The 55,497-nt window shown below is 69.2% G+C and carries 52 protein-coding genes, 1 tRNA gene and 3 pseudogenes (1 of these 56 cut by a window edge); 21 read left to right on the forward strand and 35 right to left on the reverse strand.

What is annotated here, in order from left to right; translation table 11 throughout:
* Positions 1-109 precede the first annotated feature (109 nt).
* Together ACFWSK_RS12825 and ACFWSK_RS12830 are read right to left on the reverse strand one after the other, a co-directional pair.
* Complete coding sequence (locus ACFWSK_RS12825; protein ID WP_383784072.1) at positions 110-907, reverse strand: SURF1 family protein; 798 nt, start codon at positions 905-907, stop codon at positions 110-112.
* Between the two features lie 72 nt (positions 908-979).
* Positions 980-2,797 carry a S9 family peptidase gene (locus ACFWSK_RS12830; RefSeq protein WP_383784075.1) on the reverse strand — a complete coding sequence of 606 codons (1,818 nt, stop codon included), beginning with the start codon at positions 2,795-2,797 and terminating at the stop codon, positions 980-982.
* Positions 2,798-2,885: 88 nt separating this feature from the next.
* Here ACFWSK_RS12830 and ACFWSK_RS12835 point away from each other — a divergent pair, with 88 nt between their 5' ends.
* A complete protein-coding gene (locus tag ACFWSK_RS12835) occupies positions 2,886-3,722 on the forward strand; it encodes a class I SAM-dependent methyltransferase (RefSeq protein WP_383784078.1) in 837 nt (278 codons plus the stop codon).
* Between the two features lie 94 nt (positions 3,723-3,816).
* Here ACFWSK_RS12835 and ACFWSK_RS12840 read toward each other — a convergent pair whose 3' ends face one another.
* Positions 3,817-4,611 (reverse strand): SGNH/GDSL hydrolase family protein, encoded by a 795-nt coding sequence (locus ACFWSK_RS12840; RefSeq protein WP_383784081.1) that lies wholly within the window; start codon positions 4,609-4,611, stop codon positions 3,817-3,819.
* A 306-nt stretch (positions 4,612-4,917) separates the two neighbouring features.
* On the opposite strand from ACFWSK_RS12840, the gene ACFWSK_RS12845 reads away from it, so the two are divergent.
* The 4 genes and pseudogenes from ACFWSK_RS12845 to ACFWSK_RS12860 all read left to right on the forward strand — a co-directional run bounded on the left by ACFWSK_RS12845 (position 4,918) and on the right by ACFWSK_RS12860 (position 8,208).
* Entirely contained in the window at positions 4,918-5,823 is a 906-nt protein-coding gene (locus ACFWSK_RS12845) for an aminoglycoside phosphotransferase family protein (RefSeq protein ID WP_383784084.1), read from the forward strand.
* 77 nt (positions 5,824-5,900) lie between these two features.
* Positions 5,901-7,040: pseudogene (gene kdpB, locus ACFWSK_RS12850) on the forward strand (potassium-transporting ATPase subunit KdpB); the annotation flags it as partial.
* A 22-nt stretch (positions 7,041-7,062) separates the two neighbouring features.
* Positions 7,063-7,725, forward strand: a complete 663-nt coding sequence (locus tag ACFWSK_RS12855) for a potassium-transporting ATPase subunit C (RefSeq protein ID WP_383784087.1) — start codon at positions 7,063-7,065, stop codon at positions 7,723-7,725.
* Positions 7,726-7,929: 204 nt separating this feature from the next.
* Positions 7,930-8,208: a hypothetical protein gene (locus ACFWSK_RS12860; RefSeq protein WP_383784090.1), complete on the forward strand. Its 279-nt coding sequence runs from the start codon at positions 7,930-7,932 to the stop codon at positions 8,206-8,208.
* A gap of 36 nt (positions 8,209-8,244) precedes the next feature.
* Here ACFWSK_RS12860 and ACFWSK_RS12865 read toward each other — a convergent pair whose 3' ends face one another.
* The 5 genes from ACFWSK_RS12865 to ACFWSK_RS12885 form a co-directional block, all read right to left on the reverse strand.
* Positions 8,245-8,415, reverse strand: coding sequence for a hypothetical protein (locus ACFWSK_RS12865; RefSeq protein WP_383784092.1), 171 nt, complete (start codon positions 8,413-8,415; stop codon positions 8,245-8,247).
* 72 nt (positions 8,416-8,487) lie between these two features.
* Positions 8,488-8,745 (reverse strand): hypothetical protein, encoded by a 258-nt coding sequence (locus ACFWSK_RS12870; RefSeq protein ID WP_383784095.1) that lies wholly within the window; start codon positions 8,743-8,745, stop codon positions 8,488-8,490.
* Between the two features lie 58 nt (positions 8,746-8,803).
* Complete coding sequence (locus ACFWSK_RS12875) at positions 8,804-9,544, reverse strand: MerR family transcriptional regulator (RefSeq protein WP_383784097.1); 741 nt, start codon at positions 9,542-9,544, stop codon at positions 8,804-8,806.
* Between the two features lie 39 nt (positions 9,545-9,583).
* Entirely contained in the window at positions 9,584-10,495 is a 912-nt protein-coding gene (locus ACFWSK_RS12880; protein WP_383784100.1) for an alpha/beta fold hydrolase, read from the reverse strand.
* Positions 10,496-10,782: 287 nt separating this feature from the next.
* Complete coding sequence (locus ACFWSK_RS12885; protein WP_383784102.1) at positions 10,783-11,130, reverse strand: hypothetical protein; 348 nt, start codon at positions 11,128-11,130, stop codon at positions 10,783-10,785.
* A gap of 758 nt (positions 11,131-11,888) precedes the next feature.
* On the opposite strand from ACFWSK_RS12885, the gene ACFWSK_RS12890 reads away from it, so the two are divergent.
* Positions 11,889-12,812 carry a calcium-binding protein gene (locus ACFWSK_RS12890; protein WP_383784105.1) on the forward strand — a complete coding sequence of 308 codons (924 nt, stop codon included), beginning with the start codon at positions 11,889-11,891 and terminating at the stop codon, positions 12,810-12,812.
* A gap of 185 nt (positions 12,813-12,997) precedes the next feature.
* On the opposite strand, the gene ACFWSK_RS12895 is transcribed toward ACFWSK_RS12890, so the two are convergent.
* On the reverse strand, positions 12,998-13,252 hold the full coding sequence (locus ACFWSK_RS12895; RefSeq protein WP_383784107.1) for an integrase core domain-containing protein: 255 nt from the start codon (positions 13,250-13,252) through the stop codon (positions 12,998-13,000).
* Here ACFWSK_RS12895 and ACFWSK_RS12900 point away from each other — a divergent pair.
* Positions 13,226-13,711 (forward strand): annotated as a pseudogene (locus tag ACFWSK_RS12900) (LacI family transcriptional regulator); the annotation flags it as partial. The gene ACFWSK_RS12895 and the pseudogene ACFWSK_RS12900 overlap by 27 nt on opposite strands.
* A gap of 213 nt (positions 13,712-13,924) precedes the next feature.
* On the opposite strand, the gene ACFWSK_RS12905 reads toward ACFWSK_RS12900, so the two are convergent.
* The 4 genes from ACFWSK_RS12905 to ACFWSK_RS12920 all read right to left on the reverse strand — a co-directional run bounded on the left by ACFWSK_RS12905 (position 13,925) and on the right by ACFWSK_RS12920 (position 19,962).
* Positions 13,925-16,291: a hypothetical protein gene (locus ACFWSK_RS12905; protein ID WP_383784110.1), complete on the reverse strand. Its 2,367-nt coding sequence runs from the start codon at positions 16,289-16,291 to the stop codon at positions 13,925-13,927.
* A gap of 959 nt (positions 16,292-17,250) precedes the next feature.
* Entirely contained in the window at positions 17,251-17,589 is a 339-nt protein-coding gene (locus tag ACFWSK_RS12910) for a hypothetical protein (protein ID WP_383784113.1), read from the reverse strand.
* Between the two features lie 684 nt (positions 17,590-18,273).
* Positions 18,274-18,347 (reverse strand) — tRNA-Pro (locus ACFWSK_RS12915).
* Between the two features lie 676 nt (positions 18,348-19,023).
* A complete protein-coding gene (locus ACFWSK_RS12920; protein WP_383784116.1) occupies positions 19,024-19,962 on the reverse strand; it encodes a metallophosphoesterase in 939 nt (312 codons plus the stop codon).
* A gap of 79 nt (positions 19,963-20,041) precedes the next feature.
* On the opposite strand from ACFWSK_RS12920, the gene ACFWSK_RS12925 reads away from it, so the two are divergent.
* A complete protein-coding gene (locus ACFWSK_RS12925) occupies positions 20,042-20,506 on the forward strand; it encodes a GatB/YqeY domain-containing protein (protein WP_383784118.1) in 465 nt (154 codons plus the stop codon).
* 169 nt (positions 20,507-20,675) lie between these two features.
* Here ACFWSK_RS12925 and ACFWSK_RS12930 read toward each other — a convergent pair whose 3' ends face one another.
* The 3 genes from ACFWSK_RS12930 to ACFWSK_RS12940 all read right to left on the reverse strand — a co-directional run bounded on the left by ACFWSK_RS12930 (position 20,676) and on the right by ACFWSK_RS12940 (position 24,358).
* Complete coding sequence (locus ACFWSK_RS12930) at positions 20,676-21,065, reverse strand: hypothetical protein (RefSeq protein ID WP_383784121.1); 390 nt, start codon at positions 21,063-21,065, stop codon at positions 20,676-20,678.
* Between the two features lie 84 nt (positions 21,066-21,149).
* Positions 21,150-21,509 carry a PASTA domain-containing protein gene (locus ACFWSK_RS12935; protein ID WP_383784123.1) on the reverse strand — a complete coding sequence of 120 codons (360 nt, stop codon included), beginning with the start codon at positions 21,507-21,509 and terminating at the stop codon, positions 21,150-21,152.
* Positions 21,510-22,117: 608 nt separating this feature from the next.
* A complete protein-coding gene (locus ACFWSK_RS12940; RefSeq protein WP_383784127.1) occupies positions 22,118-24,358 on the reverse strand; it encodes a transglycosylase domain-containing protein in 2,241 nt (746 codons plus the stop codon).
* Positions 24,359-24,764: 406 nt separating this feature from the next.
* Between ACFWSK_RS12940 and ACFWSK_RS12945 the strand changes: the two genes are divergently transcribed.
* Entirely contained in the window at positions 24,765-25,115 is a 351-nt protein-coding gene (locus ACFWSK_RS12945) for a WhiB family transcriptional regulator (protein WP_185299971.1), read from the forward strand.
* Positions 25,116-25,159: 44 nt separating this feature from the next.
* On the opposite strand, the gene ACFWSK_RS12950 is transcribed toward ACFWSK_RS12945, so the two are convergent.
* Together ACFWSK_RS12950 and ACFWSK_RS12955 are read right to left on the reverse strand one after the other, a co-directional pair.
* Positions 25,160-26,599, reverse strand: a complete 1,440-nt coding sequence (locus ACFWSK_RS12950) for an ArsA family ATPase (protein ID WP_383784130.1) — start codon at positions 26,597-26,599, stop codon at positions 25,160-25,162.
* Positions 26,596-27,570 (reverse strand): ArsA family ATPase, encoded by a 975-nt coding sequence (locus ACFWSK_RS12955; RefSeq protein WP_383784133.1) that lies wholly within the window; start codon positions 27,568-27,570, stop codon positions 26,596-26,598. Before ACFWSK_RS12955 ends, ACFWSK_RS12950 begins: the two co-directional genes overlap by 4 nt.
* A gap of 72 nt (positions 27,571-27,642) precedes the next feature.
* Here ACFWSK_RS12955 and ACFWSK_RS12960 point away from each other — a divergent pair, with 72 nt between their 5' ends.
* The 4 genes from ACFWSK_RS12960 (at position 27,643) to ACFWSK_RS12975 (ending at position 30,149) form a co-directional block, all read left to right on the forward strand.
* Positions 27,643-27,801: a DUF4177 domain-containing protein gene (locus ACFWSK_RS12960; RefSeq protein ID WP_019992579.1), complete on the forward strand. Its 159-nt coding sequence runs from the start codon at positions 27,643-27,645 to the stop codon at positions 27,799-27,801.
* A complete protein-coding gene (locus ACFWSK_RS12965; protein ID WP_383784136.1) occupies positions 27,801-28,271 on the forward strand; it encodes a RidA family protein in 471 nt (156 codons plus the stop codon). Before ACFWSK_RS12960 ends, ACFWSK_RS12965 begins: the two co-directional genes overlap by 1 nt.
* Positions 28,272-28,428: 157 nt before the next feature.
* The gene (locus ACFWSK_RS12970; protein ID WP_383784139.1) at positions 28,429-29,322 is read left to right on the forward strand and encodes an NUDIX hydrolase; all 894 of its coding nucleotides are present in this window, start codon (positions 28,429-28,431) and stop codon (positions 29,320-29,322) included.
* Positions 29,319-30,149 (forward strand): MBL fold metallo-hydrolase, encoded by an 831-nt coding sequence (locus ACFWSK_RS12975; protein WP_383784141.1) that lies wholly within the window; start codon positions 29,319-29,321, stop codon positions 30,147-30,149. Before ACFWSK_RS12970 ends, ACFWSK_RS12975 begins: the two co-directional genes overlap by 4 nt.
* A gap of 130 nt (positions 30,150-30,279) precedes the next feature.
* Here the strand turns inward: ACFWSK_RS12975 and ACFWSK_RS12980 are convergent, their stop codons facing one another.
* Complete coding sequence (locus ACFWSK_RS12980; protein WP_014046869.1) at positions 30,280-30,954, reverse strand: Crp/Fnr family transcriptional regulator; 675 nt, start codon at positions 30,952-30,954, stop codon at positions 30,280-30,282.
* A gap of 337 nt (positions 30,955-31,291) precedes the next feature.
* On the opposite strand from ACFWSK_RS12980, the gene nth reads away from it, so the two are divergent.
* From nth to ACFWSK_RS12995, 3 genes are all read left to right on the forward strand, one after another.
* The gene (gene nth, locus ACFWSK_RS12985; RefSeq protein ID WP_383784144.1) at positions 31,292-32,098 is read left to right on the forward strand and encodes an endonuclease III; all 807 of its coding nucleotides are present in this window, start codon (positions 31,292-31,294) and stop codon (positions 32,096-32,098) included.
* Positions 32,099-32,191: 93 nt separating this feature from the next.
* Positions 32,192-32,944: an NUDIX hydrolase gene (locus ACFWSK_RS12990; protein WP_383784147.1), complete on the forward strand. Its 753-nt coding sequence runs from the start codon at positions 32,192-32,194 to the stop codon at positions 32,942-32,944.
* A 99-nt stretch (positions 32,945-33,043) separates the two neighbouring features.
* Positions 33,044-34,243, forward strand: a complete 1,200-nt coding sequence (locus ACFWSK_RS12995) for a MarP family serine protease (protein ID WP_383784150.1) — start codon at positions 33,044-33,046, stop codon at positions 34,241-34,243.
* A 33-nt stretch (positions 34,244-34,276) separates the two neighbouring features.
* Here the strand turns inward: ACFWSK_RS12995 and ACFWSK_RS13000 are convergent, their stop codons facing one another.
* The 6 genes from ACFWSK_RS13000 to ACFWSK_RS13025 form a co-directional block, all read right to left on the reverse strand.
* Entirely contained in the window at positions 34,277-34,480 is a 204-nt protein-coding gene (locus ACFWSK_RS13000; protein WP_383784152.1) for a hypothetical protein, read from the reverse strand.
* A 105-nt stretch (positions 34,481-34,585) separates the two neighbouring features.
* A complete protein-coding gene (locus tag ACFWSK_RS13005) occupies positions 34,586-35,563 on the reverse strand; it encodes an alpha/beta fold hydrolase (RefSeq protein ID WP_383784155.1) in 978 nt (325 codons plus the stop codon).
* Positions 35,560-36,090 carry a phage holin family protein gene (locus ACFWSK_RS13010; RefSeq protein WP_383784158.1) on the reverse strand — a complete coding sequence of 177 codons (531 nt, stop codon included), beginning with the start codon at positions 36,088-36,090 and terminating at the stop codon, positions 35,560-35,562. Before ACFWSK_RS13010 ends, ACFWSK_RS13005 begins: the two co-directional genes overlap by 4 nt.
* Positions 36,091-36,129: 39 nt before the next feature.
* Positions 36,130-37,530, reverse strand: coding sequence for a Na+/H+ antiporter NhaA (gene nhaA, locus ACFWSK_RS13015; protein WP_383784161.1), 1,401 nt, complete (start codon positions 37,528-37,530; stop codon positions 36,130-36,132).
* A 262-nt stretch (positions 37,531-37,792) separates the two neighbouring features.
* Positions 37,793-39,790 (reverse strand): acetate--CoA ligase, encoded by a 1,998-nt coding sequence (gene acs / locus ACFWSK_RS13020; RefSeq protein WP_383784164.1) that lies wholly within the window; start codon positions 39,788-39,790, stop codon positions 37,793-37,795.
* 224 nt (positions 39,791-40,014) lie between these two features.
* Positions 40,015-42,558, reverse strand: a complete 2,544-nt coding sequence (locus tag ACFWSK_RS13025) for a SulP family inorganic anion transporter (RefSeq protein WP_383784167.1) — start codon at positions 42,556-42,558, stop codon at positions 40,015-40,017.
* 284 nt (positions 42,559-42,842) lie between these two features.
* Here ACFWSK_RS13025 and ACFWSK_RS13030 point away from each other — a divergent pair, with 284 nt between their 5' ends.
* Positions 42,843-44,177 carry a hypothetical protein gene (locus ACFWSK_RS13030; protein ID WP_383784170.1) on the forward strand — a complete coding sequence of 445 codons (1,335 nt, stop codon included), beginning with the start codon at positions 42,843-42,845 and terminating at the stop codon, positions 44,175-44,177.
* A gap of 96 nt (positions 44,178-44,273) precedes the next feature.
* Here ACFWSK_RS13030 and ACFWSK_RS13035 read toward each other — a convergent pair whose 3' ends face one another.
* The gene (locus ACFWSK_RS13035) at positions 44,274-45,269 is read right to left on the reverse strand and encodes an ATP-binding protein (RefSeq protein WP_383784173.1); all 996 of its coding nucleotides are present in this window, start codon (positions 45,267-45,269) and stop codon (positions 44,274-44,276) included.
* A 102-nt stretch (positions 45,270-45,371) separates the two neighbouring features.
* Between ACFWSK_RS13035 and ACFWSK_RS13040 the strand changes: the two genes are divergently transcribed.
* Complete coding sequence (locus ACFWSK_RS13040; RefSeq protein WP_383784175.1) at positions 45,372-46,196, forward strand: oxidoreductase; 825 nt, start codon at positions 45,372-45,374, stop codon at positions 46,194-46,196.
* A 456-nt stretch (positions 46,197-46,652) separates the two neighbouring features.
* Here the strand turns inward: ACFWSK_RS13040 and ACFWSK_RS13045 are convergent, their stop codons facing one another.
* A complete protein-coding gene (locus ACFWSK_RS13045) occupies positions 46,653-47,492 on the reverse strand; it encodes an HAD family hydrolase (protein ID WP_383784178.1) in 840 nt (279 codons plus the stop codon).
* 500 nt (positions 47,493-47,992) lie between these two features.
* On the opposite strand from ACFWSK_RS13045, the gene ssd reads away from it, so the two are divergent.
* The 3 genes and pseudogenes from ssd (at position 47,993) to ACFWSK_RS13060 (ending at position 50,469) form a co-directional block, all read left to right on the forward strand.
* Entirely contained in the window at positions 47,993-49,129 is a 1,137-nt protein-coding gene (gene ssd / locus ACFWSK_RS13050; protein WP_383784181.1) for a septum site-determining protein Ssd, read from the forward strand.
* Positions 49,126-49,944 (forward strand): annotated as a pseudogene (locus ACFWSK_RS13055) (TadA family conjugal transfer-associated ATPase); the annotation flags it as partial. The gene ssd and the pseudogene ACFWSK_RS13055, both read left to right, overlap by 4 nt.
* 282 nt (positions 49,945-50,226) lie before the next feature.
* Positions 50,227-50,469 carry a helix-turn-helix domain-containing protein gene (locus ACFWSK_RS13060; RefSeq protein WP_383784184.1) on the forward strand — a complete coding sequence of 81 codons (243 nt, stop codon included), beginning with the start codon at positions 50,227-50,229 and terminating at the stop codon, positions 50,467-50,469.
* Positions 50,470-50,528: 59 nt separating this feature from the next.
* On the opposite strand, the gene ACFWSK_RS13065 is transcribed toward ACFWSK_RS13060, so the two are convergent.
* From ACFWSK_RS13065 to ACFWSK_RS13100, 8 genes are all read right to left on the reverse strand, one after another.
* A complete protein-coding gene (locus ACFWSK_RS13065) occupies positions 50,529-51,161 on the reverse strand; it encodes a hypothetical protein (protein WP_383784186.1) in 633 nt (210 codons plus the stop codon).
* A complete protein-coding gene (locus ACFWSK_RS13070) occupies positions 51,158-51,328 on the reverse strand; it encodes a hypothetical protein (protein WP_383784189.1) in 171 nt (56 codons plus the stop codon). Before ACFWSK_RS13070 ends, ACFWSK_RS13065 begins: the two co-directional genes overlap by 4 nt.
* 319 nt (positions 51,329-51,647) lie before the next feature.
* Positions 51,648-52,832 carry a helix-turn-helix domain-containing protein gene (locus ACFWSK_RS13075; protein ID WP_383784192.1) on the reverse strand — a complete coding sequence of 395 codons (1,185 nt, stop codon included), beginning with the start codon at positions 52,830-52,832 and terminating at the stop codon, positions 51,648-51,650.
* A gap of 188 nt (positions 52,833-53,020) precedes the next feature.
* Entirely contained in the window at positions 53,021-53,713 is a 693-nt protein-coding gene (locus ACFWSK_RS13080; RefSeq protein WP_383784195.1) for a collagen-like protein, read from the reverse strand.
* Entirely contained in the window at positions 53,710-54,009 is a 300-nt protein-coding gene (locus ACFWSK_RS13085) for a hypothetical protein (RefSeq protein ID WP_383784198.1), read from the reverse strand. Before ACFWSK_RS13085 ends, ACFWSK_RS13080 begins: the two co-directional genes overlap by 4 nt.
* A gap of 50 nt (positions 54,010-54,059) precedes the next feature.
* The gene (locus ACFWSK_RS13090) at positions 54,060-54,374 is read right to left on the reverse strand and encodes a hypothetical protein (protein WP_383784201.1); all 315 of its coding nucleotides are present in this window, start codon (positions 54,372-54,374) and stop codon (positions 54,060-54,062) included.
* 7 nt (positions 54,375-54,381) lie between these two features.
* The gene (locus tag ACFWSK_RS13095; protein WP_383784206.1) at positions 54,382-55,287 is read right to left on the reverse strand and encodes an N-acetylmuramoyl-L-alanine amidase; all 906 of its coding nucleotides are present in this window, start codon (positions 55,285-55,287) and stop codon (positions 54,382-54,384) included.
* A gap of 64 nt (positions 55,288-55,351) precedes the next feature.
* On the reverse strand, positions 55,352-55,497 hold the 3' portion of the coding sequence (locus ACFWSK_RS13100; protein ID WP_383784209.1) for a hypothetical protein. 223 nt of this gene lie beyond the right edge of the window; the window shows 146 of its 369 coding nt (coding positions 224-369); the start codon falls outside the window, past its right edge; its stop codon occupies positions 55,352-55,354.

The raw sequence follows: 55,497 nt of genomic DNA on the forward strand, positions 1-55,497 counted from the left end.
CGGTTGTCCTCGGTTTCCACTATTTACTAGAATTCTCGTTGGGGGGCCCGCCCCACGGGCGGCCCCTCCCCCCCCTTCTCAGGTCTCCGTCGGAACAGGTGAAGCTGACTCAGTCGGCGTCGGCCGCGAGTCCCAGCTCCACGTCACGCGCGGCCTCGGCCTCGCGCCGCACCAGCCGGAACCACATGAAGAGCACGAAGCCGCCGAAGACGAACCACTCGCCGGTGTAGCCGAGGTTCTGGAACGCCTTGAGGTCCAGCCCGCTGCCCTGCGGTGCCTCGGCGGGCACCGGCTTCAGCGCGCTGCTCGTAGCACCCGTGTCGCCCGTACCGCCTGCCTCGGGCTTCTGGAGCGTGACCCAGGCGTCGTACACGTCGTACGGCACGAGGTTCACCAGCGACGCGGCGCTGATCATGCCGAGCTGCCCCTCGGGCAGCCCGCCCCTGGAGTGCACGCCGTCGGTGCTCGCGTTCTCGGACGCCTGGAGGTCGCCGGTCACCGTGACCTCCCCGGCCGGCGCGGCGGGCACCTCGGTGCGCCCCGCGGTGCCGGGCAGCCACCCGCGTACGACGGGCAGGGCCTTGCCACTGTCGGTACGCAGCAGGTTGAGGACGTAGAAGCCGTCGCGGTCGTCCAGCTCACGGCCGGGGACGAGGAACTGATCGGCGTACGTCCCGGTGGCGGTCGCGGGGCTGCCGGACGTCACCTTGTCGACCGGCAGCAGGGAGTCCAGGGGCTTGGCGGCCCGGGTCCCCGGATCGGGCCGCTCCTCGGCCTCCTCGTGCGACTGCACGCGGTCCTCGAAGCGGCCGAGCTGCCAGGTGCCCATGAACACGCAGAACGGGATGGCCAGCACGACGAAGAGGTTGATCCCCCACCATCGCGGGGTCAGCAGGAACCGGTACACCCCTCCACGGTACGGTCCCCGCTCCGCGTGCCCGGAGCTGGGGCCCTCAGTCCACCGGCCACCGCTGTGCCCTCAGATGCCGGACGAGCTTGCTTTCAGGTGCCTGAGCGCGAAGTCCAGCTCCAGGCGCACCTGCTTGATCCGTTCCTCCACGACGAGGGAGCCGTGGCCCGCGTCGTACCGGTACACCTCGTGCACCGCGCCTCGGGCCTTCAGACGGTCCACGTAGTTCTCCACCTGGCGGATGGGGCAGCGCGGATCGTTGACGCCCGCCGAGATGTAGACGGGGGCGCGCACAGCGTCGACGTAGGTGAGCGGGGAGGACGCCTCGAAGCGCTCGGGCACCTCCTCCGGTGTCCCGCCCAGCAGTGTGCGGTCCATCGCCTTCAGGGCCTCCATCTCGTCGTGGTAGGCCGTGACGTAGTCGGCGACCGGAACGGCGGCCAGGCCCAGGGCCCAGGCGTCCGGCTGCGTACCGAGGCCCAGCAGCGTCAGATAGCCGCCCCAGGAGCCGCCCGCGAGCACCAGTTGGGCCGGGTCGGCGAGGCCCGATTTCACCGCCCAGTCACGGACGGCCGCGATGTCCTCCAGCTCGATCAGCCCGACGCGGTGCTTGAGCGCGTCCGTCCAGGCGCGGCCGTAGCCGGTCGACCCTCGGTAGTTGACCCGGACGACGGCGAAGCCGTGGTCCACCCAGGCGGCCGGGCCGGACGCGAAGGCGTCGCTGTCGTGCCAGGTCGGGCCGCCGTGGATCTCGAAGACGGTCGGGAACGGGCCGTCCCCGGTGGCGGGCCGCTGGACGAGGGCGTGGATGTGGCCGCCGGGGCCCTCCACCCACACGTCCTCGACCGGCACCGACGCCGGCGCCTCGGGCCCCGGCGGGTCGAGGACCACCGCACCGGTCGTGGAGCGGACGACGGGCGGCAGCGCGGCCGAGGACCAGAGGTACTCCACGGTGCCGTCCGGGCGGGCCGTCGCGCCCGACACCGTGCCGGCCGGGGTCTCCACCCGGACCGGCTCCTTCGCGCCGGGCTCGTACCGCCACAGCTCGCTGCGGGCCTCGAAGCTGTGCTCGACGAGCAGCGCGGAGCCGTCCGGATACCACTCGGCGCCCACGTCACCCGGGAGGTCGATCGGGAGGTCCGTCTCGGTGCCCGCGACCGGGTCCCAGATCATCGGCTCCCAGCGCCCCCGGCGCTGATGCCCGACGAGGAGACGGGTGTCCCCGGCCACCGGGGCGAAGCCCAGGACGGCGAGGCCGAGCTCCTTGGTGCCACCCTCGGTGTCGTCGAGCTCCGCGACGGTCGACCCGTCCGGCCGCACCACGCGGAGCGCCGAGTGCATCGCGTCGCCGTGCTCCGTGTGCTCCAGGGCGATCAGCGTGCCGTCGTGGGAGAGGTCCCCCACCCCGGCGGACTCCCGGTGCCGGTAGATCTCCACGGGAGCGTCCGAGGGCCGCACGACATGGATGGTCGTGCCGTCCTCGTCGGTGGACCGGCCGATCACCGCCGTACCGTCGCGGCCGATGGCGAGACCGGCCGGGTAGGAGGCTTCAAGGCCGGGGGCGGCGGGCTCGTCGTCCCCCTGGGCGCCGTCGAACGGCTGCCGCATCCAGACACCGAACTCGTCACCGTCGGTATCGCTGAACCACCAGATGGCAGATCCGTCGGGGGTCAGCAGCCCGTCGGTCGTCCCGTTGGGCCGGTCGGTCACCTGGCGCTGCCGGCCGCTCGCCCGGTCCCAGGCGTAGAGCTCGTACGTCCCGGTGGCGTTGGAGACGAACAGTGAGCGGTCAGGGGCGTCCTCGGCCCAGTCGGGCAGGGACACGCGGGGCGCGCGGAAGCGCTGCTCCCACTCCGGCGTGGACGAGACGTTCTGTGTGTCGCTCATGCCACCATCCAACCCGATCGGGCGCCACGACCGAGCGGCCTGTGGATAACTGTTCGCGCGGTCCACGGCCTGTGGGTAGCTTTCGGGCATGCACGCACCGACTCCGGACGACTGGCACGACGCCAACCGCGCGCGGTGGGACGAGCGCGTGGCGATACACGCGGCGAGCGACTACTACGACCTCGACGCGTTCCGCGCGGGAAAGGACGCGCTGCGCGACTTCGAGCTCGCGGAGGTCGGTGATGTCACGGGGAAGTCCCTGCTGCACCTCCAGTGCCACCTGGGGCTCGACACCCTCTCCTGGGCCCGGCACGGTGCCGCCCATGTGGTCGGCCTCGACTTCTCCGAGCCCGCCGTGGAGACAGCCCGCGGTCTCGCCCGCTCCCTCGGCCTCGGCCCGGAGCGCGCGGCGTTCGTGGCCGCCGATGTGTACGACGCGGCGGAGGCCGTCCCCGACTCCTCGTACGACATCGTCTACACCGGAGTCGGCGCGCTGAACTGGCTGCCCGACATCGAGCGCTGGGCGGAGACCGCCGCCTCGCTCGTCGCGCCCGGCGGCTTCCTCTACCTCGCGGAGTTCCATCCGCTGACGGACGCGCTGGACGACGCGACGGGCTCCCGGATCACGTACGACTACTTCAGCCGCGAGGCATGGGTGGACGAGACGCCGGGTACGTACACCGACTTCGGCGCGCCGACGATCCACAACCGCAGCGTCGAATGGCAGCATCCGGTGGGCGAGGTCGTCTCGGCGCTGGCCTCCGCCGGACTGCGGATCGAGCTGCTGCACGAGCACGACGTCTCGCTCTTCGCGCGCTTCGAGGCGCTGGAGAGGCAGGGTGACGGCTACTACCGCTTCCCGGCGGACCGGCCGCGTATCCCCCTGATGTACTCGATCAAGGCGTCCCGTCCGTCTGCGTCCTGAGTAGGGGAGTGGACGGCGATGCGGCGGTCCGCCGGAGCGGACTCCGGTGGACCGCCGCATCTGTTGCGGAACCCGTGGGGGTGGACCGTGTGCGTTACGCGGCCGAGCGGAAGGCCGGCAGATATCCGCCCGCCTGCCCCGTGGCCTTGGGGTGGTACGAGTTGTAGACGGGGATGGACACGCTGTGGAGCCAGGCGTCACCGGAGCACAGTTCGTGGCCGGTGAACTCGTCCACCACGCTGGAGAAGGTGAATCCGGCGTCGGCGGCGCGCTTGGCGATGACGCCGTTCAGGATGTCCGACGCCCTGTTGATCGCCCCGCGCTCGGTCTCGGTGAGGCCGGCGATGCAGCTGCCGGACAGCTTGTAGAAGCGCGGGTACCCCAGCACCACCACCCGGGCCTGCGGAGCCCGTGAACGGATGCCGCTGTAGAGCGAGTCGAGGCGTGCCGGCAGCACGTTCTCCACCTGCGAGACCGCCGCGTTCACGCTGTTCACACAGGTGGCCTCGCTCGACAGGACACAGTCCGTCATGACGTTCGCGAACCCGACGTCATTGCCGCCCGCGGTGACGCTGACGAGCGCCGTCGACGAACTCAGCGCGCCCAGCTGACCGCTGGAGACCGAGCTTGTCGTCGCCCCCGAGCAGGCGACGAAAGCGAACGACGAGGGGGAGTTCGCCGAGGCCCAGAGGTAGGGGTACGCCTTGGTGCTGCGTCGGCAGTCACCACTGTCGGAGAGGTAACTCCCGGCTCCGACGCCGGAGGAGTAGGAGTCGCCGAGAGCGACGTAGCCACCCGCGGCCGCCGAGGCCGGAGTGGCGGCGCCCAGGGCGGCGGCAGCGGCGAGGGCGAGCGTGGTGACGGATGCCCAGATTCTTCGTACTGACATGGCTGCCAGCCCTTCGAAGTGTGGGGGGTGGGTGGGGATTTGGTGGGGCGCCCCAGTTTCTAGCAGCTCCGAGTACTCGCCGGTAATGCCCGCGCAAGAAGTCGTCTGATATGCCCGAATGATCGTTCGGGAGCCGTAGCTCCGCGCGTAGATAAACCTCGAAAGCCCCCTGAAATAAAGGCTGTTGGGGGACCACGGGGCGTAAATCATTTGAACACCGACTGGAGCGGTCATACCGTCCGTGCCGGGCCGACGGCACGAACGTCCGGCACGGAAGATCCACGTACAGCCGGAGGAAGGGCCCGTATGACGGTCACGAAGATGCACGCCGACGAAGTCGACATCGACGCCCCGCTGGTCGGCCGGCTGATCGCGGCGCAGTTCCCGCAGTGGTCGCGTCTCCCCGTCACCCCGGTCCGCTCAGCGGGCACCGACAACGCCATGTACCGGCTGGGCGAGGACATGGCCGTACGGCTGCCGCGCATCCCCGGCGCGGCGGGGCAGGTCGCCAAGGAGCAGCGCTGGCTGCCCCACCTGGCCCCGCACCTCCCGCTGGCCGTGCCCGTCCCGCTCGGGCTGGGCGAACCGGGCGAGGGGTACGCGCTGCCGTGGTCGGTCTACGCCTGGCTGGACGGTGAGAACGTCTACGACTCACCCCTCACCGATGAGCCGGAAGCGGCCGTCCGGCTGGGCCGGTTCGTGGCCGCCTTGCGCGCGGTCGACGCGAGCGGAGGACCGGCGGGCTTCCGCGGCGGTCCGGTGAGCAGCCGCGAAACGGACGTCCGCGCCGCGATCCGCGACCTGGGCGCGGACGGCACGGTGGACGCGGACCTCGCCACGGCGGCGTGGGAATCGGCCGTGCGGCTTCCGCAGTGGGAAGGCGAGCCGGTCTGGCTCCACGGCGACCTGCTGCCGGGCAACCTGCTGGCCCGGGACGGACGTCTCACGGCCGTCATCGACTTCGGCGGGCTCGGCACGGGCGACCCCGCCTGCGACACGATGGCCGCCTGGACCCTGCTGTCCAGTGACTCCCGCGGCCTCTTCCGCGAGGCCGTCGAGGTGGACGACGCGACGTGGGCACGGGGGAGGAGCTGGGCGCTGACCTTCGGCCTCACGGCGTACCACTACTACCGCGTCACGAACCCGGTGCTGGCCGCGGTCGGCCGGCGCGCGGCGGGCGAGGCCCTTGACGACTTCCGGCGCGAGGGCTGACCCCGTGGCGCGGCCCCCTGGAGAGGGCGTTTCCTCGGATTGTCCGAGAATCCGTTCTTCACTCAGGAGCTCACGATGGCCGATGTGGCCTCGGCAATCGCCAGGCGTCCGAGTTCGTACTGGTCGAGGGCGCGACGGAGGCCGAACTCGCGGACGCCGCCCAGCTCTCCTCCCTGGCCGACGAGACCCCCGAGGGCCGCTCGATCGTCGTCCTCGCGAAGGAGGCGTACGGACTGCGGGAGCGCCACCGCGGCGAACTGGAACACGCCGAGTGGATCGAGTTCACCGCCCAGACCCGCATGTCGGGTGTGGACGTCGACGGACGCAAGGTCCGTAAGGGCGCGGCGGGTTCGGTCGTCGCGTGGGTGAACGGGCTCGGCGGCCACGTCTCCGAGGACACGCAGTCGCTCACGGACCGCATCGCCGGGGCGGGCGGCACACCGCTGCTGGTGGCCGTGGAGGACTCCGGGGGAGCACGCGTCCTCGGAGCCGTCCGCCTCAAGGACGTGGTGAAGGAGGGCATGCGGGAGCGGTTCGACGAACTGCGCCGCATGGGCATCAGGACCGTCATGATCACGGGCGACAACCCGCTGACCGCGAAGGCGATCGCCGAGGAGGCGGGGGTCGACGACTTCCTCGCCGAGGCGACGCCCGAGGACAAGACGGCCCTCATCAAGCGGGAGCAGGCGGGCGGAAAGCTCGTCGCGATGACGGGCGACGGTACGAACGACGCTCCGGCACTCGCCGAGGCGGACGTAGGCGTGGCCATGAACACCGGCACCTCGGCCGCCAAGGAGGCCGGGAACATGGTGGACCTGGACTCCAACCCCACCAAGCTCATCGAGATCGTCGAGATCGGCAAGCAACTCCTCATCACCAGGGGAGCGTTGACGACGTTCTCGATCGCCAACGACGTGGCGAAGTACTTCGCGATCATTCCGGCGATGTTCGCGGTCGTCTACCCGGGCCTGGACAAGCTCAACATCATGGCCCTGTCCTCGCCGGAGTCCGCGATCCTGTCCGCGGTCGTCTTCAACGCGCTGATCATCATCGCGCTGGTACCGCTGGCACTCCGGGGCGTCCGGTACAGGCCCGCGAGCGCCGACAGGATGCTCCGCCGCAACCTCGGCATCTACGGACTGGGCGGCCTGGTGGCCCCGTTCATCGGCATCAAGCTCATCGACCTGCTCATCTCGACGCTTCCCGGCCTGCGTTGAACTAGGAAAGTGCTGACCTGCCATGAACAGTTCCCTGAAGAACACCGCCCGGATGCTCGGCGCGGGACTGCGCGCCCTGCTCGTCCTCACCGTGATCTGCGGGGCCGTCTACCCCCTCGCGGTCACGGGCGTCGCCCAGACCCTGTTCCACGACAAGGCGAACGGCTCGGAGATCACGTCCGACGGCCGGATCGCCGGCTCGGCGCTCATCGGGCAGCGCTACGACCTGCCCCTGAAGGAGGGCGAGGAGGCGGCGGCCCCGGACCTGAAGTGGTTCCAGCCGCGCCCGTCCAACGGCCTGGGCAGCAACGGCGTCAACACCCAGTACGCGCTCATCCTCTCCGGCGCGACCAACCGCTCCGGCGACAACGCGGAGCTCATCCAGTGGGTGCAGGACGCCAAGGCAGCGGTGATCAAGGACAACCCGACGCCCGGCCATCCGGTGGCGCCGTCCGAGGTCCCGGCCGACGCCGTCACCTCGTCCGGTTCCGGCCTGGACCCGCACATCTCCCCGGCGTACGCGAAGCTCCAGGTCAACCGCGTGGCGGCGCGGAACCATCTGGATGCCGGGCAGGTCGCCGAGCTGGTCGCCGCGCACACCGACGACCGCGTCCTCGGCTTCATCGGCGAGCCGCGGGTCAACGTCCTCCAGCTCAACCTCGCGCTCAAGGCCCTGACCTCCTGACGTTCCGCACCGGGCGGTCGGACGCCGCGACGGGCTGCCCCGAACAGACCGGGACCGCCCGTCGCGGCGTCCGACCGCCCACCCGTCACTCCGTCCGACTACGCTTGAAGTGCGACTCCCACAGGGAGCGCGCCGCCGTGAGATGACCTGTGGCCCCTGCGGGTCCTGCGGGCTCTGCGGGTCCTGCACCGGGAGATGACCTCCATGAGGCAGCGCCACCACTTCCACACCGATCACGCGGGCCACTCGGTCACCGTGACGGTTCAGACGGGCCACACGGTGGTGGTGGAGGTACTGGTCGACGGCAAGGAAACCGGCTACGTCACGACACACGGCGACGACCCCATCACCGTACGCATAGAGCTCCCGACCGACCCTCCGCAGCCGGCCGCGATACGCGCGAAGCCGGGCCCCGGCACCCCCGGGTGCCTTTTCGAGGCACCGGGCGCCGAACCCCGGCCGATGTCACCTCGCGCCTACTGACGCCCCGACTGCCCCCGCCAGCAGGTGTGACCCTGGTCAGTTGTGCCCGAACTTCCGCTCCTTCTTGTGCGAAACGGTCTCCCCGATCGCACGCACGGCCTCGGGCGAAGCCGCCGTAGGCTTCTGCTCCTTCGTCTCCGCCGTGGCACTGCGCTCGTGACCACCGCTGCGAGCGCCACGGTTCTGCCGGCTCTGTTTCTTGCTCACGATCCCGCCTCCTGTCAGCGTCCCGGACGATGGGGCACTTCCAGATTCGCATGTGCGTACGAAGCACGCATGTCAGACAGAAGGGGCGCTGCCGGTCCTACGGGGTACTCGTACCGGCGGCAGCGGCCGGGGAAGACGCACGCACAGGCCCTCGGCCGGGCAGCGGAGTTCGAGGGCGGCCAGGGCCGGATCCTCCACCACCACGAGGGTGTCGCCGTCCCGGAGCGGACTCACCGTGCCGACGGTACGCGGGCCGGTGCGTCCGGCGATCGGAATGCTCAGTGCCGCAGTCGTGGCAGCAGCCGAGCGCCTGACGGATGTTGTTTCCATGAGTGAGGGCGTACAGGCACGTTCGCGGGCCCCATCTCCCCGGCCACGGCGTCGCCGGTCAGCTGTTGTCGTCACCGGCGGGCTGACGCTGCTTGGCCCGGTGGGCGAGCCCGTCGAGGATGCGTTGCCATGCCGGGGATGCCTCGGAGATCCGGGAAGAGACCAGCTTCAGGTACCCGGCGCGGTTGATGTTCCCTTCGTATGTGATCTTCCATGCGTCCAGGTCGTCGATGAGCTGGTCCAGACGTGGATCGTGCGGGTCCCAGTCGACTGATCGATCACAGGCGAGATACAGGCGCGTCGTCTCGGGGTCGTCGAAGCTGGCGTTCTTGTCCCGTACCCGCTGCGGCATGGCCTGCGGGTCCAGTGCCTGCATCAGGATCCACGAGTCGCGCTCAAGCCGTACCCTCCGCTCGCTGACCCCGAGACTGCGCATCCGGTTCAGGAGTGCGACCACGTCGGGGGGCAGGAAAAGGCTCTCGCCGCCGGCCAGTTCGGCGATCCTGCGGCGGTATTCGGTGAGCTGGTCGATCTTGTGCTGCAACTCGGCGTCGATGTCGGCGACGGCCTCGGCGAATCCGGTCGGCTGCGCATGCAACAGCGCGTCGATACGGGCCAGCGGCACCCCCGCATCGGCGAGGGTCCTGATCCGGATGAGATCCACCGCCGCTTGCGCGCTGTAGCGGCGGTACCCGGAGGCATCACGCTCGGGCTCGGGCAACAGACCGACGTGGTGGTAATGGCGAACGGTGCGCACGGTCACGCCGGCGGTTGCCGCGAGCTGGCCGATCGTGAGCACCGTCCTCCTCGGTTCCTCGAACAACGTGGTCCGCCGAGTCTAGGGGCGAGCTCGGTCGACGACATCGCGGATCGCCTGCACCACGGCATCGGGACGGTCGAAGCAGAGCCGGTGGTGGCTGGTGTCGGAGATGATGCGTTGCTCCCCGTGCGAGACCGCGCTCACCAGGGCCGCGTCCATTCTCGTCTTGCCGTCATTCATCTCCCGCAACGTCCGCTCCGGCGTCAGTGCCTGCTGGGCGGGGGCGATGCCCGACACGGTGAGAGCAACCACCGGCACGTCGGGAATGCCCGGCCCGGCCCGCAGCTCGGTGGCGAGCCCGGCGAGCCCGGTGCGCTCGGCGATGCCGGAGTGGGTCCATGCGTCACTCAACTTGGCTTCGGTCAGCGCCTGTCGAATGCGCTCCGGGTAGTCCGCGAGCAACTCGGCTCTCATCTTGCGCAGGGCCGGGCGCATCCGCTCCAACTGCTCCCGGTCAGGCGCCATCCTCTCGATCGCGGCCAGACTCGCCTCGGGAGGCATGAAGTCGTCCCAGTCGCGGTGCAAGGCGTCCAGCCAGACCAGCCCGGCCACGTCCTGCGGGTACAACTGCGCGAACCGATGCGCGTAGAAGCCGCCGAGGGAGTGCGCCACCAGAACGTACGGGGCGGCGATGTCCTGGGCCCGCAGCAACTCGCGCAGCTCCGTGGCGACCGCGGCGGTCGTGCGCGGCAGCGGGAGGGGATCGCTGTAGCCCGTGCCGCCACGGTCGTACACGACGGCGGTGGTGAACTGCAAAACCCCCTGCTGGACACCGAAATAGTCCAGACCGACCGCGCTGGCACCCGGCAGGAACACCACGGCCGGTCCGCCGCTGCCCGACTCATGCACGAAAATGCGGCGGCCGTCGATCTCCTGGAACCCTCCGACCGGCGGCACGAGCCGAGCCGAGGAAGCGCTGTTGTTCGTCATGCGCCAAGACTCCAACCCTGACGCAGGGGCAGGGTCAATCCCTTCCGCCGCAGTACCCGAAACGAGCGCAGCGCGCGGACCGGCGTTCGGCCCCCAAGAGCCGCCAATGACGAGGTGATCGCGGCATTCACGAACTCAACCACCCCGCCGATACTGACAGTGACGGACAGGCAGCGGGGTGTGCCTGGTCTGTCGTCCTTCGCCAAGGGCCCTGGTCACGAAAGAGGCCCATTCGCGAGTCAGACACTCGGCGGGGCACCGGTTCACCGCCCTTGGCATGGTGGTGGTCAACTTGACTCGGTGCACCCGGTCATCCAAGCGACGGCGTCTGCTGTTCGAGTAGCGAGCGATCCGATCCGCCAAGAATCGGTGATGTCGGTCCAGCCGTGGAGATAAGCCCTACGCGCGCCGTGCTCTGCCGACTGGTCGTAGAAGAGGGTGAATCTGTAGACCTTGCCGTCCTCGGCGATGACTCGGCCGTCCTCATGATCGGGGCCCTCCTGCAAGAGATCGACGACAACCGTCCGGTTTGGATTGAGCCCTTGGCCCCTCAAGAGCTCCCGCAACCGGATCCACAGGTCTTGGTCGCTGGTCCGCAGTAGACCGGTGTACTGAACGACGATGCCTGACACCATAAACCTCATGATCGGCCTTCTGGCCGGTGTTGGGAAGCCGTTCGCGGTCGCTCAAACTCCGCTGTGTGCAGCCCCGTTGATGTCATCCGCCGACGTCAGGCTGGAGGCTGTTCGTGCTCGCACCGGGTAGGTGCGGAGAGGGGTGGGGCACGGTTCCATCAGTTGAGTCCCGAGCCGGCTGCCGGGGACCCTATTTCCCACCCCTCATGACCGCGGAGTCCTGTACGGACGTACCTGACCGGCCCAACAGCTCAGACCGTAGTGGACGCCACTGACAGAGGAGATCCGCAGCAGGCGACAGGTGGGGAGGAGCACGGTCTCGTGTTCTCGTCCGCTGTCGGCAGGGAACTCGACTCCACAAACGTCCGGCGGACATCCGCCTGGCAGGTCGCTGTTCGTCCGTTACCGTCCAGGTCGATCCTGGAGCGTTCACGTCGGATGGCCCCCGGTTTGGCCCCTGGCATGGAGTCGGCGACGGGCGGCCCAGTGTCCGAGTCACCTGGCAGGATCGGTGATCCGAAGCCGCGCGGATGGCACGCGTCGCACCGAGGACGCCACGCCCCGTGACACACCCCCTGTGCGACACGACACCGCCGGGTGATGCACCTCACAGAGCTCAACTGTCGCGCGCGTACAACCCTTTCGCTTCATCGCCGATCAAGACTGTGCGGTCGCTGTGGCCGTGCGTGATTGGGGTCCGCCCGTTCGCGACCCGTATCCGCTCGTCGATAGTCGATATTCGATAACGGAGCCTCCTCATGTCCCAGCACTCCCGCAATAAGTTGACGTCCGGCAAGAAGGTGATCCTGGGCGTCAGCGCACTGGCCGCCTCCGGGCTCGCCGTCGGCCTGCTCGTCACACCGTCCGCGATGGCGGGGGGGACCAGTGCGGCCGAGGCGCTGGAGCAGAGCAAGGCTGCGGCCGCCGACGCGTCGGCGGCGAAGACCGCCGCGCCCAGGACCCTGGCCGCGAGCACTGCCGACTCCACCGTCGTCTCCGGCGTCACCGTCAACGGCGGCAACAGCGCCCACGTCGGGACGACGAACACGCAGACGATCACCGTGAAGTGGACGGTCAGCGGCGGGTCGAAGCTCTACGGCAGCCACGCGTCGATCTGGCGCGGCACCGACCGCGACAGCGGACTGAAGCGGTTCATCAACTCCGAGCAGTTCGATGCGGACACCGACCCCTGCGTTCCGTCCGGCGACGCCACGTTCAGCTGCACGGCCACCTTCAAGATCGACCCCCAGAGCGACCTGACGAACGAGGATGCCGGAGCCTGGAAGATCTCCCTCTGGGCGATCACCGACGCGGCCACCGACGTGCGCACCGACAACGCCAAGACCTGGTACCTCAAGCGCTGGTCCCGGCTGAGCAACAACGCGGCCCCCGAGCCCGTCGCCAAGGGCAAGACGATCACGATCACCGGCAAGCTGGAGCGCGCCAACTGGGACACCCACAAGTACGCGGGCTACACCCAGCAGACCGTCCGCCTCCAGGAGCGTTCGCTGACCGGCTCGTACGCCACCACCAGCAGCCACCTCACCGGCACCGGCAGCCTGGCGGGCGTCGAGAAGAAGACTCGCACCGCCACCACCGACCGCTGCTACCGCTACAAGTTCGAGGGCACCTCTACCACTCCGCCGGTCACCGCCACCGGTGACTGCGTGGACGTGCGCTGAGCCCGCTGACCTGGCTGACCACACCGGGTCAGCGAGGCCACGGACCCGTACTCGTCCCGGTGTTGGCCGGCCTGCCGATCCGGTGGCGCGGTCCGGGCCGGCCCCGCTCCCGCCCGGACCACCTGCGCGGCGACAAGGGGTTGGTCGGGTAGTGAAGTTTCCCCGTGATCCCGGACACGTGATCGTTATGCCGCGAGGGTGTGCTGATGCCGCTGCCTGGTCTCGGCCGGGGTGAGATAGCCGAAAGTCCGGTGCTTGCGCAGGCGGCGGCGGTTATAGAAGGTCTCGATGAAGGAGAAGACCTCGGCTCGGGCGGTGGCCCGGTCGGGCCAGGTGCGGGTGCCGATCTCCTCTTTGAGCAGGGCCCAGAAGCTCTCCGCGGCAGCATTGTCGAAGCACGATCCGGTGCGTCCGGCGCAGTGGTGGAGCCTGCGGCCCACTGGCGCAGGAACGGTTTCGCAACGTGGCTGTTCACCCCAGCGGTATCGGGCTGGTATCCGAAGAAGGCCCCGCAGGAGGCACGACCCGTGCCGCTTCTCGGCGAACCGTGGCCAGGAGTCCCCGCGCGAGGGCGCGGCGCCGGCCAACGAGCCGACGCCTGCTGGCTCCCGATTGCCAAGGGCCTCACCCCTCACGGACTGCGCCACACCCATAGGACCGTGATGGAGGACCTCGGCACCGAGAAGGTCCTCATGGACCAGCGCATGGGACACATCGACGGCTCCGTCTCGGCGCGCTATGCCCACGTCACCCCTGGCATGCGCAAGCGCCTCATGCTCGGCCTGACCGAGCAATGGGAGGCAGCTCTCAACTCGCGGCTTGCCATGTGTCCTACATCACCGGTGCGCGTGCTCGATGACCTTCTGCGCGTACGCAGGCAGGCGCGTGGCCTGGTGTGACGCCGGCGGTGAGTTGCAGCTGTGTCCCTCACGGGGCGCTGGCGCTTTGGCGTCGCTGGAAGCGCTGGGCCTACCCACCGAGCCTGATCACGCCGACGGAATCTGTGGCGCTCGATTCCTTCTGGTTGCGAATCAGGACCGGTCTGATTTCTCAGCACCGGTCCTGACCCGTTTCGCTGGCGGTGGGGGACTTGAGCTACGACCTCTTACTGGTCAGTCCAAAACCATCTCCTCGGAATCATCGCATTCCGAGTCGTCCCCCTCTGAGGCATGAGCCTCTACTGTCCTGCGCCGCAGGTTCTCTACGTCAGTCAAGATGCCGACCAACAGTTTGTGCAACTCGTCCAGCTGGTCCACCGGAACTATCGGAGTGTGGTCCCCGACTTCCGGCTCCAGGGTATGCAAATGGTCGAGGGCGTCCCGGGCGCCCTGCACCCCGAGGTGGAGGCCCTCGCGGTGCGCGGCGGCGCGCTGGCTGGGAGGTGGCGGAGCGTCTTCGGCGCGGTGAGCCTGGGCGGGGACGGTGGGCAAAGCACCTTCGGCCCCTTGCGCCGCCACTGGGTCTGTGGTGGTGACGGGCTCCTCGTCGTCAGAGGCACTGGTGGAGGCGTCGCCGTCGGCGGGCGTAGTCTCACCGTCCGATGACGGCGCCGCCGGAACGAGAACCGGCGCCGGACCAGGGACCAGCGACGGTGGTACGGCCTGCGCCGCGCGCTCCGGGGCCGAGGCCGCGACGACATCCCATTCGTACAGGGGCATCGGCACGCCATTGGTGTCGCGGGCGATGCGGTCCGGGGCATCGAGATCGACCTTGAAGTGCACGTAAGGCGGCTCGGCGGACATTGCGGACGTCTTGCCGGTCAGGCTCTGCCTGGGCACGGAGTTCTGTGGCAGGTCATCACTGCGGAACGTGTTGGCGGCGAGCGCGAGGGTCCACAGGCCGAGTTCGTTCGTCGGCCGTGAGAGTCCCTCGATGACCTTGTTCACGTCCGACCGGAAAGGGACGCCGCCCTTCTCCTTTGTGGCCCCTAGCGAAGAGCCGACGCTCCTGGTCAGGAGCTTGTCGGCGATCAGTGCGACACCGCCGGCCACAGCCAGAGTGCGGCGGGCGTCGTCGTCGCCGTTCATGGCCAATGCGATCAGCCCGGTGAAGTCGCTAGTGGGTTGCGGAGTCCAGCCCTTGGTGACGTCGTTCGACAGCACACCGCCGTTGTTCCACGCATTTCGCGCCTGCTTGGTGACGAGCTTCTTCTTCGCACGCCAGGGCAGGTCGATGATCGGACCGAGCAGCTCGCCGAACCCCTTCATGCTCATCCGCTGGCCACCCTTGATGGCCTTGGCCTGGTCCTTGAGGAGCTCCAGGAGATCCGGCTGTGTCAGGGCGCTGACCAGGTAGATGGCACGCCACAGGGCGGTCCCGGGAGGGGGCGGATTGCCTCCGAATAGCTGGGGGAGCTCGGCCACGGGAATGCGGCCGACGGCAAGGCCGTACACCGCTTGAAGCTCGGCTGTGTTCCATCGGGGGTCGCCTTGCTGGATGATCCGCTTCAGGGCTCGGGTGACGACCTCGACGTTCTGGGCCGCCGCGTCCCACTGCTTGAACTCGACGTGCACCGAAGCCAGTACTGAACGAATGGCGTCGTCGAAAATGTCCTCGGGAGAAAGTACTCGGCCCTCGTGTCCCTCAACCCCGACGGCGATCTGCGCCGGAACGACATAGGACTGGGCGATCTGAGCGGCCCTAAGTCCTGGTGTCGCCCCTTTCATCTCATCGTGGAACTCTTGCCGCAGTTCCTGCCGCCACCGAGCCCGGCTGGCGGCCAGACGCTGCCCGAGACCGGGTCCTGAAGAGGTCCCTGTCGCGGAAGGGCTGCCGAGCAGTGCCTCAGTGGCCAGGGTTGCCACCGAGGCGGGGTCGGCCCCGTGCCCGGCCAGTACCGCCCAGGCGCTGGCGAGTCGCGTGATGCCGTCACGGACGACGAGAAGGTGGATCGCCTCCGCACCGTCCTCGAAGACGATCTCGACAGGATGGGTGATCAGGTTGCGGGTGACGGAGCGCGTGAGGATGGAGGTCGCGTAGCTGTTGAGTGACAGCGTCGCGTGGATGGTCTGCCACACGTGGTTCCGAAGGTGGGCGAGGTTCTCGTAGCGGTACTGCACGATCGCACCGGGACGGCCCTCATGGATGATCCCGTGCACCTGCGGGTCGGGTACCTCCGATACCTCCATGCCGGTACGAGGCTGGGGACCGGGGAACAGTTCGCTTAGCAGGACACGGGTGACAACCGACCGCAGCGTCGCCCCTTCGACGTTTTCGATCATCAGGAGACCCGAGGGCTCGTCCGCCGTCGGGTGGAGCTGAACTGCCAATGCCTCGGGTCGAGTTGTTGCACGCGTTATGGCTCCCCATGAAGCGTCCGGCAGCCAGGTGCTCGGATTGGCCCGGCCTGCTGCGGTCACCACCCCGCCATGGCTGTCCGTCGAGTCGGCAGGGAGGTGGGGCGAGATGTTGGTTACCCGGATCGCGTCCGTCCCCCAGGGGACGTCGATGGAAAGAGAAGCGGGTTTGCCAGTGGTCATGGGCACAGATCTCCAATGTGTGGTCCAAATTGGTCTGCAGCGGTCATCACGGAGGGCGGCGAGTCGCATGAACTCGCCGCCGGGCCGCTATGTCAAGATTTCTTGCGCGATATCCTCGTCTGCCCAAGGCAGCTCAGGAGGAAGCCAGGTCGGCCTGCAGCTCACGTGTGGGTAGCACCGGTGTTGATAAGCGGCGTAAGCCCCGAGTTTTGCGGGTGTCAGCAACAGCTCCACCTCAGTCGCAAGGCAGGGAAGAGCCATCAGTGCGGGTGATTCCGGAGGTAGCGGTTCGGGAACCGGGCCGTCCGCCGTGAGGCGGTACCACGTAATCCCCCGACTGGTATGGATGACGGTCAACCCTGAGGGGCGTCCGGCGAGTCGAGTGCACAGCCACCCGAGCACGTCCTGTTCGGTCTGCCGCAAGTGTCGTTTGGGCATGTGGGCGACGAGCGGCTTGGGGAACTCATCCAGCGCCTCAGTGAATCGCCTGGCGCACTGCTGGCCCAGCGCCTGCGCTGCTCTCACGTTGACAGTCCTCGCATGAGCGCCGCATTCCCCCTTGACGAGTCTGCTCGGGTGTGGTAGCTGCCCTGTCGTGGGAATTCGTAGACGGTCTCCGAGGAGAGAGAGCCATCTATGCCGGTGCCACGGAACCTCTGAGCCTGTCAGTTCAAGCACGCATACGGTTTGAAGCGGCAGCCGTCCGGAGGTGCCGACGATGAAGATGGGTTCGTCACGAGGGATGCGTATCTCGTCAGCGCTGCTCATCTGTGACTCCTGACGGTGCCGTTGCCTTAGAGGCTAAGTGTCGGGGCGTCACCAGCAGTATGGGCGACGCCTGTTGAGACCACCGTACGGACGAGTTGTGAGCGGGCGCAGCCACTTTTAGCCCTGCATGCGGTAGATACGCTCGTTGATGTACTCGACACGCGGGAGTTGTGTGTCGCTCCTACGCCACTTCAGCTCAGGTTGCTCTTGGCTCGTGGGTAGTTGTCGAACACCTGAGGGAGAGGGTTCATCCCGAGCTCGTCCAGATGCGCCAAGGCGGCGGCGACATCCGCGACTTCACCCAGGACGCTGTCGCGCTGGATGACCCAAACGAACTCATTCTCGGAAGTCGGCAGCGTCCGCGGCAGGGTGGAGAGCCCGATCCTTTCGAACTCTTCGCCGATCTGTGCGCACAACTCGGTGCTCAGTCGGGCTCGGTCCGGCGCAGCGTGCTTCTTGATGAAGTGCATGGACAAGCGTTTGATGCCATGGTCGACCTCGATCGCGTGCTTGATAATTGTGAAGTCCATAATTCTGTAGCTTACTGAGTTAACAATGGAGTTGGGTAGCCCAGGCGTGGATCCGTTTCGCTGGAAGGGCCGGTCCGGGGACAACCCTCCGGTGGCACGGACGTGGAGGTCAGCGTGAACAGGGGAATCCTGCGTGATCGGCGTGTGGCGGCCACCGCCATCAGCGCCATGCTGCTCGTCCACGGCTCGGTAACTAACTGCCAGGTGCGCTGCCGAGGCTGAACTCTCACGTGCAGTGGGTGCCGGGCCTTGGTCTACGTGGTCAGCGCTCTCGCGGCGTTCCGGTGGGGCTCAGTGGAACGAGTAACTTGAGCCGACGGACTCGCCGCGCCTGGTTCGACGAGATCGCCACGGCCGCGACCGAACTCGCTGGCGTGGAGGACAAGGGCCTGCCCGCTGCTGTCTTCGACCGCCTTGTCGAGTCCTTCGGCGCCGGCCCCATGCTCTGGTCCTACGGCTGGCAGCGGACATGCCTCCGCGGCCACCGGCCTACAGAGGGGGCTCTGGGGGTGGGGCGGCCGTCATTCGTGGGGGGGGCGCCGCCACGTACCGGATTTTGGGGTTTAGCGTTTTGGGCGCCGACACCTCCACTCGGCCCCCAAACGGCTCCCAAGATGGCCCCACAAACCACTCAGGGGCCTGATCCACTAAGTGGATCAGGCCCCTGACCTGGTGATATGGCTGTCGGGGTGGCGGGATTTGAACCCACGACCTCTTCGTCCCGAACGAAGCGCGCTGCCAAGCTGCGCTACACCCCGATGTCACGCGGTCTCCCGGCGACATCGATTACTTTAGCCCACCCGCGGCCGGAGGCGAAATCCGGTTTCGGCGGGGGCCAGGGGTCCGCAGAGGTCGGGGCGGATGCGGTCCAGGCCGACCAGCGGCATGGCCAGGGCGGCGAAACGCAGGCGCAGTGTGCGCGGGGTCGTCGGCAGGAGCCAGTCCAGGGCCGCCGCCAGTGGGGTGACCGTGTGCGGGAGCTGGTTGGAGACCGCGCGCCGGCCGGTGATCGGGTGGCCCGGGGTGTCCGTCGACGAGAAGGGCCGGCGCTGTTCGCCAGGATCAGGTGGTGGACGAGGCCCGTGATCGGGACGAGGAGGAGGACCCCGCCGGTGAGGCGCGGAGAAAGGGGTGGGCCGCCCCTCCGGGCGCGGTGTGCCGACCAGCCGAAGGCGAGGGCGGACAGGGTGTTCGTCTGGATCGTGCAGTAGTTCAGGACCGGGAGCGGGGCAGTCCGAAGCGCAGGTCGATGGCCAGGCCGGTGACCGCCGACGCGCACACGAGGGTGCGGAAGGCGGCGGCCACGGCCTGGGGGACCGGGCTTCGTACGGGAACGGTTCCGCCGACCGGAGGCTGGGGAGCAGGGCGATCCGCGGCCAGGTCATGATCTTTACGGTAAGCGGGGGGCGCCGGACCCCGCGATTCGTCCGTACGTCAGTCGCGTGGCGTGAGCGTCAGCAGTGTCGCCTCGGGCGGGCAGGCGAACCGGACCGGCGTGTAGCGGTTGGTGCCGCAGCCGGCCGAGACGTGCAGATAGGAGCGCCGGTCCCCGACCGTGTGGGTGGAGAGGCCCTTGACCCGGTCCGTGTCCAGGTCGCAGTTGGTGACCAGCGCCCCGTAGAAGGGGATGCAGAGCTGGCCGCCATGGGTGTGGCCCGCCAGGACCAGGGGATAGCCCTCGGCCGTGAAGGCGTCCAGGGAGCGCAGGTACGGGGCGTGGACCACGCCGATGGAGAGGTCCGCATCGGTTGCGGGGCCGCCCGCGACCTCCGCGTAACGGTCGCGCTTGATGTGCGGGTCGTCGAGGCCGGTGAACGCGATCTCCAGGCCGTCGAGCTTCAGCCGTCCGCGTGTATTGGACAGCCCCAGCCAGCCGGCCTCGTCGAACGCGTCCCGCATCGGCTCCCACGGGTTGTGGACGACACCGACCGCGGGGGCGTTGCCGTTGAGGCCGTGGTTGCCCTGCATCTTCTCGAACAGGTACCGGGCGGGGTTACGCAGCTTGGGCCCGTAGTAGTCGTTGGAACCGAAGACGTAGACGCCGGGGAGCTCCATCAGCGGACCGAGCGCGTCGAGCACCTCCGGTACGGCCTCCGGGTCCGACAGGTTGTCGCCGGTGTTCACGACGAAGTCCGGACGCAGGCCCGCCAGCGACTGGAGCCAGGCCCGCTTCTTGCGCTGGCCGGACACCATGTGGATGTCGGAGACCTGGAGTACGCGCAACGGGCGTGCCCCGTGCGGGAGTACGGGGACGGTGATCCGCCGCAGGCGGAACGAGCGGGCCTCGAACCCGGCCGCGTAGGCGAGACCGGCGACGCCGACCGCAGCGCCGACAGCCGTGACTTTCAGGGGTACTCCGTAGCGTGCGCGCATGCGCCCATCGTCGCAGACACGGTGCCGCGACAGGAAAACGCACGGGCGGCGGGTGCCCCGTACCTGTCACAATCGCCGCATGACCACGCTCAAGTCCAAGCTCAAGGAAGACCTCACCACGGCCATGAAGGCGCGTGACGAGCTGACCTCGTCCACGCTCCGGCTGACCCTCACCGCGATCACCAAGGAGGAGGTCAGCGGCAAGACGGCCCGCGAACTCTCCGACGACGAGGTGCAGAAGGTGATCGCCCGGGAGGCGAAGAAGCGCCGCGAGGCGGCCGAGGCATTCGCTCAGGGCGGCCGGCAGGAGCAGGCCGAGCGGGAGAAGGCCGAGGGCGAGCTGCTCGACGCGTACCTCCCCAAGCAGCTCACGGACGAGGAGCTGACGGGCATCGTCGCCGCCGCCGTCGAGGAGGCCAAGGCCGCCGGAGCCGAGGGGCCCCGTGCGATGGGCGCCGTCATGAAGATCGTGAACCCGAAGGTGGCGGGCCTCGCCGAGGGCGGGCGGGTGGCCGCGACGGTGAAGAAGCTCCTCGCGGGCTGACACCGGCTCCGGCCCGAAGCATCCCGATGGGCACCGCCCGACGGGCACTGTCTGACAGGCCGACAGCCCGTCAGGCTCCGGCCCCACGGGCCCACAGCCTGACGGGCCCTTCGGCGCAGAGGTGTGTGCCTCCCGCCGAAGGGCCCGTCATGGACGCTCGGGATCAGCGTCAGCTGAACGTCGAGACGTGCTCCAGCATGTGGTCGTAGCTGTCCCAGTGGATGCCGCCGGTCACGGTGCCGTCCCAGACGCCGGTGTACGCCACCAGTGCGACGTGACGGTCCTCGGGGAGCGACATGTCCACGTGGCGCGTGGAGCCGGCCGACGTCCGGTTCCAGTAGTAGTACGTGGTGTCCCCCTGCACGACGAGCCGAGCCACGGTCGACTTGCCGTCCGCGACCAGGTCGCTGATGTAGAGGTGCTCGCCATAGGGCTCGAACTTGGCCTTGCCCAGCTGCGAAGCGGTGTAGATGGAGACGGCAGGATCATCGGCCTGTGCCGTGGATGCCGTGATTCCCCCGACGAGCAGAACCGCGGCGGCGATGGTTGTGGCACGCATTGCGTGACGCATATGGATGACCTTTCGGTTGGGGATATCAGCGATGCAGCCCGGTCCGGGCGCTCTGTCTTATTCGGGCTGAATCTACTGAGTGTTTCGACAGGTGGCCGCGATGACCATGACGACTTTCCCGTCAGCCGTGAACGGGCTTCCCGCGGCAGGGGACTGAGAACAGACCCGCCAATTCCGAGCCGCTTGGGCATCGAGTCGCGCGGACGGTTTCTCCTGATCCCGGGCTTTCATCCGGTCGGGCCGGAAACCGGTCGCCGCCATGAGAGCCGCGGCTTCACCGGTTGTTCTGCCCGTGACGTCGGGGACCGGAGGGCGCGGCACGACCGCGCCCCTCTTCGCGGGGCAGGTTTCCGCCGACGGCACCACGAACAGGTCGACCGCACCGAGATCCGGCTTGTCCTCCGTGAAGCACACCTCGTACTTGCGGGTCATCTCCGGCGGTATGTACCTGCCCAGGAAGGTCGCGTCCCGGACCGACAGGCCGAGTCCCGCGGACGTCACGTCGTCCACGACCTCCACGAGAGGTGTCCCCGGCTTCACGCTCCGAAAGCTGCCGCCGCCCTCGGGCGGTGCGGCCCCGGGTGATGACCCGCAGCCTGCGACCAGCGACGAAGAAGCGAGGAGGAAGACAATGGCTCGTGCTGTCCCGATAAATCGCAACCGTCTGAACACCTTTGTTTTTCGTAGGCCCATCAGTGAGCGAGAATTCTGCCGCCCATAAGTTCTCCGCGGCTCTTTCTTCCTCGATCATAGGTGGGGGAGGCGGGTTGCAGCCGGGATAGCGACAAAGATAATCGGAATAAGACCATCCGGTACTGCGCTGGGTGAAATCCAGGGGTCGCAAAGTCGTATGTGGGTGGAATTTATGGATTCGCCGCGCAGGCCGGGCGCCGAGTTTTTCACGAAGAGTCACGTGACCTTGGTCACGTATTCCCGGAAGCGCGAAGAGGGTGCCCCGGGATAATCCCGGGGCACCCTCTTCGTGTTGCTACGCGATCAGCGCCTCCCGCGCACCGGAGTCCGCGGGTCGTGCCGTCAGGTCAGTCCCGGCCGCCGCCGGTACCGTCCCCCCAGCCGCCGTCGCTGCCGCCGACGAGGCCGGGCGGGAAGGTGATGCGGTCGTTGGGCTTGGCGTCGTCCCCACCGCCGCCGTTGCTGTTCTCGTCCCGGTCCTCCATGTCGCCCTTCTCTTCCTTCTCGGGCTTGGTGCTGCCGCGCGGGACCTTGATGTAGTTGAACGCGGGCGTCTCGCCTGCGGTCAGCACCTCGGTCATCGCGGTCCGCCAGATCGGGCCGGGGAGACAGCCACCGCAGACCTTGTCGTAGTACTGGCCGCCGATGGTGATGTTGTACATTCCGCGCTTCTCGCCGACGTCGTCGCCGACCCAGACCGCGGTGGACAGGTTCGGGGTGTAGCCGACGAACCAGGCGTCCTTGCGGTCGTCGGTGGTACCGGTCTTGCCCGCGTTGTCACGGTCGGTGAGGCCGGCCTGGGTGCCGGTGCCGTCCTCGACGACGCCCTTGAGCATCTGGTTGATCATGTCGGCGGTGTTCTGGCTCATCGCCTGGTCGCAGACGGTCTTCGGGACGGGCAGCGACTTGCCGGCCCGCGTGGTGACCGCCTCGATGGCGACGGGGGAGCAGTACGTGCCGCGGTTGGCGAAGGCGGCGTAGGTGGAGGCCATGCCCAGCGGGGTGTTCTCCGCGACGCCGAGGGTGACCGACGGGTCCTCGCCGAGCTTCCTGCCCGTACCCGCCTCGTACCCGAGCTTCTTCGCCATGGTGACGGTCTCGCAGAGACCGACCTTCTGCTCCAGCCGCGCGAAGTAGGTGTTGATTGACTTGCCCAGCGCGCTGGTCAGGTCGTAGGGCCCCTTCTCGGACTCGAGCTCGTTCTGCACGGGCCACTGGTCCGAACCGGTCGGGCTGCCGGAGCAGTTCCGGTAGTCGCTCTTCGCCATGCTGATCTTCCACGGGTCGTCATAGACCGTGGTCGGGCTGATGCCCTTCTCCAGCGCGGCCGCCGCGGTGATGGGCTTGAACGTCGAGCCGACCTGGAAGCCGTACGTCGTACCGCCCATCTCGCTGCCCACGGCGAGGTTGATCACCGTCTCGTTCTTGGTGCCGTCGAGCCCGTACGGCCGCGACTGCCCCATCGAGAGGATCTTGCCGGAGCCGGGCTGGACCTGGACGACCGAGGCGGCGACGCCGTCGTCCTTGTTGACGCGGGAGGTGGCCGCCTTGTTGGCCGCCGCCTGCGCCTTGGGGTCGAGCGTGGTCTTGATGGTCAGACCGCCGAGGTCCCACAGCTTCTTCCGCTCGGCCTCGGTCTTGCCGAAGGTCGGGTCGGACAGGACGGTCTTGCGGACGTACGCGCAGAAGAAGCCGGCACCCTCGACGGCGGTGATGCAGCCGCTGCGGGGCTTGCTGACCTTCAGACCGAGCGGAGTGGCCATGGCCTTGTCGGCCTCGGCCTGGGTGATGCTCTTGGTCGCGGCCATGCGCTGCAGCACGGTGTTGCGACGCTTGGTCGCCTCCTGCGCGTCGTTGACCGGGTCGTAGCGGCTCGGCGACTGGACGATGCCGGCCAGCAGCGCGGCTTCCGCCAGTTCCAGGTTCTTCGCGGGCTTGGAGAAGTAGCGCTGGGACGCCGCCTCGATGCCGTACGCCTGCTGCCCGAAGAACGTGATGTTGAGGTAGTTCTCCAGGATCTTCTTCTTGCCGAGCTCTTCCTCGACCTGGATCGCGAACTTGAGCTCGCGGACCTTGCGGCCCAGAGTCTGCTGGGTGGCCTCCAGGACCTTCGCCTGGTCGTCGCCCGCCTCTTCGACGAAGACGTTCTTCACGTACTGCTGGGTGAGGGTCGACGCACCCTGGGCGGCCCCGCCGGCCTGCACGTTGCGGTTCATCGCACGCAGGATGCCCTTGAGGTCGACGGCCCCGTGCTCGTAGAAGCGCGAGTCCTCGATCGCGATGATCGCGTCCTGCATGTACGGGGAGATGTCCTTGAGCGGGACGACGGTCCGGTCGCGCGAGTAGTCGGTCGCGATGAGGCCGCCGTTGTTGTCCAGGATCTTGGTGCGCTGACTGAGCGGTGGCGTCTTGAGGTTGGAAGGGATTTCGTCGAATCCCTCGACCGTCCCCTTGGCCGCGAGGCCGAGCACTCCGGCTGCCGGCAGTGCGATACCTGCCAGGACAGCTCCGGATAGTGCGGCGACACCGAGGAACTTGGCGGCCTGCTGGGTCGTCGTGAGACCCCCGCCCGAGCGCTTCTTTGGCATGGGGGCAGCCTACGTTCTCATTCGCCGGACAGGCGTATATGCGTTGGCCTAAGCTGCTCTCAACTGTCACAGCAGTCCGGTTTCGTTGCAACCCCCGTGCAGTTCCAGCCATCTTCGTACGCACTGTCTCCGCGACCCGAGGCGTTCCCGAATTCGCCCTGCGTGTCATGGAATGCCCACTGCGACTTAGGCGTAATGCCTCGCTTTGAGGGTGATGGTCTCGTATGTCCTCACCTCACTCCTCTGGGTGATCTGCCGCGTACGCATAGTCCGTTCGGGCCATCGAAGATTGGGCCCGAAGGGGGTGTTGTGGTGTCGCTGCCTTCCGTAACGTCCTCAACTGGTGGCGGTGAATATGCCGCCGCCGCCGTGGGGGAGCCTCGATTCGGGAGAGGACGGCGCCGGCATGGGCTGGGTAACCGACTGGAGTGCGCAGGCAGCCTGCCGCACTACCGATCCGGATGAACTGTTCGTACAAGGGGCAGCGCAGAACAGGGCCAAGGCGGTGTGCACCGGTTGTCCGGTGCGGACCGAGTGCCTGGCCGATGCGCTGGACAATCGCGTCGAATTCGGCGTGTGGGGCGGAATGACGGAGCGGGAGCGCCGCGCACTGCTGCGCCGACGACCCACCGTCACGTCCTGGCGCCGCCTGCTGGAGACCGCTCGCAGTGAATACGAGCAGTCGACGGGCATCCTGCCCGCGGCGGTCGGCCTGGACGACGACGTACTGCACGAGACGTACGCCGCCGTGGGGTAGGCGTACGAGCCCGTGCCCCGTGCGGGGTCACGGGCGGGTAGGGCCTAGGCAGCTCCGGCCGGAGCGGAAACGGAACCGGCCGCGAGCCGGTCTCCGATGGCTCGGAGACCCGCGAGGTCATGTACATCGCCGGGCAGCGCGGCCACTTCGGTGACGGCGACCTCGGGGTGGAGCGCGGTGAAGCGGTCCCGAGTGCGCTTTTCGCGCGCGACGACCTGCATGCGCTCGGCGTGCAGCCGCAGCAGACCTGCGGTCAGCTGCTCGACCGAGTACTCGGCGGATACGGAATCGGAGGAAGCGGCGGTAGCGGAAGCGGAATGCGCGTCCGTCGGCGGCTCCGACTGCTCGTGCGGTTCTCGGGAATCACGCTCATCGTGCGACTGGTGCGGCTCGTGCTGTTCATTCGGCTCATGCGACGCGTGCGGCTCGTCGTTCTCGTCGGGGGGCAGCGGTGTGCCGGCGGCTTCGGGAGAGGCGCCCGCCGGGTCCACCTGGTCACTGAGGCCAGCCTTCCCGGTCGTCTGATCCACAATGCCGCCCTCTTCAAGATTTTCCGCGGCGGCCAGTGCGCGCTCCGCGGACAGCCGCGAAGCCTCGCTGCCGTGCACCCGGTTGAGCACCAGACCGGCCAGGGGCATCTCCTCCGCGGCCAGCCGCTCCACGAAGTACGCGGCCTCGCGCAGTGCGTCCCGCTCCGGCGTCGCGACGACGAGGAACGCCGTGCCGGGCGCCTGGAGCAGCTTGTACGTGGCATCGGCCCGGGTACGGAAGCCGCCGAACATCGAGTCCATCGCGGCGACGAAGGTCTGTACGTCCCGGAGGAACTGACCGCCCAGCAGCTTGCCGAGCGTCCCCGTCATCATCGACATGCCGACATTGAGGAATTTCATCCCCGCCCGGCCGCCGATCTTCGCCGGAGCCACCAGCAGCCGGATGAACTTGCCGTCCAGGAACGAACCGAGGCGCTTCGGCGCGTCCAGGAAGTCCAGCGCGGAGCGCGAGGGCGGCGTGTCGACGATGATCAGGTCCCACTCGTCGCGCGCCCTCAGCTGCCCCAGCTTCTCCATCGCCATGTACTCCTGCGTGCCCGCGAAGCCGGCCGACAGGGACTGGTAGAAGGGGTTCTCCAGGATCGCGCGGGCCCGGGCGGCATCGGTGTGCGCCTCGACGGTCTCGTCGAAGGTCCGCTTCATGTCGAGCATCATGGCGTGCAGTTCGCCGCCGCCCGCGCCGTCGATGTCCTCGACCCGGCGGGGGATGTTGTCCAGCTGGTCGATGCCCATGGACTGGGCGAGCCGGCGGGCCGGGTCGATGGTGAGGACCACCGCCTTGCGCCCACGCTCGGCGGCCCGTACGCCGAGCGCCGCGGCCGTCGTGGTCTTGCCGACCCCGCCCGATCCGCAGCACACGACGATCCGGATCCCCGGGTCGTCCAGGAGTGCGTCCGTGTCCAGCCCCGCTGCGACGTCCGAGCCCAGCGTCATGACCCCACCTCTTCCCCTGCGCCCTGTTTACGGAGCTCGGCCGCCAGGTCGTACAGCGCGGGGAGATCCACACCCTCGCCGATCAGCGGGAGCTCGGCCGTGGGCAGTTCCAGGCCGGCGAGCACGGCGCGCTGCTCGCGCTCCAGCGAGACCCGCTGCGCGTGCTCGGCCGCCTGCGCGACCAACGGCCGTACGAGTGCGGCCGAGCCGGTCACACCCGCCCGTGTCAGCGTCTTCGCGATCTCCTTGCGACGGGCCCCCGAGGCGGTCCGCAGCGCTTCCTCGTCCAGCAGGTGCGGGCGCACCATGTTCACGATGACCCGGCCCACGGGCAGGTCGGCCGCGCGGAGCTCGGCGATGCCGTCCGCGGTCTCCTGGACCGGCATCTCCTCCAGCAGCGTCACGAGGTGGACCGCCGTCTCCGGGGACTTCAGGACCCGCATGACGGCCTGCGCCTGATTGTGTATCGGGCCGATCTTCGCCAGCCCGGCCACCTCGTCGTTCACATTGAGGAAGCGCGTGATGCGTCCGGTGGGAGGCGCGTCCATGACCACGTGGTCGTAGACGAAACGTCCCCGCTTGTCCTTGCGGCGTACCGCTTCGCACGCCTTGCCGGTCAGCAGGACGTCCCGGACGCCCGGTGCGATGGTGGTGGCGAAGTCGATCGCCCCGAGCTTCTTGAGTGCCCGGCCGGCGCTGCCCAGCTTGTAGAACATCTGGAGGTAGTCGAGGAGGGCGCGCTCGGCGTCGATCGCCAGGGCATGGACCTCCCCGCCGCCCGGCGCGACGGCGATCCTGCGCTCCTCGTAGGGAAGGGCTTCCGACTCGAAGAGCTGGGCGATGCCCTGTCTGCCCTCGACCTCGACGAGGAGGGTGCGCTTCCCCTCGGTCGCGAGGGCGAGCGCGAGGGCGGCGGCGACCGTGGTCTTACCGGTCCCGCCCTTACCGCTGACGACCTGGAACCTGCTCACGTCCTGGAGCCTAACCAGTCATGCCCCGGGCTACGCACGAGACCGTACGTGCCAGGCATTACAGTCGGCCCTATGACCAAGTGGGAATACGCGACCGTGCCCCTTCTCGTGCACGCGACCAAGCAGATTCTGGACACCTGGGGCGAGGACGGCTGGGAGCTCGTCCAGGTCGTGCCCGGCCCGAACAACCCCGAGCAGCTCGTGGCGTACCTGAAGCGGGAGAAGCCGTAGTGGCGGGCGCCGTCGAGGCGCGCCTCGCCGAGCTGGGCCTGACGCTCCCGGGCGTCGTTCCGCCGCTGGCCTCGTACCAGCCGGCCGTGCAGTCCGGGGTGTACGTCTACACCTCCGGTCAGCTGCCGATGGTGGACGGCAAGCTCGCGGTGACCGGCAAGGTCGGCGCCGAGGTCACGCCCGACGAGGCGAAGGAGCTCGCCCGGACGTGCGCGCTCAACGCCCTGGCGGCCGTGAAATCGGTCGCGGGCGACCTGGACCGGATCGCACGGGTCGTGAAGGTCGTGGGCTTCGTCGCCTCAGCCGCCGACTTCACCGGACAGCCGGCCGTGATCAACGGCGCGAGTGAGCTGCTGGGCGCGGTCCTCGGTGACAAGGGCGTGCACGCACGCAGCGCCGTGGGCGTCGCGGTGCTGCCGCTGGACGCGCCGGTGGAGATCGAGGTCCAGGTCGAGCTCGTCGAAGCCTGACCCGTAGCCCGTCCATAGCCGTTCCGGCCCCGCGTGCGAGGGGGCGACGGATGATCCCGCCCGGTCCACGCGACCGGGCGGGATCGTGCGTGTACGGGGCATGTACGGATCACCCGCGACCCTCGAACATCGGGGCGGTTCCGGATAGCCTCCGGCCATGTCCAATGGTCAGTGGTACCCACCGGAATGGCCCGACCGGATCCGGGCCCTCGCCGCAGGCGGGCTGACAGCCGCGACCCCCAGGCGGGCCGCCACCGTGATGCTGCTCCGGGACGCTGCCGCGGACATGGGGGGCGGGCCCGCCGTGCACATGCTGCGCCGCCGCACCTCCATGGCGTTCGCCGGGGGCGCGTACGCCTATCCGGGTGGCGGAGTCGATCCGCGCGACGACGACCACCTGATCGGCTGGGCCGGTCCTTCGCTCGAGCACTGGGCGGCGCGGCTCGGCGTCGCCACGCTCACCGAGGCGCAGGCCATCGTCTGTGCGGCCGTGCGCGAGACGTACGAGGAGGCGGGCGTCCTCCTGGCGGGGCCGACCGCCGGCACGGTCGTCGGCGACACGACGGGGGCGGACTGGGAGGCCGACCGCGAGGCGCTGGTCGCCCGCGAGCTGTCCTTCGCCGAATTCCTGGACCGGCGCGGTCTGCTCCTGCGCTCCGACCTGCTCGGCGCGTGGGCGCGCTGGATCACCCCGGAGTTCGAACCGCGCCGCTACGACACCTGGTTCTTCGTCGCCGCGCTCCCCGAGGGCCAGCGCACCCGCAACGCGTCCACCGAGGCCGACAGGACGGTGTGGATCGCCCCGGGCGAGGCGGCCGACGGCTACGACAGGGGCGAATTGCTGATGATGCCGCCCACCGTGTCCACGCTGCGGACGCTCAGGCCGTACGGGACGGCCGCCGAGGCCCTGAAGGCGGCAGATGCCCAGGACCTCACTCCCGTCCTCGCACAGGCCCGCCTGGAGGGTGACGAGCTGGTTCTGAGCTGGCCGGGACACGACGAGTTCACCAAACACATCCCGGCCGGGAGCACGGGAGGCGAGGGCGCGTGAGCGACGCTGCGGCACTTCCCGGCCAGCCGCGGGGCGGAGTCCTCTCCGGCCCCGCCACCACCCGCACGGTCAACGTCCTCGCCCCAAACGCCTCGGCGATGACACTGGACGGCACCAACACCTGGATCGTGGCCGAGCCCGGCTCGGACCTGGCGGTCGTCATCGACCCCGGCCCGCTGGACGAGGCCCATCTGCGGGCGGTGACCGACACGGTCGAGCGGGCCGGGCGGCGGGTCGCGCTCACCCTCCTCACGCACGGCCACGCCGACCACGCCGAGGGCGCGGCTCGCTTCGCCGAGCTGACCCGGACGAAGGTGCGCGCCCTGGACGCGGCCCTGCGCCTGGGCGACGAGGGGCTGGGGGCGGGCGACGTGATCACCACGGGCGGGCTCGAACTCCGGGTGGTCCCGACCCCCGGGCACACCGCGGACTCGCTCTCCTTCCACCTGCCGGCCGACGGGGCGGTGCTCACCGGCGACACGGTCCTGGGACGCGGTACGTCGATGGTGGCGCACCCGGACGGGCGGCTGGGCGACTACCTCGACTCGCTGCGGCGGCTGCGCTCGCTGACGGTCGACGACGGGGTGCACACCGTCCTGCCTGGCCACGGACCGGTCCTGGAGGACGCGCAGGGGGCGCTCGAGTTCTATCTCGCCCACCGCGCGCACCGCCTGGCCCAGGTGGAGACGGCGGTGGAGTCCGGACACCGGTCGCCGTCGGAGGTGGTGGCGCACGTGTACGCGGACGTGGACCGCTCCCTGTGGCCGGCGGCGGAGCTGTCGGTCCGTGCGCAGATGGACTACCTGACCGAGCACGGGCTCATCTAGGGCATCCCGTTCGGATCATGCCGGGCTCGTGGGGTCCGGCCTGATCCCGGCCAGAGGTCCTGGGGCCCGGGCGACCTGGAACGCGGAAGGGCCCCGCTGTCCGGCAGGGCCCTTCGCGCACAGGTGCGGGTCAGCGCGAGCGCTTCGCCAGCCGCTCCACGTCCAGCAGGATCACGGCGCGCGCCTCCAGGCGCAGCCAGCCGCGTCCCGCGAAGTCAGCGAGCGCCTTGTTGACCGTCTCCCGGGAGGCGCCGACCAGCTGGGCCAGCTCTTCCTGGGTCAGGTCGTGCACGACGTGGATGCCCTCCTCCGACTGCACGCCGAAGCGGCGCGACAGGTCGAGGAGCGCCCGGGCGACACGGCCCGGTACGTCGGAGAAGACCAGGTCGGACATCTGGTCGTTGGTCTTGCGCAGCCGCCGGGCGACAGCGCGCAGGAGCGCGGTGGCCACCTCGGGGCGGGCGTTCAGCCAGGGCTGGAGGTCGCCGTGGCCGAGGCCGAGCAGCTTGACCTCGGTCAGAGCGGTCGCCGTCGCCGTGCGCGGGCCCGGGTCGAAGAGCGAAAGCTCTCCGATGAGCTCACCGGGACCGAGGACGGCCAGCATGTTCTCGCGGCCGTCGGGGGAGGTGCGGTGGAGCTTCACCTTGCCCTCGGTGACCACGTACAGGCGGTCACCCGGGTCACCCTCGTGGAAGAGCGCGTCGCCGCGCGCGAGGGTCACCTCACTCATCGAGGCGCGGAGCTCCGCGGCCTGCTCATCATCGAGCGCCGCGAAAAGCGGGGCGCGCCGCAGAACGTCGTCCACGAGTTCTCTCCTTGTCGGCCTGTTCGGGGAACCGTGGTCCCCATGATGCCGGACGGTAAAACAGTGCGATCAATCACAAACCAGTTTGACGCACGGACGTGCCGGACCGTACGGCAGGGGGCCGATTGGGCGCGGATACGCAGTGACCGGGGCGGATGTCAGTGCCGGGCTCTAGGCTGGCCGGGTGTCCAGAACGCCGGTGAGAGCGCAGGTCGAGGGGGCTGATGGGGTGCCGGAAGGCCCTGATTCCGCTGTGGGCGAACGGTTCGCGCGTCGCCCCAAAAATGCCACAAAACGCCCGGATGAGACGACTGCGGGAAAGCCCGCGACGAAGGCTGTGAAGACGACGAAGACGACGAAGACGACGAAGGCGGCGAAGCCGGAATCGCACCTCGCGATGGTGCGCCGTGCCCGCCGGATCAACCGCGAGCTCGCCGAGGTCTATCCGTACGCCCATCCCGAGCTGGATTTCCGCAATCCCTTCGAGCTTCTCGTCGCCACCGTGCTCTCCGCGCAGACCACGGACCTGCGGGTCAACCAGACCACTCCCGCGCTGTTCGCCGCCTACCCCACCCCCGAGGACATGGCGGCAGCTGTGCCGGAAAGACTGGAGGAGCTGATTCGGCCGACCGGCTTCTTCCGGGCCAAGACCAAGTCGCTGATAGGGCTTTCGGCCGCCATCCGGGACAACTTCGGCGGTGAGGTCCCCGGCCGGCTCGCCGATCTCGTGACGCTGCCCGGCGTGGGCCGCAAGACCGCCAACGTCGTACTGGGCAACGCGTTCGGGGTCCCCGGCATCACGGTGGACACGCATTTCGGCCGACTGGTCCGCCGCTGGAAGTGGACCGACCAGGAGGACCCGGAGAAGGTCGAGGCGGACGTGGCCGCGATCTTCCCGAAGAGCGAGTGGACGATGCTCTCGCACCGTGTGGTCTTCCACGGCCGCCGCGTCTGCCACTCCCGCAAGCCCGCCTGCGGCGCCTGCCCCATCGCCCCGCTCTGCCCTTCGTACGGGGAAGGGGAGACGGACCCGGAGAAGGCGAGAAAGCTCCTGAAGTACGAGATGGGCGGCTATCCGGGCCAGCGTCTCAGCCCTCCGCCCGACTACCCGGGCAAACCGGCACCGCCCCTCGGGGCCGAATGAGGGACGGGCGCAGCCCGAGCCGTACGGAACCGAGCGAAATGGCCCCGGAACGAAATGGCCGATGACAGGCGTTGTGAAACGGAGGGGGTGCATATGACGCACGCACGGAGCACGCGGTCCGCTCCGACTGCCGGGACGGCCACGCCCGCCGATGACGGAACGGGCGCGTCCGACGGCGACTTGGTCCCCGTCACCACCGAGGGGCTGCCCGAGTGGCTCGACCCCGTCGCCCGCGCGGCGCGGACCATCCGGCCCCGGCAGCTCAGCCGCTTCCTGCCGCCCGAGAGCGGCGCGGGCCGTCAGTCCGCCGTCCTGATCCTCTTCGGCGAGGGCGAGCGGGGCCCGGAACTGCTCCTCATGGAGCGCTCCAGCTCCCTGCGCTCCCACGCGGGCCAGTCGTCCTTCCCCGGCGGCGCCCTGGACCCCGAGGACGGTGACCCGGCGACCACGGGGCCACTCAGGGCCGCGCTGCGGGAGGCCGAGGAGGAGACGGGACTCGACCCGCGGGGCGTCCAGCTCTTCGGCGTGCTGCCCCGGCTGTACATCCCGGTGAGCGGCTTCGTGGTGACGCCCGTCCTCGGCTGGTGGCGGGCGCCGAGCCCGGTCGGCGTCGTCGACCCTGCCGAGACGGCCCGGGTCTTCACGGTCCCCGTGGCGGATCTCACGGACCCTGCCAACCGGGTGACCACCGTGTATCCCAGCGGCCATCCGGGCCCGTCGTTCCTGGTCGAATCCGCTCTTGTCTGGGGATTCACGGCCGGTGTGATCGACCGGATTCTGCACTATGCGGGCTGGGAACGCCCGTGGGACCCGACCAGACAGGTGCCGCTCGACTGGCGCCCATGACAGGCTGACTGTTCCATCCCGTGCTGCGCTGCTCCGGCCCGGCCCGGATCCCGTCGGACTGACGACGGGCCAGGTGACGATTCTGCGAGGCTAGAGACGGTGAACGTGCTGGACATCCTGCTGCTGGTCGGCGCCGTGTGGTTCGCGGTCATCGGCTACCGCCAGGGTTTCGTCGTCGGCATCCTGTCGGTGATCGGCTTTCTGGGCGGCGGACTCGTCGCCGTGTATCTGCTGCCCTTCATATGGGACCAGGCGACCGACGGCTCCGAGGTCTCCTCGACGGCCGCCGTCGTCGCGGTCATCATCGTGATCGTGTGCGCCTCCGCGGGCCAGGCGTTCACCACCCACCTGGGCAACAGACTCCGCCGGTACATCACGTGGTCGCCGGCGCGCGCCCTGGACGCGACCGGAGGCTCCCTGGTCAACGTCGTGGCGATGCTCCTGGTCGCCTGGCTGATCGGCTCCGCGCTGGCCGGCACGTCGCTGCCCACGCTCGGCAAGGAGGTCCGGAGTTCCAAGGTCCTCCTCGGTGTCTCGCGTGTGATGCCCGATCAGGCGTCCACCTGGTTCACGGACTTCTCCTCGGTGCTCGCCCAGAACGGCTTCCCGCAGGTCTTCAGTCCGTTCGCCAACGAGCCCATCACCGAGGTCAAGGCCCCGGACCCGGCGCTGGCGGGCAGCCCCGTCGCCGCCCGCGCCATGAAGTCCATCGTCAAGGTCGAGGGCATGGCACCAGGCTGCGGCAAGCTCCTGGAAGGCACCGGCTTCGTGTTCGCGGAACGCCGTGTCATGACCAACGCGCATGTCGTCGGCGGAGTCGACGAGCCGACCGTCCAGATCGGCGGCGAGGGACGGCTGTACGACGCGAAGGTCGTGCTGTACGACTGGCAGCGCGACATCGCCGTACTGGACGTGCCGGATCTCGAAGCCAAGCCCCTGCGCTTCACCGAGAGCGACGCGGAGACGAGCGACGGCGCCATCGTCGCGGGCTTCCCGGAAGGCGGGGACTACGACGTACGGTCCGCGCGGATCCGCGGGCGCATCGACGCCGACGGCCCGGACATCTACCACCGGAGCACCGTCCGCCGCGATGTGTACTCGCTCTACACGACCGTGCGGCAGGGCAACTCCGGTGGCCCGCTGCTCACTCCGGACGGAAGGGTGTACGGAGTGGTGTTCGCCAAGTCCCTCGACGATCCGGACACCGGCTACGCGCTGACGGCAGACGAGATCCGTCCGGACATCGAGCGCGGCCGGAGTGCGAACCAGCAGGTCGACAGCCAGAACTGCGCGCTCTAGGCCCGCGATTCCGGTATGCGGAAGGTGGCTGCGTCATCCACGGGGATGACGCAGCCGCGCGGAGAACCAGCGGGCCCGGCGGCGGAGAATGCGCGGAATTCCAAGCTCGGGATGATGAAAATCATGCACTTCGTGCACCCGGCCCTGCGGGCCGCCCCCCTCATGAGTGCTCGGACCGACCGTTGCGGTCGAGCGGCGGTTGCGTGCTGCGTCACCGAAGTCGTGCGTCCAGCCCATACCCCGACGTCTGCCCGTCACCCAAGGTCGGTAATCGTGCGGGAGTCAGCCAATTGGCCTATGCGGCAGGCAATTGGCTTCTCGTCGCACACGCGCGCCCCTGGACTAGCGGTCGGGCTCGGGATCCTTGAGCCAGTTGATGAGTTCGCTCGAGAAACCCACCGGGTCCTCCTCGTGGGGGAAGTGCCCCAGACCGTCGAAAAGTCGCCAACGGTACGGCGCTTCCACGTACTCGCCGGACCCTGCGGAACTCCGCGTACGGATCGCCGAATCGAGTGAACCGTGCAGATGCAGCGTCGGTACGCGCACCGGCCGCTTCATCCGCCGGTTGAACTGGACGCCGTCCGGCCGGGCCATGGACCGCACCATCCAGCGGTACGGCTCGATCGAGCAGTGCGCCGTCGACGGGATCGACATCGCGCGCCGGTAGACGTCCAGCACCTCGTCGTCGGGGAAGTCCGCGGTACCGGGCCCCGCCCAGTCCGTGATCAGCCGGCCCACGAGGGCCGCGTCGTCCGCGAGGAGCGCGCGTTCAGGCAGCCACGGCCGCTGGAACCCCCAGACGTACGAACCCGCCCGGGACTGCGAGAAGTCGGAAAGCATCGCGGAGCGCCAGCGGCGCGGGTGCGGCATGGAGGACACCACGAGCCGTCGCACCAGCTTCGGCCGCATCACCGCGGCGGTCCAGGCGAGATAGCCGCCCAGGTCATGGCCGACCAGTGCGGCGTCGGGCTCACCGAGCGAGCGGATCACGCCGGTGACGTCGAGGGCCAGGTTGGCCGGGTCGTACCCCCGGGGCGTGCGGTCGCTGCCGCCGACCCCTCGCAGGTCCATGGCCACCGCCCGGAATCCCGCGTCGGCCAGCGCGGTCATCTGGTGGCGCCACGTCCACCAGAACTGCGGGAAGCCGTGCAACAGGAGCACCAGCGGCCCCTCGCCCAGCTCGGCGATGTGGAAGCGCGCGCCGTTGGCCGCCACGTCCCGATGGGTCCATGGACCGTCGAGGCGTACAGGACTGCCGGAACCGGCCGGGCCGAGAGGGCCTGCTGCCGGACCGGACGCGCGGGAATCGGGGACCGTCATGTGGACGAGCGTGCCACAGCTGACGCCTTGTCCTGGACCGAGCGGCTTTCGATGGCCTTGTCCGCGAGGGAGCTGCCCACCGTCGTACGGGCCGTACCGGGCAGGACCTCCGGGCGGGGGTGGGGCTTGACGCCCTGGAGGACGGCGGCGGTCTGCTTGGCCGACGCGATGGACTTCTCCGGCGGCTTGAGCTGTCCGAACTTGACCTTCGCGAGCAGCGCGAAGAGCGCGCCGAGCACGATGTACGCGCCGCCGACGATCAGGAAGCACCAGGCGAGCCCGAGACCGGAGCTGTGGATCCAGTAGGCGAGAGCGAAGCTGAACATGGGGATCGAGGCCAGGAACAGCACCCCCATGATGGCGCCGGCCACACCGCCCACCGCGCCACGCTTCACGTCCTGCCGAAGTTCCGCCTTGGCCAGTGCGATCTCGTCATGCACCAGTGCCGACATCTCGGCCGTTGCCGTAGCAACCAGCTGTCCGAGACTGCGGTCGCCGTTGCCCGCGTAGTTGCCGGGGTCGCTCATCCCTGACTCCCTCTCCTCTTCAACACATCCGGTGTCAGATCATGCCGGACTGTCCGTCTTGCTGCTCGTTGCCCCCGCCGCTCGGGCCAGGCGGCGATGTTCGGCGGCCTTTCTTTCGAGGATCACGGCCATCCGGAGGTGGTACTCCGGGTTGCCCTGCTCGTAGACGTCGGGGACACCGTCCTCGTCCTCGTCGAGCTCCTCGGCGTCGAACAGGGCCCGGTATCTGCGTACCCGCAGTTTGAGCAGTACACCGGAGAGTACGGCCGCAATCAACGAACCGATGAGCACGGCGGCCTTGATCTCGTTGACCGTTTCGCCCTCGCCCTCGAACGCGAGCTCCCCGATGAGCAGGGAGACGGTGAAGCCGATACCGGCGAGCGAGGCGACGGCGAAGAGATCCGCCCAGGCCAGGTCCTTGTTGAGTTCCGCCTTGGTGAAGCGGGCGGCGAGCCAGGTGCCGCCGAAGATGCCGACGGTCTTGCCGACGACGAGACCGAGGACGACGCCGAGCGTTTCGGGCCGGGTGAACGCGCCGGCGATCGCGTCGCCCTGGAGGGAGACACCGGCGGAGAACAGTGCGAACAGCGGGACGGCGAAACCGGCGGACAGCGGGCGGACCAGATGCTCGATGTGCTCGCCGGGGGAGTGCGCCTCGCCGTCACGCGTCGTGCAGCGCAGCATCAGCCCCATGGCCACACCGGCGATGGTCGCGTGGACGCCGCTGTTGTACATCAGCCCCCAGATGACCAGGGCCAGCGGCACGTAGAGGTACCAGCCCCTGATCCCGGCCCGCAGCAGGAAGTAGAAGACGGCCAGGCCGACGACAGCTCCGCCGAGCGCCATGAAGTCGATGCTGTCGGTGAAGAAGGCCGCGATGATCAGGATCGCGAAGAGGTCGTCGACCACCGCGAGGGTGAGCAGGAACGCGCGCAGAGCGGCCGGCAGTGAGGTGCCGATGACCGCGAGGACGGCGAGCGCGAAGGCGATGTCCGTGGCGGTGGGGACCGCCCAGCCGGCCAGGGAGCCGTCGCCGAGTACCGCGGTCAGGGTGTAGACGAGGGCGGGAGCGGCCATGCCACAGAGCGCGGCGATGACCGGGAGGGCGGCCGCCTTCGGGTCCTTCAGTTCGCCCGCGACCAGTTCACGCTTGAGCTCGACACCAGCGACGAAGAAGAAGATGGCGAGAAGACCGTCGGCGGCCCAGTGGGCCACGGAGAGGTTCAGCCCCAGGGCTTCGGGGCCGAAGTGGAAGTGGCTGACCGACTCGTAGCTTCCCCCGAAGGTGTTCGCCCAGATCAGCGCGGCGACTGCGGCGACCAGCAGGATGATGCCGCCGACCGTCTCGGTGCGCAGCGCTTCGGCGACGTAGTTCCGCTCGGGCAGGGAAAGGCGCCCGAGGACTGTACGGCTGGGGGAAGGCGGGGTGGGCGCGGCCACGGTGAAGACCTCCGGGTCGGTACGGCAGCGGGCATGGCTGAAGCACTTGCCGACCAGACTTCCCGGCGCACCTGTTGGAGATTTCTTATCGCGTTGTTGACGGAGCCCTCACTGTACCTGGGGGTGCCTGGAGCCGTATCGAACGATCTCCACACTAAATGCCCGAGGGGCACCCGGCTCGTTGCCGGGTGCCCCTCGGGCCGTGAGCCCTGGGATCAACCCTCGGTCAGTCCTCGGGGCAGTCCTCGGGGCAGTCCTCGTGTCAGTCCTCGGACGAGGAGGACGGCAGCTGCGTGGTGATGAGGTCCATGACCGAGGAGTCCGTGAGCGTGGTGACATCGCCCAGCTCGCGGTTCTCGGCGACATCGCGCAGCAGACGGCGCATGATCTTGCCTGAGCGTGTCTTGGGCAGCTCGGCGACCGGCAGGACCCGCTTGGGCTTGGCGATCGGGCCGAGCGTGGTCCCGACGTGGTTGCGCAGGTCCGCCACCAGCTCGTCCGAAGCGGTGGCCGTGCCGCGCAGTATCACGAAGGCCACGATGGCCTGGCCCGTCGTCTCGTCGGCGGCACCCACCACGGCGGCCTCGGCGACCGCCGGGTGCGACACGAGTGCGGACTCGACCTCGGTGGTCGAGATGTTGTGCCCGGAGACGAGCATGACGTCGTCGACCCGGCCCAGCAGCCAGATGTCACCGTCCTCGTCCTTCTTGGCGCCGTCGCCCGCGAAGTACTTGCCCTCGAAGCGCGCCCAGTAGGTGTCGAGGAAGCGCTGGTCGTCACCCCAGATGGTGCGGAGCATGGAGGGCCACGGCTCGGTGAGGACGAGGTAGCCGCCTCCGCCGTCCGGGACCTCGCGGGCCTCGTCGTCGACGACGGTGGCCGAGATGCCGGGCAGCGCGCGCTGCGCGGAGCCGGGCTTGGTCGCCGTGACCCCGGGCAGCGGCGAGATCATCATGGCGCCGGTCTCGGTCTGCCACCAGGTGTCCACGATGGGGCACTTGTCGGCGCCGATGTGCTTGCGGTACCACATCCACGCCTCGGGATTGATCGGCTCACCGACCGAACCGAGGACACGCAGCGACGACAGGTCGAACTTGGCGGGGATGTCGTCACCCCACTTCATGAACGTACGGATCGCCGTCGGCGCGGTGTAGAGGATGGTGACGCCGTACTTCTGCACGATCTCCCAGAAGCGCCCCTGGTGCGGGGTGTCGGGCGTGCCCTCGTACATGACCTGGGTGGCGCCGTTGGCCAGGGGTCCGTAGACGATGTACGAGTGTCCGGTGACCCAGCCGATGTCGGCGGTGCACCAGTAGACGTCGCTCGAAGGCTTGAGGTCGAAGACCGCGTGGTGGGTGTAGGCCGCCTGGGTGAGGTAGCCGCCCGAGGTGTGCAGGATGCCCTTCGGCTTTCCCGTCGTACCCGAGGTGTAGAGGATGAAGAGCGGGTGCTCCGCCTCGAACGCCTCGGGGGTGTGCTCGGCCGACTGCCGGGCGGTGATCTCGTGCCACCAGACATCACGGCCCTCGGTCCACGCCGTGTCCTGGCCGGTTCGCCGCACCACGAGGACGTGCTCGACGGAAGCGAAACGGGAGACGGCGTCGTCGACCGCGGGCTTGAGCGCGGAGGGCTTGCCACGGCGGTAGCCGCCGTCGGCGGTGATGACGACCTTGGCGTCCGCGTCCTCGATGCGGGCGGCGATGGCGTCGGCGGAGAAGCCGCCGAAGACCACCGAGTGCGCGGCGCCGATGCGGGCGCAGGCCAGCATCGCGACGGCGGCCTCCGGGATCATCGGCAGATAGACGGCGACCCGGTCGCCTGCGACGACACCGAGTTCGGTGAGGGCGTTCGCGGCGCGGGAGACCTCGTCCTTCAGCTCCGCGTAGGTGATGGCGCGGCTGTCGCCGGGCTCGCCCTCGAAGTGGATGGCGACCCGGTCGCCGTTGCCCGCCTCGACGTGGCGGTCCACGCAGTTGTACGCGACGTTGAGCTTGCCGTCCGCGAACCACTTCGCGAAGGGCGGGTTGCTCCAGTCGAGCGTCTCGGTCGGCTCAGTGGCCCAGGTCAGGCGGCGGGCCTGCTCGGCCCAGAAGCCCAGCCGGTCCGCCTCGGCCTGCTCGTACGCCTCCGCTGTGACGTTGGCGTTGGCGGCCAGCTCGGCAGGCGGCGCAAACTTCCGCTCTTCCCGAAGCAGGTTGGCGAGGCTTTCGTTGCTCACGACTTCTCCCAGTCCCAGGGTGTCCGTTGTGTCCCGGGGCATAGCTCATCAGGCCAAAGGCCGGGTGACAAGGGTCTGCCGGGAATTGGTTTAGACCTGTGTTCTCGTGTATGGGGCCACAGACCCCGCTTCCGCAAGCAGCCGGGTGCGTCGCGGAAGCGGGACCACAAGGTCTCACGGACCGGGCGGGCGCGCGGTTCAGCCAGGCGCGCGGTTCGGGCGGGCGTGGCGTCCTGTCAGCTGCGCTTTGTGGGCGCGCCGTTCCGTCAGGCGTGCGTCCCGGCGTCGAGAGCGGTACTGAGGTCGGCGCCGGGGCCGACCCGGTCGAAGACCTCGTCGTGGCCCGTACCCGCACTGGCGCCCTCGGCCAGCAGATAGGCCTGGGCCTCGCCCACGTGGAAGTACATGCCGTGCAGTTCCAGCGTGCCTTCCGCCAGCCGGCGCGCCACCGATTCGTGTGCCCGCAGATGGTCCAACTGCTGGACCACATTGGTGAGGCAGAGCTGCTCCACCGCGTCGGCGGGCAGCCGCCCGGAGATCCGGGCCCAGGAGTGATGACGTGACGCCATCCGCTCCAGGCTCGGGAGGCCGTGTCGCAGCCAGCGCCACAGAGGCGTCCGGGGGGTGCGCGGCTCGGCGCTGAGCAACGCCTGCATGGCGCCGCAGCCGGAATGTCCACAGACGGTGATGGACCCGACCCTCAGCACGTCCACCGCGTACTCGATGGCGGCGGCCACCGAGTCGTCGCCGCTCTCGGTGGTCTCCGTGTCCGGCGGCGGAACGAGATTGCCGACGTTCCGCACGGTGAACAGGTCTCCCGGGCCGCTCGACGTGATCATGCTGGTGACCAGCCGGGAGTCGGCGCAGGTGATGAAGAGCTGAGAGGGCCGCTGGCCCTCTGCGGCCAGCCTGGCCAGCTCCTCGCGCACCAACGGTGCCGTATTGCGCTGGAACGAACTGAGGCCATTGAACAGGCGGTGGGCACCGGCCGGGCGGGACGCACCGCCTGCCGTCGTGCCCCTCGCGCCCGGGTCCGTGGGCGCGCCGGTGCCGCTGATGTCGTCGATGTCCCACGGGCCGGATCCGCCACGGCCCGTGACGTCCTGCGCCGTGAGTTCGGCGGTGGTCGCGGTGGCGTGCTCCGACCGGTCGTGGCAGTGGTGATTGCGCCAGGGGGTCCAGGGGCGGCAGCAGGAGTGCGCGGCCGCTGCCGGCTCGGCGACCCGGCCGCCCGACCTGCCGGTGAAGACGACCCGGCCTCCTTGGGCGAGCTGGGTGTTGCGCCAGTCCTGGATCGCCTCGAACGCCGCGTGATCCATGAAGAAGCCGTCCAGCTCGACGATCGCATCGACCCCCTGGGGGAGCTGGCCGAGAGTCCTGCTGAGCCGCGGCACGGCCAGAAACGTCAACTGGCCTCGGACCTTCACCAGGTGGCGGCCTTCCTGCTCCGTCACCGTGATCCTCGTACGGGCCAGCCGGTGCAGCGCTACGGCCACCGCGACCGCGACGCCGAGGACCACACCCCTCAGCACGCCGAAGAGGACGACCCCGGTGATCGTGGTCCCGTACACCAGGAATTCGCGGTGCTTGTGGACGTTACGGATGTGAGCGAAGCTCACCATCTGGATGCCGACCATCATCACCAGGGCGGCGAGGGCGGCCAGCGGGATCCGTTCGAGCACGGTGACCAGCAGGGCGGCGGCCAGCAGTACCCAGACGCCGTGCAGCACCGTGGCGGCCCGGCCGGTCGCTCCGGCCCGTACGTTCGCCGAACTGCGCACGGCACCACCGGAGATGGGCAGCCCGCCGAGCAGGCCGGCCAGCGAGTTGGCGACGCCCTGTCCCCGCAACTCGCGGTCGAGGTCGGAGCGTCTGACCGGCTCGTGCCCGGAAGGCCCGCCTCGGGAGCGGTCGGCCGCCCGGTCCGCCGCCATCTTATCCACGGCGACTGCCGCGAGCAGTGACTCCAGGCTGGCCACCAGCATGACGGTGAACACCGCGGTGGCCAGGGCGAGAACGGGGCCCTGAGGCATTTCGGGCAGGGCGTGCGAGCGCCAGGACGGCAGGTCGACCCGCGCGATACCCGGGGTCGCGAGGGCGGCGACCGCGGTCGCGGTCACCACGGCGGCCAGGGCCGCGGGAATCCTCCGCACGGCCTGTCCGGACCGCCCCGGGAGGCGTGGCCACAGCACCAGGACGGCGATGGTCAGCGAGCCGATCAGCGGAGCGGCCGGACTGAGCCGCTCCAGTTGGGCGGGCAGAGCAAGGGCGTTGTCGACGACTGAGCTCTGGGGAGAGCCGCCGAGCACGATGTGCAGCTGAGCCAGGGCGATGGCCACGCCGATCCCGGCGAGTGTGCCGTGCACGATGGCGGGGCTGACGGCGAGCGCGCTGCGAGCCGCTCTCAGGGAGCCGAGCAGGATCTGCAGGAGTCCTGCACCGATGGTGATCGCGCAGGTGGTGCGCCAGCCGTAGATCTGGATCAACTCGGCGGTGACGACGGTCAGTCCGGCGGAGGGGCCGCTGACCTGAAGCGGGGTACCGCCGAGCAGCCCGGCGACGATGCCGCCGATGGCCGCGGAGACCAGGCCGGCCTGGAGCGGGGCGTCCATGGCGACGGCGAGGCCGAGCGACATGGGAACTGCGATGAGGAAGACAGTGATCGACGCGGACAGGTCGGCGCCGGCGATGCGGAAGCGGCGTCCGCCGGGCGGCGGTGGCGGGCTGTGTGGTCGCTTGAATCCCGAGGCCCTGGAAGGGCGCGAACGGCGGGACGTGCGGTCATTACGGGTGGGGACGCATGCGGGCATGTTCCCGTCTCCTCCGGGGCGGCGCGGTCGCGGAACGTGGGGGTCGCGGCCGTGGGTCACGGCGTGCAGCGGCGGGATTTCTCAACTCTCAGTAAACGAATCGTAATGCAGAGTAAAGAGATGTGTCCATGATCTAGGGCAAATAGCCCTTTGAGCCACCCAATCAGGTGAATAGGCAGCTTTTCATTCGGCCTGTCGTCCTGCTTTGTGCGGATTGCGTGCGACGTTGGCCGCGCCGTGTCGGCACTTCAACGCAAATAACCTGCAAGGAAGAGGGTGGGCGGATGATGGCCGCCACGAAGAGGATCGTCATGGGTGTCATGGCGACGGCACTGGTCGCGGGTCTGGCGGGTTGCGCCGACTCCGGTGCGGGATCGGGGGCAGCCGGTGCCGGCGCCGAGAAGGGGGCCAACGGCCCCAAGGAGGACGCGCCGGCGGCCGCGCCCAAGAGCAAGGTTCAGCTCATCGGCGACGGCTCCACCGCCTTCACCGGGACGCAGCCGAAACTTCCCGCCGTCAAGCGCCTGGCGCCCGGTCAGCAGCCACCGCAGTTCGTGGTGTTCTCGTGGGACGGGGCGGGCGAGGACAGCCAGCGACTGTTCTCGCACTTCCGCGGGGTGGCCAAGAAGCACAACGCGACCATGACGTACTTCCTCAGTGGCGTGTACCTGCTGTCGGAGGAGAAGCGGCACCTCTACAACCCGCCCCAGCACGCGGCGGGCCGCTCCGACATCGGCTTCAACGACACCAAGGGCATTCGCGACACCCTCAACGAACTGCGCGCCGCCTGGCAGGACGGCAATGAGATCGGCACCCACTTCAACGGCCACTTCTGCGGCAAGGACGGCGGAGTCGGGACCTGGTCCGTCGAGGAGTGGAAGAGCGAGATCCGCCAGGCGAAGTCCTTTGTGCAGAGCTGGAAGTCCAACACCCCGGAGCTCAAGGCCGAGGCACCGCTTCCCTTCGACTACGAGAAGGAACTCGTCGGCGGTCGCACCCCCTGCCTCGAAGGGCAGGAGAACATGGTCGCCGCAGCCCGGACGATGGGCTTCCGGTACGACTCCAGCGGTGTCGGCAACCAGGTCTGGCCCAAGAAGAAGAACGGCCTCTGGGACCTGCCGCTCCAGCTCGTCCCCGTACCAGGCCGTGCCTTCGAGACTCTCTCGATGGACTACAACTTCATGTTCAACCAGTCCGGCACGACAAAGGGTGACCCCGCCAAGCACGAGTACTGGGGCAACCAGATGCGCGACGGTCTGATCCAGGCATTCGACCGCTCGTACAACGGCAACCGCGCCCCGCTGATCATCGGCAACCACTTCGAGTCCTGGAACGGTGGCACGTACATGCGCGCCATCGAGGAGACGATCGAGACCGTCTGCCCGAAGGAGGGCGTGCGCTGCGTCTCCTTCCGGCAGCTCGCCGACTGGCTCGACGCGCAGGACCCGGCGACGCTGGCCAAGCTCGGCACGCTCGGCGTGGGTGAGGCGCCCAAGGGGAGCTGGGCCACCTACCTCGGCCCGACGTCCCCGGTGGAGCCCGCCGCCGATCAGGCCGCCAAGCCCGCAGAAGCCGGGCCCGCCGCCAAGCCGGACGCGGGTGAGCGGTCCGCCGGCTGACTTCTTCAGCCACGTGGCAGGTGGGGCGTGTGGCATCCGGGGCGTTGATGCCCGGATGCCACCCACCCCACCGGCTGCGGCCTCGTTCAGCCATCGTCACGCGGGCTGGGCGACGCCCTTCTGTGCGCACCGCTCATCGAGTACGAAGGCGGGGTCGACCTGCGCGGCCAGGTCGGCGCCCGTCTTCGCGTTGCCCCAGCTCTCCGCGTTCTTCAGGTGGAAGTGGACCATCTGGCGCGTGTAGCGCTCCCAGTCGCGCTCTGCGTACGAGTCCTCGGCGGCGTCCTGCAGGGCCTGCAGCGCCATCCGGTTGTCCGCCTCCAGCAGCTCGAACCGGGAGGGCCGGCCCTTCTCCATCGAGCGCACCCAGTCGGAGTGCCCGACGCCCACCAGAAGATCGTCGCCCACCTCGGCCCGCAGGAAGTCCAGATCGTCCTGGCACTGGACCTTGTTGCCGATCACCCTCAGCGCGACGCCGAAGTCCCGCGCGTACTCCTTGTACTGACGGTAGACCGAGACGCCCTTCCGGGTCGGCTCCGCGACCAGGAACGTCATGTCGAAGCGGGTGAACATCCCGGAGGCGAACGAGTCCGAGCCCGCGGTCATGTCGACCACCACGTACTCGTCCGGGCCGTCGACCAGGTGGTTGAGGCACAGCTCCACCGCGCCGACCTTGGAGTGGTAGCAGGCCACCCCCAGGTCGGATTCGGTGAACGGCCCGGTGGCCATCAGCCGGATCTCCCCGTCGTCGAGCCGGACCGTACGCGCACAGGCGTCGTACACCGGGTTGTCCTCGCAGACGCGCAGGAGCCGCGAGCCCTCGCCGGGCGGCGTCGTCTTGATCATCGTCTCGGCGGAGGCGATACGGGGGTTGCTGCCGCGCAGGTAGTCCTTGATGAGAGGGAGCTGCGCGCCCATGGCGGGCAGGGCGGCGGCTTCCTCGTCGTCGAGGCCGAGTGCGGCTCCGAGGTGCTGGTTGATGTCGGCGTCCACCGCGACGACATGGGCTTCATTGGCAGCGAGGTGGCGGATGAAGAGCGAGGACAGCGTTGTCTTGCCGCTGCCGCCCTTCCCCACGAAAGCGATCTTCATGTTCACCTACGGTAGTGGCCCGAACGCGTTCCGCTGTCACGCTTCGTGAAGAAGACCACTCCAAGGCGGTAAGGGTGTAGGGGGCGCGTAGCCTCGCTACTTATGAGTACGACTGCCTCAGATCCGCTCGCCGCGCTGGCCGCCCTGCCCGGCGTCACCGATGCCGTGGACTCCGTTCGCAAGGCCGTGGACCGGGTCTACGGCCACCGCGTCATGCGGCGCCGGAGCAACGAGGTCACGGCGGAGGCGGCCCTGCGCGGCGCCCGCGGCTCCGCGGCGCTCTCGGGCGCCGACTGGAATCTGGAGGAGGTGCGCCGGCGCACCGACTTCAGAGGTGATGACGAGGCCCGCATGATCGGCGCGGCCCTGCGGCTGACCGCCGAGGCGGGGCAACTGCTCTCCATCTGGCGGCAGTCGCCCCTCCGCGTCCTGGCGCGTCTGCACCTGGTGGCTGCCGGTGGCGCCTCTCCCGATGACGCCGTCGGGCGGCCGCGCCTGGCAGGCGAGGCCGTCGACGAGCCGCTGATCGAGGCCCCAGTGCCGGACGCCGACGAGGTGGCCGGGCGGCTGGAAGGGCTTTCGCAGCTGATCATCGCGGGGAGCGCGGCGCCGGCTCTGGTCTCGGCGGCGGTCGTGCACGGTGAACTGCTGGCCCTGCGCCCCTTCAGCTCCTGCAACGGCCTGGTCGCTCGGACGGCCGAGCGGATCGTGTTGATCGGCAGCGGCCTCGACCCGAAGTCGATCTGCCCGGCCGAGGTCGGCCATGCGGAGCAGGGGCGGGCGGCGTACGTGGCGGCGTTCGAGGGCTATCTGACGGGGACGCCGGAGGGCATGGCGGCCTGGATCGCGCATTGCGGCCGCGCGGTTGAGCTGGGTGTGCGGGAGTCGACGGCTGTCTGCGAGGCGCTGCAGCGCGGCGCCGCGTGACATGACGTGCCCCGTTTCCCCTTCCGTGAGGCGCTGACTGCTGGCCGCTGTCTCGCGGCGTTCGCTCACTGCTGTGGCTCACGGCTGTGGCGTACGGCCCCGGAAAGGGTTGCGGCGGTACCGGTATCGGTACCGCCGCTGGCATGTCCGCCGGGTTACCAAGCGTCCTCGATATATGCCCATCAGGTCGGGTACTTCGCCCGTGCCCTGGTGCGGCTGGCCCGTAATCGACGGGTCGACGTCGCGTGGGTGCTCGACTTCCATGCGCGGTCCGTGGGGCCGACTTGCGTGTAAAGGGGATCCTCTCGGATGCCCTTGGTCTCGCGGGCCGTTGACTCCTTTCTACTCCCCTGGCGGAGGAAGGGAAAGTGTTGGCCCGACTTCTTTACCTTTCGGTGCAAAAATGGGCGGGTCGGGCGTAGTGCGTCGCGGGGACGGCTTCGGGACCCGGGGGTGTCAGGTGGCGAGCGTGGCGGCACGGCGGCGGCTGGCATACCAGACCAGCCCTGCGGTAACGGCTGCCGCTCCCACTGCTGCCGCCGCCACGAGAGCGGGGCGCGGGGGCATCGAGAAGGCGGGCAGTCGCTGCTTGAGCCGGACCGGCCGGTTGAAGACGAGAATCGGCCATTCCCGGATGGTCGCCTCGCGCCGCAGCGCACGGTCCGGATTGACCGCGTGCGGGTGGCCGACCGACTCGAGCATCGGTACATCGGTCGCGGAGTCGCTGTACGCGTAGCAGCGCGAGAGGTCGTACCCCTCCGACACCGCGAGCGCCTTGACCGCTTCCGCCTTCGTCGGCCCGTACGCGTAGTACTCGACCTCGCCGGTGAAGCAGCCGTCGTCGCCGACGACCATCCTGGTGGCGACGACCCGGTCCGCGCCCAGTAGCTCCCCGATCGGTTCGACCACCTCCGCGCCCGACGTGGACACGATGACCACATCGCGTCCCGCGGTGTGGTGCTCCTCGATGAGAGTGGCGGCCTCGTCGTAGATGATCGGGTCGATGAGGTCGTGAAGGGTCTCGGCGACGATCTCCTTGACCTGCTCGACGTTCCATCCCTTGCAGAGCGCGGAGAGGTATTCGCGCATCCGCTCCATCTGATCGTGATCGGCGCCTCCGGCGAGGAAGACGAACTGTGTGTACGCAGTGCGCAGTACGGCACGGCGGTTGATCAGTCCACCTTGGTAGAAGGACTTGCTGAAGGTCAGCGTCGATGACTTCGCAATGACCGTCTTGTCCAGGTCAAAGAAGGCTGCTGTGCGCGGCGAGAAGCAGTTTTCCACAAGGCTGAGCATAGGGGCCCACCATTCGGCGTAAACTCTGGCGTGTGGGTTTGCCTGAGAAGGCTCTCGGGTACACCATGGAAGTCACGGATCGTTCGCGACCGTGCTAACCCGGTCCGGCTCCTCCCCCCCCCGAGTCGGCCGTGGGGACGACCCCCGCTCTCCCCCCCGGCGGGGGTCGTCGCATGTCCGGACGCGTTTTCACCGCCCGGAATCAAGGTTCTCGCCCTTCTCCCGGCCGCGACGGCCCAGCTCTGCGCGGGACTTTCTTCAGTCTGCCTCGTCACGGTGCGTTACGGAAGAGCTGCGCTCGGAAGTCGCCGGTATGGGTTACCGAGATATTCACAACGCTGAAGTTGTCCACAGTTTTGCAGCAAGATCCACATGTTTTTCCGAAGCGCTGCACGGTGATTCCACCCGTGAAGTCCGCGGGTTCCGGAATCGCGCATCTCGGAACGCTCAGAGATCGCCGCGAACCGTACTGAAGGGGCAGTGAGAAGGGGGCGGAGATCGTGGCTGGATCGATCGCACGGGAGGGTCTGCCGAGCTCGGAAGGATGCCGGGGCGGGCCGTTGATCGTGACCGAGGACGTGGAGTTGCTCGACGATCTGCTGAGGCTCTGCGCGGCGGCGGGAGCGGAGCCGGAAGTTCACTACGGGCCGCCCGAACGCAGGGGCGGCTGGGAGCAGGCTCCGATGGTTCTGGTGGGCGACGACGCCGCCGCTCGATGCCGTGGCACCGGGCGCAGGCGCGGCGTGATGCTCGTCGGGCGGGACCAGGACGCGCCGGACGTCTGGCGGCAGGCGGTGGAGATCGGGGCCGAATACGTGCTGCGGCTGCCCGATTCGGAGGGCTGGCTCGTCGATCAGATCGCCAACGCGGCGGAGGGTGTGGGGCGTCCCGCGCTGACCGTAGGCGTGATGGGCGGGAGGGGCGGCTCCGGCGCATCCACGCTGGCCTGTGCGCTCGCCGTGAGCGCCGCCAGGTCCGGCCGGCGGACCATGCTGATCGACGGCGATCCACTGGGCGGCGGCATCGACGTGCTGCTCGGTGGCGAACGGGCCGAAGGGATGCGGTGGCCGGATTTCGCCCAGTCCAAGGGGCGGGTGGGCGGCGGTGCGCTGGAGGACTCGCTGCCCGCTCTGCACGGGCTGCGGGTGCTGAGCTGGGGCCGAGACGACGAGGTGGTCATCCCTCCGCAGGCCATACGAGCGGTGCTGGCCGCCGCACGCAGACTCGGCGGTGTGGTCGTCGTGGATCTGCCGCGCCGCGTCGACGAAGGCGTGGCCGAGGCGCTGGCTCAACTCGATCTCGGACTGCTGGTCGTGCCCGGTGAACTGAGGGCGGTCGCGGCGGCACAGCGTGTGGCGTCGATGGCCGGAATGGTCCTGGAGGACCTGCGGGTCGTCGCGCGGGGCCCATACGCGGCGGGCCTGGACGAGCGGTGGGTGGCCAAGGCCCTGGGGCTGCCGCTCGTCGGCGAGCTGCCGTGGGAGGCGGGGCTTTCGGCGGCCCAGGACGACGGTGCGCCTCCGGGGAGCGCGGTGCGCGGGCCGCTGGCCCGGTTCTGCACGGCCTTCTGGGATCAGGCGGGTGCCGCCGGTGGCGGAAGCCTTGCCGCCGGGCTTCCCGGCGGAGGTGTGTCATGACGGAGGCTCTGCTCGACGCGGTGCGGCAGCGGCTGGCCCGCAGTGGTGCGGCGCCGACCCCGGCAGGGGTGGCGGCCGCCCTGCGCGCCCAGGGGCGGCTCCTGGGCGACACGGAAGTGCTGGGGGCGGCACAGGAGTTACGGGGCGAGCTGGTCGGTACCGGGGTGCTGGAGCCGTTGCTCGCCGACCCGGCGGTGACCGACGTGCTGGTGTCGGCGCCGGACCGGGTGTGGGTGGACCGGGGCGGCGGGCTCGAACTGACCGGGGTCACCTTCGCGGACGCGGCCGCCGTACGCAGGCTGGCCCAGCGGCTCGCGGCCGTCGCGGGGCGGCGTCTGGACGACGCCCGTCCCTGGGTGGACGCACGGCTGCCGGACGGGACCCGGATGCACGCGGTGTTGCCGCCGGTGTCCGTCGGCTCGACATGCCTGTCCTTGCGGGTGGTGCGGCTCAGGGCGTTCGCCCTGACGGAGCTGATCGAGGCCGGGACGGTGCCGCCTGGCGGGGACCGGGTGCTGCGGGCCCTGGTGGAGGCCCGGGTCTCGTACCTGATCAGCGGGGGTACGGGCGCCGGGAAGACGACGCTGCTGTCGAGTCTTCTCGGGGTGGTCGGGGGACAGGAGCGGATCGTGCTCGCCGAGGATTCCGCCGAGTTGCGGCCGGACCATCCTCACGTGGTGCGCCTGGAGTCGCGCCCGGCCAACCAGGAGGGGGCGGGGCGCGTGACTCTGCGGGACCTGGTGCGGCAGGCGTTGCGGATGCGGCCCGACCGGCTGGTGGTCGGCGAGGTGCGCGGGGCTGAGGTCACGGAGCTAACAAGTAGAAAAACACCTACACAAACCCTGTGTGATGGCGGCAGGTCAGTGGCTTGTACGCACTCACCCCCCGGCACATAGGTACCGGGGGGCGAGGCAACCGCTCCCTCTCTGCCTGGCGGACGTGGAGGGGAGCGGCCGATCGAGGGGCGCGGCATGGAGCCTGCGGTAGGCAGCTAAGCCCGCAACCGCTTACCTGCGCTAGCTGTAGTGTGCAGCCGTCACGCGATTGCGACCGTTTGGGTACTGACTCGCGATGATCTCGGTCAGACCGTTTGTCGAGTGCCGAGCAGACGTACGCCCCTCCCGGACTGGGCCCAAGCGAAGCGCCGGCAACTCGGCCACCGCATCGCAACACTTCGCCAAGCGGCAGGTTTCTCGCAGGACCAGCTAGCGGTCCGAGTGGGTATGGACCGGCGAACCATTCAGCGCTACGAGGCTGGGGTGCGCGATCCGAGGTACAGCGACCTGCTACTCATCGCCGAGGCGCTCGAAATGCCGCTGACCGACCTCGTCCGCGAGTAGACCCACCCGCACCCCGGCCGCCGCCGACTATGGGGTACGGGCGGGAGCCAGTGCCGTCGCTACTCAAGCTCGTCGAGCTGCACGACGGTGAAATCCCGCAGCTCACGGACAAGCTGCGACGCGAGGACGGCGCGAATCACCGGGCTGCCGTACGGCACCGGCGCGTCCACGCCAGGCACCTCCTGCCAGCCAGCCAGACCGAGCTTGTAGCCCGTGCCCATCACGCCGTACAAAGGGGCGCTTCGCACCAGCAGCACGCGGGCCCCGTGCTGGGCGAAATGGGCGCACTGCTCGACCGAGGCACGGGCGTGCGGCAGGCAGACGGGGGGATGGGCCGTCAGCAGAGCCGAGCCGGGGGCGGGCGCCTTCACCGCAGCGCTCTCCAAGAACAGGGTTCCCTTCGCGGTGCGGGCGGGGGCGACGCAGACCTGACAGCGCAGCTTCATCATGGTCTCGCGCTGCCGGGCCGGGTGGACCTGCCGCCACAAGGGCCGGCCGATCGGCATCCGGTCCGGGCCGATGCGCTGCGAGCACCTGCCCCATAGTTCACCGCGCGGGCCAAGGTCGGACGGAATCTCGTCGCGGTAGCCGATGCGCGTGGCGGATGAGGGGCCGCGTACGCAGAGGGAGCTCAGGAGGTCGGTCTCCTCGCCCTCGCGGGCCGTGATGTACGGGACCAGTCCGGGCGTCATCCGCGCAGCTTCTTCCATGCTTTGTTCAGGCCAAGGCGCACTGCGCATGGCGCCCCCGCCTTGCAGTGCCGACACACGATCGTGTGGTCGACAAGCCCCCGGTAGGCAAGCTCGGCCAGGACTGACAGCTGAGTGACGGTGCGGCTCACCCGGGTCTTCGTCCTCATGACCGGCTCCTCTTGCACGAGGGGCAGCAGCGGGGGTACCAGTGGACGGACGTACCGTGCGCATCGAGCGGACGGGCTCCGAGATCGTGAGCCGCATCGCTGGCCAGCGGGGCGACACACCACACGCAGTGGGTGCCACGCTGCTGCCCTTCGGACAGGCTCATGGGGTCAGGCAGAGGTAACGCAGAGAGCGCGGGAATCGGCGCAGGCACAGTCATGGTCGGCTCCATGTCAGAGGCTGGTGACGACATGGTGACCCCACGAAAAGGCCCCGACTATCCGCGATTTCGGATAGTCGGGGCCAAGGGTTAACGCAGTGTCAAACGCCCAGCCATGAGCCGTACGACAAGAACGAGTCGGGAAGCTGCCGCTTCGCAGCCTCCAGCCCGGCGTATGTCTCCCTCACCGTGTGGTGGTACCGGGCCTGTTGCGGCGCCGCTTTCCGGGACCGCAGCAGATTCGCGAAACTGTCGTCCAGGGCGCCCGTCCACATCTGTGCCCGGGCCAGCTCCGCGAAGTGGTGGCTGCGGCGGGATGCCGGCCACTCCCGGGGAATGCTCACGCTCTTCCCGATCTGGGCCGCGGCCCCGTACTCGTCGAGCTCGGCGAGCACTGAGACGTGGTGTACGGCGACGTTGGTCGGCCCGAACGTGAGCCAGTGCACGGTGGGCGCCTCGCCTGTTTGCTCGGCAATCCGGCTGGCCTCGGCAAGGTGTCCCTCGGCACGGTGCCGGTCCTGTGCCCGCCCGGCCATGACTGCGGCACCCAGGTGGAGCTGCCCGATGAGGACGTCGCGCTCCCGGCTGTGTTCCGCCTGCTCGAGGTCGGTCAGCCCAACTTGGACCAGACGCTCCCCGGTGCGGTACTGCCCTGCCCGGAGGTACGTGAGGCCACGCATGTAGCGGCTCATCGCGCCGACAACCGCGTTTGATGCACGCTGCGCTGCCCAGTCCATGCGGGCGAGCGCGATCGACGCCAGGTCGCCGTAGCCCAGCTTCGAGGCGACGTCGTACCCGGTGCGGTACGTGCTCGCCAGGGTCAGCCACGGGTCCCGTGTGCCTGCGGCATGCGCCGCGGTCGTCGCCTCGTGGATCAGGCCCGGCAGCTGGGCGGCCACCCGCTTGATCTCCCCAGCGCGGACCGCGACCAGGTGCTCCTCGGTATCGGCAGCGATCAGTGCGTGGGCACGGGGGTGGATGTCCGGGTCAGGCCCGAGGTCGAAGACGTCGAGTGCCTCCCTCATGGGCTGTATCAGGACGTCCAGTTCGTCGGCCCGGAGCTCGGTGACGTAGGGCTGGCCGGTGACTGTGTCGACCTTGACGCGCATGGCGCGGGCCAGGGCGGCGATGACGTACGGGCTGGCTGCTGTGACGCCTTGCTCGATCTTTGCCAGGGTGCTGTACGGCACCTGTGACAGGTCCGACAGGGCTCGCTGGGTGAGGTGGCGTTCGAGGCGCAGCCTCTTGATGCGTGCTCCGGTGTGGTCATGTGGCAGAGAGTGCATACTTGCTCCCATGTTCTGACTCGACACCAGAACGGTACCCCGCGCCGTCGGCTCGGCGCCGGTACCTACGAGGCCCCATCTCCCCAGCGGCGGTGGGGCTCTCGTGCGTCCAGGGGTAGGCAAGGCACCCCTGGACGTACGAAAGCGCCCCCTGCCCAGCCCGTAGGCCAGACAGGGGGCGTTGTAGGTCATGGGTACTGGCGTCGCGCTGGGTCCAGAGCGAGCGGGCCCGGTGACGGGTCAGGGTCAGGCTGCGTAGGCGCACCGTCGCGGCGGCACATCAGCCCATCCGGATCACCCGGCGGCGGCTGGAGCGAGTAGCCCTCCGGGCAGGTAGGGCCAGCTGGGCCACGAGGTCCCTCGGCCCCGGGCGGTCCGGTGATCGACGCGCCGTCCGCGCCGTCCGTACCGTCCGTACCGTCCTTGCCGTCCGCGCCGGCAGGCCCGGGCGGACCAGTGACAGCGGGCCCCGGCGGGCCGGTAACTGCAGGCCCAGGCGGCCCGGTTACCGCGGCTCCGGGCTCACCGTTCTTCCCGTCCTTGCCCGGTAGTCCTCGAGCACCCGGCGGCCCCGGGATCGGCACCGGCACCTCGACCCGGTCCGGCAGATCGTCGACCGCGGCCGCCGGATCCGGAGCAGCTGGCGTTCCGCCCTCTGCCTGGATCTGTGCACGGAGTGTCCGTACGTCCCCGGCCAGAGTGCCTACCGCGTCACCGCGCCGGTCCGCCTCCGCCGCCACCTGCTGGGTCCGCTGGGCCTCGGCGTCGATCCGTACCCAGACCAGGACGATGGCCCCGGAGAGCACGGCGAGTACGGCGGCGACGGCGAGGGAACGCCAGCGGCGGGCCAGTATCCCCTCGGAGCGGTGGCGGCGGGTCACAGGGCGGTCCTCCGTAGGGCGGCGATCTGACGGTCACGGTCAGCAATCTGCGCTTCAAGCAGTTCGATCTCTGCCTGGAGTTGTGCCTTGTCGACGTAGGCCGTGGCGAGCGCCGTCTCGGCTGCGGTGAGCTTTGCTTCCAGGCTGAGCCGCTCTGCATGCAGCCGGTCCAGGAGACCGCCGTACCCGGTCATCACCACTCCCTGATGGGATCCGCGATGGCCGATCCATGCGGCCGTGGCCACTGCGAGTCCGGCGCCGATGGTGCCGATAGCGCCGATGGTCGCAGCGTCCACGTGCATGCCTCCTGGTGCAGTGTGGTGCTAATCCGGGCGACAGGCTGAGGTCACCTGGCGCCGGACTCACCGAGGTACCGGGCTCCGTCGATCGGCTCCAGAACCTGGACCTTCGGATAGGCCGGCGGCCGCGCCCACCCGAGGAGCGTGCCTGCAATGTTCTGCAGGACAGTCCCGTGTGCGCGCTCGCCGACGATCTCGAGCAGCCGGAAGGCCAGGTAGTAAACGAGCGCGAGACCGACCATCACGGCTCCCGTGACGGCCGTCGAGTCGAGGTCGAGGCCGGCACCCGCGGCGAGGGTGAGCAGCCACCCGGCGACGAGCGGCACAGCGGTGCGCATGGTGGAGATGAACAGACCAGTCATGGATGTCTCACTTCTTCCGGAGGCCGTTGGCGACCTCGAACGCGTACTGCCAGGTCTTGGGTCCGACTCCGCCGTCAGCCGGGCCGAGAGCGGAGAGGTAGTGGCGCTGCAGCGCGGCGACCTTGTCGAGGTCCTTCTGCGTCATGAGCATCGATGGGCCGACCTTGTACCGCGGGCCCCAGTCGCCCTTGTGCAGCCACTCCTGCAGCTGCAGCGCGTGCTTGTTGCGGGCCCCGATCCGGAATGCCGACCGCCCCGGGAAAGCGGGCGCGCGCTTGACCGGAGCGGTCGGCTTCGCGGGTGCCGTCGGGCTCGGCTTGCTGTCGTCCAGGCGCTCATCGACCCGGGCTCGCATCGATGCCATGGCGAAACCGCGCGGGTCGATCTTGCCGGGCTGCCACTCGAGATGGCCGACCACCGACTCGGCGCCCCAACGGTGGTACCGGCAGACGGCGGCGGCCGCGCGCTCGATCGCCTCGAGCTGCACATCCGGCCAGGGGTCCTTGCCGTCGCCGAGGTTCTCGCACTCGAACCCGTAGAAGTACCGGTTGCCGTCGGTGTTGGCCTCGTTGTCCGCCGGCAGCGCCTTCTCGTCGACGACGGCCTGGAGGACGTCGTCGTCGCCGAGCCCGGCGTGGTTCGTGCGGCCGTAGCCCACCAGGTGCACCCGGCCGTCCTTGGCGATCACGCCGTGGCAAAGCGGGCCGGGCAGGCTGGCGTACCCGTGACGGCAGATCTCCACGGTGCGGGCGGTGCCCTGGGTCACGGTGTGGTGGATCATCACCCCGTGCACCGGGCCGAACGGCCCCTTGTGGTTGCGGTTGTGGGTACGCCAGTCGCCCACCTCGACCACCGTCAGGCCCTCGTCCCGCAGGGCCTGCAGGAATTCGGCTGGGGACATCGGTTCGGACATGAATGCCTCCGGACATGCAGAAAGCCCCGGCCAGTACGGCTCGGGGCGGCGGTAGTTCTGGGTGTCAGGACAGCTCGAGAAAACCTGTGATCCACAGGTTCCCGGACGAGGCGACCAGCGTCGCCGGATCAACGGGCGTGGTCGACGTTCCGCTGTACATGTAGATGCGGGTCAGGGCCAGGCCGACGGATGCGCCGACCCGCAGGGCCC

Origin of the sequence: Streptomyces sp. NPDC058620 (assembly GCF_042717135.1) — a bacterium.
Taxonomy (GTDB): Bacteria; Actinomycetota; Actinomycetes; order Streptomycetales; family Streptomycetaceae; genus Streptomyces.

Excerpts from the sequence above, each read along its gene's own strand:
- ACFWSK_RS13030 (WP_383784170.1), top strand. The coding sequence starts at position 42,843 with ATGATGGCCGCCACGAAGAGGATCGTCATGGGTGTCATGGCGACGGCA.
- ACFWSK_RS12885 (WP_383784102.1), bottom strand. The coding sequence starts at position 11,130 with ATGGTGTCAGGCATCGTCGTTCAGTACACCGGTCTACTGCGGACCAGC.
- ACFWSK_RS12835 (WP_383784078.1), top strand. The coding sequence starts at position 2,886 with ATGCACGCACCGACTCCGGACGACTGGCACGACGCCAACCGCGCGCGG.
- ACFWSK_RS13070 (WP_383784189.1), bottom strand. The coding sequence starts at position 51,328 with ATGAGGACGAAGACCCGGGTGAGCCGCACCGTCACTCAGCTGTCAGTC.
- ACFWSK_RS13035 (WP_383784173.1), bottom strand. The coding sequence starts at position 45,269 with ATGAAGATCGCTTTCGTGGGGAAGGGCGGCAGCGGCAAGACAACGCTG.
- ACFWSK_RS13065 (WP_383784186.1), bottom strand. The coding sequence starts at position 51,161 with ATGACGCCCGGACTGGTCCCGTACATCACGGCCCGCGAGGGCGAGGAG.
- ACFWSK_RS13045 (WP_383784178.1), bottom strand. The coding sequence starts at position 47,492 with ATGCTCAGCCTTGTGGAAAACTGCTTCTCGCCGCGCACAGCAGCCTTC.
- ACFWSK_RS12945 (WP_185299971.1), top strand. The coding sequence starts at position 24,765 with ATGGGCTGGGTAACCGACTGGAGTGCGCAGGCAGCCTGCCGCACTACC.
- ACFWSK_RS12970 (WP_383784139.1), top strand. The coding sequence starts at position 28,429 with ATGTCCAATGGTCAGTGGTACCCACCGGAATGGCCCGACCGGATCCGG.
- ACFWSK_RS13010 (WP_383784158.1), bottom strand. The coding sequence starts at position 36,090 with ATGAGCGACCCCGGCAACTACGCGGGCAACGGCGACCGCAGTCTCGGA.
- ACFWSK_RS12930 (WP_383784121.1), bottom strand. The coding sequence starts at position 21,065 with ATGCGTGCCACAACCATCGCCGCCGCGGTTCTGCTCGTCGGGGGAATC.
- ACFWSK_RS12950 (WP_383784130.1), bottom strand. The coding sequence starts at position 26,599 with ATGACGCTGGGCTCGGACGTCGCAGCGGGGCTGGACACGGACGCACTC.
- ACFWSK_RS13005 (WP_383784155.1), bottom strand. The coding sequence starts at position 35,563 with ATGACGGTCCCCGATTCCCGCGCGTCCGGTCCGGCAGCAGGCCCTCTC.
- ACFWSK_RS12855 (WP_383784087.1), top strand. The coding sequence starts at position 7,063 with ATGAACAGTTCCCTGAAGAACACCGCCCGGATGCTCGGCGCGGGACTG.
- ACFWSK_RS13025 (WP_383784167.1), bottom strand. The coding sequence starts at position 42,558 with ATGCCCGCATGCGTCCCCACCCGTAATGACCGCACGTCCCGCCGTTCG.
- ACFWSK_RS12990 (WP_383784147.1), top strand. The coding sequence starts at position 32,192 with ATGACGCACGCACGGAGCACGCGGTCCGCTCCGACTGCCGGGACGGCC.
- ACFWSK_RS12845 (WP_383784084.1), top strand. The coding sequence starts at position 4,918 with ATGACGGTCACGAAGATGCACGCCGACGAAGTCGACATCGACGCCCCG.
- ACFWSK_RS12935 (WP_383784123.1), bottom strand. The coding sequence starts at position 21,509 with ATGACCCGCAAGTACGAGGTGTGCTTCACGGAGGACAAGCCGGATCTC.
- ACFWSK_RS12880 (WP_383784100.1), bottom strand. The coding sequence starts at position 10,495 with ATGACGAACAACAGCGCTTCCTCGGCTCGGCTCGTGCCGCCGGTCGGA.
- ACFWSK_RS12860 (WP_383784090.1), top strand. The coding sequence starts at position 7,930 with ATGAGGCAGCGCCACCACTTCCACACCGATCACGCGGGCCACTCGGTC.
- acs (WP_383784164.1), bottom strand. The coding sequence starts at position 39,790 with ATGCCCCGGGACACAACGGACACCCTGGGACTGGGAGAAGTCGTGAGC.
- ACFWSK_RS12830 (WP_383784075.1), bottom strand. The coding sequence starts at position 2,797 with ATGAGCGACACACAGAACGTCTCGTCCACGCCGGAGTGGGAGCAGCGC.
- ACFWSK_RS12870 (WP_383784095.1), bottom strand. The coding sequence starts at position 8,745 with ATGGAAACAACATCCGTCAGGCGCTCGGCTGCTGCCACGACTGCGGCA.
- ACFWSK_RS13000 (WP_383784152.1), bottom strand. The coding sequence starts at position 34,480 with ATGGGCTGGACGCACGACTTCGGTGACGCAGCACGCAACCGCCGCTCG.
- ACFWSK_RS13090 (WP_383784201.1), bottom strand. The coding sequence starts at position 54,374 with ATGACTGGTCTGTTCATCTCCACCATGCGCACCGCTGTGCCGCTCGTC.
- ACFWSK_RS12910 (WP_383784113.1), bottom strand. The coding sequence starts at position 17,589 with ATGGACTTCACAATTATCAAGCACGCGATCGAGGTCGACCATGGCATC.
- ACFWSK_RS12940 (WP_383784127.1), bottom strand. The coding sequence starts at position 24,358 with ATGCCAAAGAAGCGCTCGGGCGGGGGTCTCACGACGACCCAGCAGGCC.
- ACFWSK_RS13095 (WP_383784206.1), bottom strand. The coding sequence starts at position 55,287 with ATGTCCGAACCGATGTCCCCAGCCGAATTCCTGCAGGCCCTGCGGGAC.
- ACFWSK_RS12960 (WP_019992579.1), top strand. The coding sequence starts at position 27,643 with ATGACCAAGTGGGAATACGCGACCGTGCCCCTTCTCGTGCACGCGACC.
- ACFWSK_RS12905 (WP_383784110.1), bottom strand. The coding sequence starts at position 16,291 with ATGACCACTGGCAAACCCGCTTCTCTTTCCATCGACGTCCCCTGGGGG.
- ACFWSK_RS12925 (WP_383784118.1), top strand. The coding sequence starts at position 20,042 with ATGACCACGCTCAAGTCCAAGCTCAAGGAAGACCTCACCACGGCCATG.
- ACFWSK_RS12890 (WP_383784105.1), top strand. The coding sequence starts at position 11,889 with ATGTCCCAGCACTCCCGCAATAAGTTGACGTCCGGCAAGAAGGTGATC.
- ACFWSK_RS13075 (WP_383784192.1), bottom strand. The coding sequence starts at position 52,832 with ATGCACTCTCTGCCACATGACCACACCGGAGCACGCATCAAGAGGCTG.
- ACFWSK_RS12840 (WP_383784081.1), bottom strand. The coding sequence starts at position 4,611 with ATGTCAGTACGAAGAATCTGGGCATCCGTCACCACGCTCGCCCTCGCC.
- ACFWSK_RS12920 (WP_383784116.1), bottom strand. The coding sequence starts at position 19,962 with ATGCGCGCACGCTACGGAGTACCCCTGAAAGTCACGGCTGTCGGCGCT.
- ACFWSK_RS13040 (WP_383784175.1), top strand. The coding sequence starts at position 45,372 with ATGAGTACGACTGCCTCAGATCCGCTCGCCGCGCTGGCCGCCCTGCCC.